The sequence below is a fragment of the Polaribacter litoreus genome (assembly GCF_054584775.1).
In genome coordinates this window covers 1-57,671 of the sequence record NZ_JBTLRD010000014.1, presented here as the reverse complement: position 1 = coordinate 57,671, position 57,671 = coordinate 1, and the positions used below count along the sequence as shown (strand labels likewise).

General features: G+C 31.7%; 46 protein-coding genes (1 of these 46 running past the window's edge). 27 read left to right on the top strand and 19 right to left on the bottom strand.

Going from position 1 to position 57,671, the window contains the following annotated elements:
* The 10 genes from ACW9UN_RS13040 to ACW9UN_RS12995 all read left to right on the top strand — a co-directional run.
* Positions 1–557, top strand: the final stretch of a protein-coding gene (locus ACW9UN_RS13040; RefSeq protein WP_459486737.1) for a glycoside hydrolase 5 family protein. It extends 2,614 nt beyond the left edge of the window; only the last 557 of its 3,171 coding nucleotides appear in the window; its start codon lies off the left edge, out of view; it ends in the stop codon at positions 555–557.
* Between the two features lie 11 nt (positions 558–568).
* Entirely contained in the window at positions 569–2,053 is a 1,485-nt protein-coding gene (locus tag ACW9UN_RS13035; RefSeq protein WP_459486736.1) for a glycosyl hydrolase family 16, read from the top strand.
* A 27-nt stretch (positions 2,054–2,080) separates the two neighbouring features.
* Complete coding sequence (locus tag ACW9UN_RS13030) at positions 2,081–2,920, top strand: glycoside hydrolase family 16 protein (protein ID WP_459486735.1); 840 nt, start codon at positions 2,081–2,083, stop codon at positions 2,918–2,920.
* Between the two features lie 12 nt (positions 2,921–2,932).
* On the top strand, positions 2,933–3,790 hold the full coding sequence (locus tag ACW9UN_RS13025; protein ID WP_459486733.1) for a PKD domain-containing protein: 858 nt from the start codon (positions 2,933–2,935) through the stop codon (positions 3,788–3,790).
* Positions 3,791–3,933: 143 nt separating this feature from the next.
* Positions 3,934–7,389 (top strand): 1,3-beta-D-glucan phosphorylase, GH149 family, encoded by a 3,456-nt coding sequence (locus tag ACW9UN_RS13020; RefSeq protein ID WP_459486766.1) that lies wholly within the window; start codon positions 3,934–3,936, stop codon positions 7,387–7,389.
* A 74-nt stretch (positions 7,390–7,463) separates the two neighbouring features.
* Positions 7,464–9,197: a glycoside hydrolase family 3 protein gene (locus tag ACW9UN_RS13015; protein WP_459486732.1), complete on the top strand. Its 1,734-nt coding sequence runs from the start codon at positions 7,464–7,466 to the stop codon at positions 9,195–9,197.
* Positions 9,198–9,250: 53 nt separating this feature from the next.
* Positions 9,251–10,537 carry a glycoside hydrolase family 17 protein gene (locus ACW9UN_RS13010; protein WP_459486731.1) on the top strand — a complete coding sequence of 429 codons (1,287 nt, stop codon included), beginning with the start codon at positions 9,251–9,253 and terminating at the stop codon, positions 10,535–10,537.
* Between the two features lie 9 nt (positions 10,538–10,546).
* Positions 10,547–12,055 (top strand): glycoside hydrolase family 30 protein, encoded by a 1,509-nt coding sequence (locus ACW9UN_RS13005; protein ID WP_459486730.1) that lies wholly within the window; start codon positions 10,547–10,549, stop codon positions 12,053–12,055.
* A gap of 17 nt (positions 12,056–12,072) precedes the next feature.
* The gene (locus ACW9UN_RS13000; protein WP_459486728.1) at positions 12,073–13,641 is read left to right on the top strand and encodes an MFS transporter; all 1,569 of its coding nucleotides are present in this window, start codon (positions 12,073–12,075) and stop codon (positions 13,639–13,641) included.
* Positions 13,642–13,659: 18 nt separating this feature from the next.
* Entirely contained in the window at positions 13,660–14,574 is a 915-nt protein-coding gene (locus ACW9UN_RS12995) for a glycoside hydrolase family 17 protein (protein ID WP_459486727.1), read from the top strand.
* Positions 14,575–14,928: 354 nt separating this feature from the next.
* Here ACW9UN_RS12995 and porX read toward each other — a convergent pair whose 3' ends face one another.
* Entirely contained in the window at positions 14,929–16,476 is a 1,548-nt protein-coding gene (gene porX, locus ACW9UN_RS12990; RefSeq protein ID WP_459486726.1) for a T9SS response regulator signal transducer PorX, read from the bottom strand.
* Between the two features lie 213 nt (positions 16,477–16,689).
* Between porX and ACW9UN_RS12985 the strand changes: the two genes are divergently transcribed.
* The 9 genes from ACW9UN_RS12985 to ACW9UN_RS12945 all read left to right on the top strand — a co-directional run bounded on the left by ACW9UN_RS12985 (position 16,690) and on the right by ACW9UN_RS12945 (position 26,593).
* A complete protein-coding gene (locus ACW9UN_RS12985) occupies positions 16,690–17,913 on the top strand; it encodes an HD domain-containing protein (protein ID WP_459486725.1) in 1,224 nt (407 codons plus the stop codon).
* A gap of 45 nt (positions 17,914–17,958) precedes the next feature.
* Positions 17,959–18,990: a UDP-3-O-(3-hydroxymyristoyl)glucosamine N-acyltransferase gene (gene lpxD / locus ACW9UN_RS12980; RefSeq protein ID WP_459486724.1), complete on the top strand. Its 1,032-nt coding sequence runs from the start codon at positions 17,959–17,961 to the stop codon at positions 18,988–18,990.
* A 6-nt stretch (positions 18,991–18,996) separates the two neighbouring features.
* Positions 18,997–20,388: a bifunctional UDP-3-O-[3-hydroxymyristoyl] N-acetylglucosamine deacetylase/3-hydroxyacyl-ACP dehydratase gene (locus tag ACW9UN_RS12975; RefSeq protein WP_459486723.1), complete on the top strand. Its 1,392-nt coding sequence runs from the start codon at positions 18,997–18,999 to the stop codon at positions 20,386–20,388.
* Between the two features lie 3 nt (positions 20,389–20,391).
* Entirely contained in the window at positions 20,392–21,177 is a 786-nt protein-coding gene (gene lpxA, locus ACW9UN_RS12970) for an acyl-ACP--UDP-N-acetylglucosamine O-acyltransferase (protein ID WP_459486722.1), read from the top strand.
* Between the two features lie 77 nt (positions 21,178–21,254).
* Complete coding sequence (efp, locus tag ACW9UN_RS12965; protein ID WP_459486721.1) at positions 21,255–21,821, top strand: elongation factor P; 567 nt, start codon at positions 21,255–21,257, stop codon at positions 21,819–21,821.
* A gap of 44 nt (positions 21,822–21,865) precedes the next feature.
* A complete protein-coding gene (locus ACW9UN_RS12960) occupies positions 21,866–22,795 on the top strand; it encodes a UDP-3-O-(3-hydroxymyristoyl)glucosamine N-acyltransferase (protein WP_459486720.1) in 930 nt (309 codons plus the stop codon).
* A gap of 163 nt (positions 22,796–22,958) precedes the next feature.
* Positions 22,959–23,831 carry a succinate--CoA ligase subunit alpha gene (gene sucD, locus ACW9UN_RS12955; RefSeq protein WP_459486719.1) on the top strand — a complete coding sequence of 291 codons (873 nt, stop codon included), beginning with the start codon at positions 22,959–22,961 and terminating at the stop codon, positions 23,829–23,831.
* Positions 23,832–23,917: 86 nt separating this feature from the next.
* Complete coding sequence (gene fabG / locus ACW9UN_RS12950) at positions 23,918–24,664, top strand: 3-oxoacyl-[acyl-carrier-protein] reductase (RefSeq protein ID WP_459486718.1); 747 nt, start codon at positions 23,918–23,920, stop codon at positions 24,662–24,664.
* 612 nt (positions 24,665–25,276) lie between these two features.
* Complete coding sequence (locus ACW9UN_RS12945) at positions 25,277–26,593, top strand: T9SS type A sorting domain-containing protein (RefSeq protein ID WP_459486717.1); 1,317 nt, start codon at positions 25,277–25,279, stop codon at positions 26,591–26,593.
* A gap of 92 nt (positions 26,594–26,685) precedes the next feature.
* On the opposite strand, the gene ACW9UN_RS12940 is transcribed toward ACW9UN_RS12945, so the two are convergent.
* The 12 genes from ACW9UN_RS12940 to ACW9UN_RS12885 all read right to left on the bottom strand — a co-directional run bounded on the left by ACW9UN_RS12940 (position 26,686) and on the right by ACW9UN_RS12885 (position 36,102).
* Positions 26,686–27,390 carry a DUF4369 domain-containing protein gene (locus ACW9UN_RS12940; protein ID WP_459486716.1) on the bottom strand — a complete coding sequence of 235 codons (705 nt, stop codon included), beginning with the start codon at positions 27,388–27,390 and terminating at the stop codon, positions 26,686–26,688.
* Between the two features lie 41 nt (positions 27,391–27,431).
* Positions 27,432–28,739: a DUF819 family protein gene (locus tag ACW9UN_RS12935; RefSeq protein ID WP_459486715.1), complete on the bottom strand. Its 1,308-nt coding sequence runs from the start codon at positions 28,737–28,739 to the stop codon at positions 27,432–27,434.
* Entirely contained in the window at positions 28,739–29,413 is a 675-nt protein-coding gene (locus tag ACW9UN_RS12930) for a DUF2490 domain-containing protein (protein ID WP_459486714.1), read from the bottom strand. The genes ACW9UN_RS12935 and ACW9UN_RS12930 overlap by 1 nt, the downstream gene beginning before the upstream one ends.
* Positions 29,414–29,420: 7 nt before the next feature.
* The gene (locus tag ACW9UN_RS12925) at positions 29,421–32,600 is read right to left on the bottom strand and encodes a WD40/YVTN/BNR-like repeat-containing protein (RefSeq protein WP_459486713.1); all 3,180 of its coding nucleotides are present in this window, start codon (positions 32,598–32,600) and stop codon (positions 29,421–29,423) included.
* 103 nt (positions 32,601–32,703) lie between these two features.
* Positions 32,704–32,868 carry a type II toxin-antitoxin system antitoxin gene (locus ACW9UN_RS12920; RefSeq protein WP_081411166.1) on the bottom strand — a complete coding sequence of 55 codons (165 nt, stop codon included), beginning with the start codon at positions 32,866–32,868 and terminating at the stop codon, positions 32,704–32,706.
* 1 nt (position 32,869) lies between these two features.
* Positions 32,870–33,781, bottom strand: coding sequence for an alpha/beta hydrolase (locus tag ACW9UN_RS12915; protein ID WP_459486712.1), 912 nt, complete (start codon positions 33,779–33,781; stop codon positions 32,870–32,872).
* The gene (locus ACW9UN_RS12910) at positions 33,778–34,284 is read right to left on the bottom strand and encodes a hypothetical protein (RefSeq protein ID WP_459486711.1); all 507 of its coding nucleotides are present in this window, start codon (positions 34,282–34,284) and stop codon (positions 33,778–33,780) included. The genes ACW9UN_RS12915 and ACW9UN_RS12910 overlap by 4 nt, the downstream gene beginning before the upstream one ends.
* A gap of 1 nt (position 34,285) precedes the next feature.
* On the bottom strand, positions 34,286–34,444 hold the full coding sequence (locus ACW9UN_RS12905; protein WP_076686431.1) for a DUF4177 domain-containing protein: 159 nt from the start codon (positions 34,442–34,444) through the stop codon (positions 34,286–34,288).
* The gene (locus ACW9UN_RS12900; protein WP_459486710.1) at positions 34,441–34,617 is read right to left on the bottom strand and encodes a hypothetical protein; all 177 of its coding nucleotides are present in this window, start codon (positions 34,615–34,617) and stop codon (positions 34,441–34,443) included. The genes ACW9UN_RS12905 and ACW9UN_RS12900 overlap by 4 nt, the downstream gene beginning before the upstream one ends.
* The gene (locus tag ACW9UN_RS12895) at positions 34,618–35,076 is read right to left on the bottom strand and encodes a hypothetical protein (RefSeq protein ID WP_459486709.1); all 459 of its coding nucleotides are present in this window, start codon (positions 35,074–35,076) and stop codon (positions 34,618–34,620) included.
* Positions 35,076–35,240, bottom strand: a complete 165-nt coding sequence (locus ACW9UN_RS12890; RefSeq protein ID WP_459486708.1) for a glycine zipper domain-containing protein — start codon at positions 35,238–35,240, stop codon at positions 35,076–35,078. Before ACW9UN_RS12890 ends, ACW9UN_RS12895 begins: the two co-directional genes overlap by 1 nt.
* 1 nt (position 35,241) lies before the next feature.
* Positions 35,242–36,102 (bottom strand): SPFH domain-containing protein, encoded by an 861-nt coding sequence (locus ACW9UN_RS12885; protein WP_459486707.1) that lies wholly within the window; start codon positions 36,100–36,102, stop codon positions 35,242–35,244.
* A 123-nt stretch (positions 36,103–36,225) separates the two neighbouring features.
* Here ACW9UN_RS12885 and ACW9UN_RS12880 point away from each other — a divergent pair, with 123 nt between their 5' ends.
* The 5 genes from ACW9UN_RS12880 to ACW9UN_RS12860 all read left to right on the top strand — a co-directional run bounded on the left by ACW9UN_RS12880 (position 36,226) and on the right by ACW9UN_RS12860 (position 46,369).
* Entirely contained in the window at positions 36,226–37,008 is a 783-nt protein-coding gene (locus tag ACW9UN_RS12880) for a S1/P1 nuclease (RefSeq protein ID WP_459486706.1), read from the top strand.
* A gap of 172 nt (positions 37,009–37,180) precedes the next feature.
* On the top strand, positions 37,181–37,663 hold the full coding sequence (locus ACW9UN_RS12875; protein ID WP_459486705.1) for a TlpA disulfide reductase family protein: 483 nt from the start codon (positions 37,181–37,183) through the stop codon (positions 37,661–37,663).
* A gap of 6 nt (positions 37,664–37,669) precedes the next feature.
* Entirely contained in the window at positions 37,670–38,278 is a 609-nt protein-coding gene (locus ACW9UN_RS12870) for a thioredoxin family protein (RefSeq protein WP_459486704.1), read from the top strand.
* A gap of 261 nt (positions 38,279–38,539) precedes the next feature.
* Positions 38,540–41,623, top strand: coding sequence for a T9SS type A sorting domain-containing protein (locus ACW9UN_RS12865; protein WP_459486703.1), 3,084 nt, complete (start codon positions 38,540–38,542; stop codon positions 41,621–41,623).
* Positions 41,624–41,629: 6 nt separating this feature from the next.
* Positions 41,630–46,369: a glycosyl hydrolase gene (locus ACW9UN_RS12860; protein ID WP_459486702.1), complete on the top strand. Its 4,740-nt coding sequence runs from the start codon at positions 41,630–41,632 to the stop codon at positions 46,367–46,369.
* A gap of 210 nt (positions 46,370–46,579) precedes the next feature.
* On the opposite strand, the gene secA is transcribed toward ACW9UN_RS12860, so the two are convergent.
* The 4 genes from secA to ACW9UN_RS12840 all read right to left on the bottom strand — a co-directional run bounded on the left by secA (position 46,580) and on the right by ACW9UN_RS12840 (position 51,548).
* A complete protein-coding gene (secA, locus tag ACW9UN_RS12855) occupies positions 46,580–49,918 on the bottom strand; it encodes a preprotein translocase subunit SecA (protein ID WP_459486701.1) in 3,339 nt (1,112 codons plus the stop codon).
* Positions 49,919–50,065: 147 nt separating this feature from the next.
* A complete protein-coding gene (locus tag ACW9UN_RS12850) occupies positions 50,066–50,287 on the bottom strand; it encodes a DUF2795 domain-containing protein (RefSeq protein WP_015479930.1) in 222 nt (73 codons plus the stop codon).
* 171 nt (positions 50,288–50,458) lie between these two features.
* The gene (locus ACW9UN_RS12845; RefSeq protein WP_459486700.1) at positions 50,459–51,031 is read right to left on the bottom strand and encodes a cob(I)yrinic acid a,c-diamide adenosyltransferase; all 573 of its coding nucleotides are present in this window, start codon (positions 51,029–51,031) and stop codon (positions 50,459–50,461) included.
* Positions 51,032–51,092: 61 nt separating this feature from the next.
* A complete protein-coding gene (locus tag ACW9UN_RS12840; protein ID WP_459486699.1) occupies positions 51,093–51,548 on the bottom strand; it encodes a hypothetical protein in 456 nt (151 codons plus the stop codon).
* 117 nt (positions 51,549–51,665) lie between these two features.
* Between ACW9UN_RS12840 and ACW9UN_RS12835 the strand changes: the two genes are divergently transcribed.
* The gene (locus ACW9UN_RS12835; protein WP_459486698.1) at positions 51,666–52,175 is read left to right on the top strand and encodes a DinB family protein; all 510 of its coding nucleotides are present in this window, start codon (positions 51,666–51,668) and stop codon (positions 52,173–52,175) included.
* Between the two features lie 23 nt (positions 52,176–52,198).
* Positions 52,199–52,423, top strand: coding sequence for a DUF8828 family protein (locus ACW9UN_RS12830; RefSeq protein WP_459486697.1), 225 nt, complete (start codon positions 52,199–52,201; stop codon positions 52,421–52,423).
* A 64-nt stretch (positions 52,424–52,487) separates the two neighbouring features.
* On the opposite strand, the gene ACW9UN_RS12825 is transcribed toward ACW9UN_RS12830, so the two are convergent.
* Together ACW9UN_RS12825 and uvrA are read right to left on the bottom strand one after the other, a co-directional pair.
* Positions 52,488–52,832 (bottom strand): hypothetical protein, encoded by a 345-nt coding sequence (locus tag ACW9UN_RS12825; protein WP_459486696.1) that lies wholly within the window; start codon positions 52,830–52,832, stop codon positions 52,488–52,490.
* A 443-nt stretch (positions 52,833–53,275) separates the two neighbouring features.
* On the bottom strand, positions 53,276–56,068 hold the full coding sequence (gene uvrA, locus ACW9UN_RS12820; protein WP_459486695.1) for an excinuclease ABC subunit UvrA: 2,793 nt from the start codon (positions 56,066–56,068) through the stop codon (positions 53,276–53,278).
* 220 nt (positions 56,069–56,288) lie between these two features.
* Here uvrA and ACW9UN_RS12815 point away from each other — a divergent pair, with 220 nt between their 5' ends.
* A complete protein-coding gene (locus ACW9UN_RS12815; RefSeq protein WP_459486765.1) occupies positions 56,289–56,873 on the top strand; it encodes an RNA polymerase sigma factor in 585 nt (194 codons plus the stop codon).
* The last annotated feature ends 798 nt before the right edge of the window (positions 56,874–57,671 follow it).

Here is a 57,671-nt window from a genome sequence, read left to right as displayed (position 1 = left end):
ATCGTAGTTTACCAACAACTCAAGATGCTGCAATTGGTTTTTTAGCTGATCGTTCTTCATTTGCATTTGCAAAATCGGCTCCAGCCGCAGATTTGTGGGAAATAAATTCTAGAATTGTCTCTAAGCTTCATCCAGATTTTGGTTTTATTACCAATCTTTATTATGGTACAGGTCAGGCTAATGGAGATAGTGAAAGACTAATTTATAGAGGGGGTGCAGATGTAAGAATGATTTACAATAAGTTAAAAGTTACAGGTATGGTTAAAGTAAACGATTGGGGACCTTTCGATTATCACCGAGATTTTAACTTAACGTTTCCAATGCAATTAATGTTAGATATTTCTACATCTGTTGGTAAACCAAACTGGTTAATTTTACCAGATACCAAAGTAGGTTTAAGAGGAACTTGGAGATCATTAAATGAGTTTTCACCAAGATATGCACCTAATCAAACTGCTAGCGCATTTGCTACAGATACTAGATTAAGCCCTGTTGGTTTTCCAAATGGTTCCGAGTGGGAAATTAGAACTTATATTCATATCAACATCGGAAAATAAATCAAAAAGACATGAAAACAAATAAATATATATATTCAAAAATTACATTCTTTTTAGGGTTGATTTTGCTAACCACAGTTAGTTGTGAAAGAGAGGTTTCAGAAGATGCAATCGATCCCATATTTAATTCCTCAGGAGAAATATTTGGTGATGCCCCACAAGGCTTAACAGATGAGTTTTTCATTTCTTTTGATCCTGCTGGAGGTGCAAATACAGAGGGCTTTGGTACAGATGAAACCATTTTTTATGAAGGTACAAGTTCAATAAAAATAGCAGTACCAGCACCAAATGATCCTAATGGAGGATTTATTGGAGGTATTTTTAGAGATAGAGGAGAGGGTAGAGATTTAACAAAATACGATGCTTTAACATTTTATGCCAAAGGTTCTACAACAGGTACCATTGGCCAGGTTGGTTTTGGTACAGATTTTTTAGAAGGCAAATATGCTGTGGCACGTTCAAACATTCAATTAACAACCGATTGGAAAAAATATATTATTCCAATTCCTGATGCAAGTAAACTTACACAAGAAAAAGGCATGTTTTTATTTTCAGCAGGTGGATTAGATATTTTAGATAACGTACCAAATGGTAATGAAATTGGATGGACATTTTGGTTAGATGAAATTAGGTTCGAAAAATTAGGAAACATCGGTCAGTCAAGACCAATGATTTTTAATGGCCAAGATGTTGTAGAAGATGTTTTTACAGGATCTCAAATATTTTTAAACGATTTAAAACAATCATTCCAATTAGGTACAGGAGAGGTGGTTACAGTAACACCGTCACATAATTATTATGATTTTAGCTCATCAGATGCTACCATTATAAATACAGATAATTTATTGTTTGATGCTTCAGGTAATCCGTATGTAGAGGTTTTAAAAGCGGGTTCAACTACTATTTCTGCCATATTAAACGGTGTTGCTGCTGAGGGATCATTTACTGCAAATTCACAGGGAGATTTTGTTACAGCACCACAACCAACAAAACCACAAGAAGATGTAATTGCTATTTTTAGTGATTCTTATACAAGTGTTACCGGACTTAATTTTGCAGCTTTTAATGATGATAATGTAGTAATATCAGCACCTATTGCAAATGGAAATCAATATGTAAGTTATGAAAATTTAAACTTTGTTGGTTTAGGTTGGAATGGTACAGTAAATGCTTCTAGTATGACACACTTACATGTAGATGTGCAGTTAACTAGTGCTGGAGCAAAAAACTTTATTGTAGAGTTAATAGATTTTGGAGCTAATGATTCAGATGATGGTTTACAAGGATCGGACGATACTGCTGGTGGATATTTAGTACCAAGTAATCAACTAATTCAAGGCGAATGGGTAAGTATAGATATACCATTAAATGCCTTTACACGCTCTACTGGTGGTGGTGGATCTGGTAGACCCAACATAAATAATATAGGTTTAGTTGGCTTTGTTTCTACAAGCTTAGATTCTTTTCTAATCGATAATGTTTATTTCTACAAATAACAAATTGCTTCTAAAATTTTAAAAAAAATGACAGTAAAAAATACAATATTTAAAGTTTCAGCAATTTTATCAGTGATATTATTGATGGCTTGCGAAACAAGCGAAAAGCAAACAGTTGCCACACTTACTAATCTAGTTTGGGCAGATGAATTCGATACAAATGGCACACCAGAAGCCGAAAATTGGAACCTATTAACAGGTGATGGAACAGCTCAAGGAATTCCAGGTTGGGGTAATAATGAATTACAAACTTATACAGACAGACCCGAAAATGTAACTGTACAAGATGGTGTTCTTATTATAACAGCCAAAGAAGAAAGTTTTGATGGCAAATCTTACACCTCTGCAAGAATAACTACCAAAGGTAAACTAGATCAGCAGTATGGAAGGTTTGAAGCAAGAATAAAATTACCTGCAGGTAAAGGAGTTTTTCCGGCATTTTGGCTTTTGGGCGATGATGCCAATGGCAGTTTAGTATGGCCTCAAATTGGTGAAATTGATATTATGGAATATCTAGGCGATGAACCAACAACAGTTTTTGGTACTATTCATGGACCAAATTATTCTGGAGCAAATTCCATCACCAAAGAATACCAAATTTTAAACGATAGGTTTGATAGTGGTTTTCACGTTTTTGGTGTAGAATGGACACCAAACAGGATCAATTGGTATGTAGATGGAGATTTATACAACTCTATTACTCCAGACGACGTAAATGATGAAACAGGTGGAGCAGAATGGGTATTCAACAGGCCTTTTCACATTATTTTAAATGTTGCAGTAGGTGGTAATTTACCAGGAGCACCAGATGAAACAACCGTGTTTCCTCAAAGAATGCTGGTAGACTATGTAAGAGTTTATAATTAAATAAGAAAAAAAATGAAAAATAGAATCAAAAATATAAGCATTTTTTCACTTTTATTAATGTCACTTTTAGTGATAACATCTTGTGAAGATAACGAAAGTGGTGTTACAAATCCGGGAGAAATGGATGCTGCTGTTATGGCAAGATTTACGAAAGTTAAAGAAGGCAAAACAGTAACATTTATCAATATTTCAGAAAATGCCACTTCTTACAAATGGGATTTCGGTGATGGTACTACATCTACATTAATTAATCCAGAAAAAAGATATTTTAATGGTAATTATACAGTTACCCTCACAGCATCTAATAATAAAGGAGAAACAAGCACCACAAGTACAACATTATTAATTGATGGATGTACAGATGAAATAAATGAAAATATTGATCCTGCTAATGGCATCTTAAATTGGACCTTTTTAAACGTCAATGGTAATTCAGGTTTTGATGCCTTTGGTAACATTGGTGGTGGAGTAGTTAATAACCCCGTGTTAGATAATGTTAACGCTAGCTGTAATGTTTTTTTATACAATAAAATAGGAGGTTGTGAAACGTGGTCTGGAGCAGGTTACGTATTAAATACACCTCTAGATTTTGCTACAATGACCAATAAAATTTTTAAAATAAAAGTATTAGCTCAAACACAAGTAACTGATGTAACTCTATTGTTAGAAGAAAATCCTTTTCCGAATAATAACCCTTTTATAGAAAGAGTGGCAAGTATTACAGAAGTAGGTCAATGGCAAGAATTAACTTTTGATTTTTCTGATGTAAACTCAGGAACCTTTAAAAACATGGTAATTTATTTTGAAAGAAATACCGCTTGCGATGGAGATATTTATTATTTCGATGATATAACACAAGTACCAGAATAATTACAATTGAGTGTTAAAAAAGAAACTCAACTTATTTTTCACTTTTATAAAATTACATGTAAGTAAAACAAATAGCTATAAAATTTAAGAATAAAAACATTGTTTTTCATGTCTAGTATAGATGTGTTTTAGTATGATTTATGATGACACAAACAACTTTATCTACCCTAAAAACGGGAAACAACCCAACTCCAAAAATTAAAGGAGAATTAGTACAACTTAAAAACGAAACTTTTTATAAAATTTCGAACAGCCATTTAATGCGTCCATTTTTTATGACTATCGTTTCAGATTCCAATCATTGGATGTTTATTTCTAGTAATGGAGGTTTAACTGCAGGACGTAAAAATGCAGAATATGCACTATTTCCTTATTATACAGATGATAAAATTACAGATTTAGCAGAAACTACAGGTTGTAAATCAATCTTTAGAATTGCAAAAAATAATAACATTTACTTATGGGAACCATTTTCAGAAAGACAAGCAGGTACCTATAATATCAAAAGAAATATCTATAAAAACATTTATGGAAACAAAATTGTTTTTGAAGAAATTAATGAAGATTTAAACATCTCTTTTCAATACGAGTGGAACTCAAGCGACGAATATGGTTTTGTTAGAAAAGCAACCTTAAATAATAAATCTTCAGACCATTTACAAATCGCTTTGTTAGATGGTTTTCAAGATTTGTTGCCTTATGGTGTAGGTTCAGATATTCAAGGTATTCGTAGCAATTTGGTAGATGCTTATAAAAAATGTGAGTTAGAGGCAGATTCTGGTTTAGGTATTTATGCGTTAAGTGCTATTATTGTAGATAAAGCAGAGCCAAGTGAGGCCTTAAAAGCAAATGTAGTTTGGTCTTTAGGTATAGAAAGTCCAACGTATTTGCTGTCTTCATTGCAGCTAAATAATTTTAGAAGAGGCATAGCAGTACAGCAAGAAGTAGATATGAAAGCAGAAAAAGGTGCTTATTTTATTCATACAACTACATCTTTAAAGGCAAATAGCACAAAATCTTGGTTGCACGTGGCTAATGTAAATCAAACTGTTGCAGATGTAACTCGTATTTCAGAATTAATTAAAAGTGATACAGATGTTGCTGCTCTTTTAGAGCAGAGTATTTCAAACGGAACTAAAAATTTAATCAATCTTGCAGCAGCTTCAGATGGTTTACAGTTATCTAATGATCCATTAATCAATACAAGACACTTTTCAAACACACTTTTTAATATTATGAGAGGTGGTATTTTTGATGACAATTATACCATCGAAAAAGATGATTTTAACACCTATTTGTCAAAAGCAAACAAGCAATTATTTGTAAACAAAAAAGTAGAGTTAAAGGCATTACCTGAAAAATTTACCTTACAGTTTATTAAAGATATAGCAGATAATGATGCAGATAAAGATTTTAAAAGGCTATGTTTAGAGTATTTACCGTTAAAATTTAGTAGAAGACATGGAGACCCAAGTAGACCTTGGAACAAGTTTTCAATCAATACAAAAAGTGAGGTTGATGGCTCTAAAATTTTAGACTATGAGGGTAACTGGAGAGATATTTTTCAGAATTGGGAAACATTAGCACACTCATATCCTCAATTTATTGAGAGTATGATTCATAAATTTTTAAATGCCACTACTTTTGAAGGATATAATCCTTACAGAGTTACCAAAGATGGTTTTGACTGGGAGGTTATCGAAGAAAATGATCCATGGTCTTATATTGGCTATTGGGGAGATCACCAAATTATCTATTTACTAAAGTTTTTAGAATTTATTGAAAAGCATTATCCATCTAAATTAGCAGAATTATTTAATGATGATATTTTTGTATATGCAAATGTGCCTTATAAAATAAAATCGTATGCTGATATTCTAAAAAATTCAAAAGATACTATTGATTTTGATCATCGATTACAAGAAAAAATAGATAAAAGAAGAGCATCAATAGGTGCAGATGGTGCTTTATTAAACGATAAAAACAATAAGCCTTACAAAGTAAACTTAATAGAAAAATTATTGGTTACAGTTTTGGCCAAAGTAGCCAATTTTATTCCAGAAGGTGGTATTTGGTTAAATACCCAAAGGCCAGAATGGAATGATGCCAACAACGCTTTAGTTGGTAATGGAGTTTCTATGGTAACCTTATATTACTTAAGAAGATTTATCAATTTCTTTGAAGGTATTGTAGAAAATACAGAGCTAAATACCATTCACATTTCTAATGAAGTGGCTACATTATTCCAAAATATTTTAAAAACATTAGATGATAATGCAACGATTTTATCAAGAAATGTAACTGATAATGAAAGAAAAAGAGTGCTTGATGGTTTAGGAAATCCAGCTAGTGATTACAGATTATTTGTATATGAAAATGGTTTTTCAACCGAAAAATCACAAATTACAAAAACTTCATTATTACACTTTTTTGCCATTACTAAAAATTACTTAGATCATAGTATTAGAGCCAATAAACGTGCTGATAATATGTATCATGCCTATAATTTAATGACAATAGAAAATAACGACGAAGTTTCTATTTCATACCTATCAGAAATGTTAGAGGGTCAAGTAGCTGCATTAAGTTCAGGATATTTAACCCCACAACAAGCATTAGATTTGTTAGATGGTTTAAAAGCATCTGCTTTGTTTAGACCAGATCAATACAGTTATATCTTATATCCAAATAAAAATCTACCAAGATTTACCGATAAAAACAATATTCCAGCAGAAAAAGTAGAAAACTCTGCGTTATTACAACAATTAGTTGCTGACGGAGATAAAACGTTAATAGAAAAAGATGTTTTAGGCAACTATCATTTTAATGGAAATTTTAACAATGCCAACAGTGTTAAAGAAGCATTATCAAGTTTAACTGAAAAGTATGCAGATAAAGTAGCCAAAGAAACTGAGTATGTATTGGCGGTTTTCGAAGAAATTTTTGATCATAAATCGTTTACAGGTCGCTCAGGTACTTTCTTTGGTTACGAAGGTTTGGGATCTATTTATTGGCATATGGTTTCTAAACTATTACTAGCTGTTCAAGAAAATTGTTTGTTAGCGATCAATCAAAAAGAAAACGAAGCTATAATTGGTAGATTATTAGATCATTATTACGAAATTAATGCAGGAGTTGGTGTACACAAATCACCAGAATTGTATGGGGCTTTTCCAACAGATGCATATTCGCATACACCAGCAACAAAAGGTGCACAGCAACCAGGTATGACAGGTCAAGTAAAAGAAGATTTGTTAAGCAGGTTTGGTGAGTTAGGCATATTTGTTAAAAAAGGTAGCATCGTTTTTAATCCAAGATTACTCAAAGATGTAGAGTTTTTAAATAATGCTCAAACATTTAATTATGTTGATGTAGAGGGCAATACAAAATCTTTGAATATTGGTATAAATGAATTGTGTTTTACCTATTGTCAAGTGCCAATAATTTACTCAAAGTCAGATATCGAGTATGTAGAAGTGGTATATAATAATGACAAAAATGAAGGATTTAGCCAACTGTCTTTAAACAAAGAAACAAGCACTAAATTATTTAACAGAACCAACGAAATTAATCATATTAAAGTATCGATTATTAAATAAGGTTAATGAAAAATAACAGATTAAAATACAGTTTGTACTGTTTTTTATTCCTATGGATTTCCTGTACAAAAGAAATGAATTTAAGTAAAGAAATGCAGATAGAGCAAAAAGTAGAAGCACTTTTAAAGCAAATGACTTTAGAAGAAAAAATCGGACAAATGTCTCAAATAAGACATTTTGAGGAGTCTGCTGACGCACATATTACAGAAAAATTCATTGGTTCAATCATTCATACACAAGGGCCAACTCCAGGAAAAACCGCTTTAGATTGGCAAAAACGATTTATAGAGTTGCAAAAAAAAGCGCTTTCTACTCGATTAGGAATTCCATTATTGTTTGCTGTTGATGCTGTTCACGGCCAAAATACGTATGAGGGCGCAACAATTTTTCCTCATAATATTGGTTTGGCAGCAACAAGAAATGAAAAACTAGTTGAAGAAGCTGCCAGAATTACAGCCTTAGAAAGTCAAGCAACGGGTTTTAATTGGGTGTTTTCGCCTTGTGTTGCAATTCCGTTTAACGAAAAATGGGGTAGAGTGTATGAAGCCTTTTCAGAAAGTACAGCCTTAACTGAAAAACTTACCAAAGCTTCTGTAAGAGGGCATCAAGGAAATTTGTTAGATTCAAAAACAGTTTTAGCAACTGCCAAACATTTTGTGGGTGATGGTGCAACCGATTTTGGTGTTGAGGGTGGTAATACATCATTATCAGCAAAAGAAATTGAAGAACATTTATTAGCACCTTATAAAGTGGCAGTACAAGAAAAAGTAGGGGCAATAATGGCATCATTTAATGCCATTACAGAAACTTCAATGCACAATCATAAAGCATTGTTAACAGATACTTTAAAAGTAGGAATGAATTTCGATGGAATTTTAGTGTCTGATTGGAAAGCCTATTCTCGTTTTAATGGTATTGCCGTTGTAAATGCAGGGGTAGATGTTGTTATGGCTGTAGATGGTGATCTAGATAATTTTCAAAAAGGATTAACAGATGCAGTTAAAGATAGTGCTATTTCTATTTTTAGAATTGATGATGCAGTGCGAAGAATTTTGCGTCAAAAATTTCGATTAGGTTTATTTGAGAACCCTTTTCCAGATACTACTTTAGTTAATAAAATTGGCACAGAAACACATCGTAAGTTAGCAAAACAAGCAGTCAGAGAATCTTTAGTTTTATTAAAAAATAAAGCAAACACACTCCCTTTATCAAAAGAAACTAAAAAAATAGTAGTGGTGGGTGAACACGCCAATTCGTCGGGTTTACAATCTGGTGGTTGGACTATAAATTGGCAAGGAACTAAAGAAAATTATAAAGGTGCTACTACTATTTTAGACGGAATTAAAAAACACGCTAAAGGTGATGTTGTTTTCGATAAAGATGCAACAGGAAATCATTTTGATGCAGACGTTGCCATTATTGTTGTGGGCGAAAAACCGTATGCAGAGTTTTTTGGTGATATTGGTCACGAATCTAATCAGCTCGAATTGACGCTTACAGAAGAACATCAGAAGTATATTAAAACATACCAAGAGCAAGGCGTAAAAACGGTAGTTGTTTTAGTATCAGGCAGGCCCTTGGTTGTTACCAATCAAATCAATGAATCCGATGCTTTTGTAGCAGCTTGGTTATTGGGTTCAGAGGGTGATGGGGTTGCTGAAGTACTTTTTGGTGACTATAATTTTACAGGAAAATTACCACATTCTTGGCCAACATCAACAGAAGATTATAAGGGTAAATATGGTCCTAATTTTTGGGATAAAAGCATAACTCCTTTATTCGAAATTGGATTTGGCTTAAGCTATTAATTATAGAATCATCGTAAAATAAATTAGATTTTATCATAAAATAAGACAAAAAAATGAAAAACAATTTACAATCATTTCTTTACCTAGTTTGCTTAGTTTCTATGATATCTTGTGTAAAATCAGAAAAAAAAGAAAATACAGTTTTGAAAACAAAAAAAGAATTAACAGCTGCAGATATTTTGGGTAACCCAGATTATTTAGCAATTTCTTACGGAGGGTATAGAGAGAATTCTAGGGAAAAACAACCTACAATTCCACAATTAAAAGAAGATTTAAAAATAATGCATGCCATGGGTATTCGCATTTTAAGAACCTATAATGTGCAACCAAAATTGCCACACGCATCAAATATTTTAAAAGCCATTTCTGAGCTAAAAAAAGAAGATGCCAATTTCGAAATGTATGTAATGTTAGGGGCTTGGATAGATTGTTTAAATGCTTGGACAGATAAAACACCAGACCATAATGTAGAAAGTCCGCAAAACGAAGGAGAAATTGCAAGGGCAGTAGCCTTAGCAAATCAATATCCAGATATTGTAAAGGTAATTGCTGTGGGTAATGAAGCCATGGTAAAATGGGCAACTAGTTACTTTGTGCAACCCAATGTAATCTTAAAATGGGTTACACATCTTCAAAATTTAAAAAGTGAAGGCAAACTATCAAAAGATTTATGGATAACTAGTTCAGATGATTTTGCGTCTTGGGGTGGTGGAGAAGAAATATACAGAGAAAATGAAGATTTACCCAAACTAATTAAAGCGGTTGATTATGTTTCTATGCATACCTATGCTTATCACAATTCACACTACAACCCCAGCTTTTGGAAAGTTCCTGAAGAAGATAACAATTTATCAGACCTAGAAAAAGTAGACAATGCCATGTTACGTGCTTTAGATTTTGCAAAAATGCATTACAACAATGTTAAGAAATATGTACATAGTATTGATAGTACTAAGCAAATTCATATAGGTGAAACTGGTTGGGCAACAGTATCATCAGGTTATTATGGTGTAAATGGTTCTAGAGCTACAGACCAATATAAACAAGGGTTGTATTATAAGCATTTAAGAGATTGGACAAATAAAGCAGGTATTTCTTGTTTTTATTTCGAGGCTTTTGATGAACAATGGAAAGACGCTGGTAACCCTTTAGGTTCAGAAAATCATTTTGGATTAATCAATTTAAATGGTGAAGCAAAATATCCCATTTGGGATTTGGTAGATAATGGCACTTTTAAAGGCTTAACAAGAGGTGGCAAAACTATCACAAAAACGTTTAATGGCGATAAAGAAGCACTGCTAAAAACAGTGTTGGTTCCGAATACAGATTATCCAAGATAAAAAAGAATTATGAAAACGATTAAATATTTATCCTATTTATTTCTATCAATTATGATTATAAGTTGCGCTCCTCAAGAAGAACAATTAGTCATAGAGGTTTTTGAAACTTCTGCAAACGGAAATACTTTAACCAAATTAGACAATTTTTCTTCGGATGAAAATATAAAACATATGGTTGAAGTAGCCTTGTTACAAAATCAAAAAAAACAGACTATTACTGGTTTTGGTGGTTCTTTTACAGAATCTACAGCGTATTTATTAAATCAAATTAGTAAAAAAAATAGAGATTCAATTATTGAAGCTTATTTTGGTGAAAGTGGCGCTAAATATTCACTAACAAGAACACACATGAATTCATGCGATTTTTCGCTAAGCCAATATTCATATGCTCCTGTTGAAGACGATAAAGACCTGAAACACTTCACTATTGAAGAAGATAAAGATGATATCATTCCGATGATCAAAGATGCGATTAAAGTATCTAAAGACGGATTTAAAATCTTAACCTCACCTTGGACAGCCTCACCTTGGATGAAAGATAATAAAGAATGGGTTGGAGGCAAACTTTTACCAGAATATTATGATACCTGGGCGTTATTTTTCTCAAAATATGTATCTGCATACAAAAATGAAGGTATTGATATTTGGGGTTTTACAGTTGAAAATGAACCATTAGGAAATGGAAACAATTGGGAAAGTATGCATTTTACCCCTGATGAAATGACCAACTTTGTCGTAAATCATTTGGGCCCAAAATTAAAAGCAGATTACCCAGAAGTAAAGATTTTAGGGTACGATCAAAATAGAGAGCATTTAAATGAATGGGTAGATTCGCAATATGCAACCAAAGAAACTTCAAAGTATTTTGATGGTACAGCTATTCACTGGTATGCAAGTACTTTGCATTATTACCCAGAGGAATTACAATATGCACATCAAAAAGCACCAAATAAACATTTAATTCAGTCAGAAGCTTGTATAGATGCTCAGGTTCCTGTTTGGAAAGATGATGCTTGGTATTGGAAAAAAGAAGCAACAGATTGGGGGTATACTTGGGCTCCAGAAAAAGACAAGCATATGCATCCAAAATATGCTCCAGTAAATAGATATGCAAGAGATATTATTGGTTGCTTAAACAATTATGTTGATGGTTGGATTGATTGGAATATGGTTTTAGATACACAAGGAGGCCCTAATTGGTTTAAAAACTGGTGTATAGCTCCAGTAATTGTAAATCCAGAAACTGATGAAGTCTACTTTACACCTTTGTATTACACAATGGCTCATTTTAGTAGGTTTATTAGGCCAGAAGCTAAAATTATTGAGGTCAATCATCAAGATAAAGATATTATGATAACAGCTGCAGAAAATACAGACGGCTCCATTGCAGTAGTGCTTTTCAATGAAAAAGAAAAGGCAAAAAATATTCAATTAACATTGAACACAAAAAGTGTAACTCTAAAAATACAAGGACAAGCAATACAAACCATTGTAATTCCTAACGAATCAAAAAATTAATTATAAACAATAAATATATGTCAGCAAAATCAACTACTCCTTCAAGAGGTAAAGTCCCATTTGGACAAAAAGCAGCTTTTGGCTCAGGTCATTTTGTACTTAATCTCCTACCAGGTGTTCTAGGTGTGTATCTCCAAGTATTTATCTTAACTGCTTTTGGAATGGATCCTGTTTGGGCAGGACTTTTAGGTGGATTGCCAAGAATATTTGACGCTTTAACAGATCCTATTATGGGCTTTGTTTCAGATAACACTAAATCGAAATGGGGTAGAAGAAGGCCATATATTTTTGCAGGGTCTATAATAAGTGGTATTCTCTTTATATTAATGTGGCAACTAGATGAAAACGCTTCACAGACCTTTAATTTTTGGTATGTAATGATATTGCAAATCTTATTTTTAATAGGTAATACAATGTTTGCAACACCATTGGTTGGTTTGGGGTATGAAATGACATCAGATTATAATGAAAGAACAAGGTTAATGAGCTTAGCAAATAGCATGGGGCAAATTGCTTGGATGATAGTACCTTGGTTATATGTAATTATACCAGATGTAAACACGTTTGATAATCCAGCTGAAGGGGTAAGAACCATGGCAGTTATTGTTGGTGTAGTTTGCATTGTTTTTGGTGCATTACCCGCATTTTTTTGTAGAGGAATAGATTCTGCAAATATGGAAAATCGCCAAGTAATTAACTTTAAAACTTTAGCATCTAATATGAAAGAATTGTTTAATGGCATCAAACAGGTATCTAAAAACAAGCCCTTTATGAAATTATGTGGCGCTACTTTTTTAGTGTTTAATGGTTTTCAATTGGTTGCTGCGTTTTCTGTTTTTATTATTGTATTTTATATGAATGCCGGTAGTTGGGAACAGGCAGGTACTTGGCCAGCTTGGTTTAATACGCTTAATGCAATTATCACTGCATTTATTGTTATTCCAATCATTTCTAAAATGGCTACAAAATGGGGAAAAAGAAATGCCTTTTTAATATCTACATTTTTATCAATAATTGGATACATTTTAAAATGGTGGGGATTTGATATAGAACTTAACGAAAGCTTTAATCAAACTGTTTTAGGAGAATCCATGACAAATGGAGTTGCTGCTATATTCGAATTTTTAAATCCGTATTTAGATAGTGCAGGCATGTCTTGGTTTAGTATAGATGTAAGTAATGGCATTCCTTGGTTAATCTTTTTGCCAATTCCTTTTTTTGCTTTTGGTATGGGAGGTTTATTTACTCTAATGATGAGTATGACCGCAGATGTTTGTGATTTAGATGAATTAGAAAATGGTATGCCAAGAAAAGAAGGTACATTTGGAGCAATTTACTGGTGGATGGTAAAATTAGGACAAGCAATTGCCATAATTTTAAGTGGTGTTATCTTAAAAATTGTTGGTTTTGATCAAAATATAACTGAACAAGCAGTAGAAACAATGACTTCTCTGAGAATCGCAGATATTATTGTTCCTGCTTCAACAGCAGCTTTGGCAATGCTAGTAATGTGGACATACAGTTTAAATGAACAAAGAGCTAAAGAAATTAAAGAAACTCTGGTAAAACGTAGAGGAGAATTATAACTATTAAATAAATTAAAAATGTCATACAGAAAAGAACATCATTTTAAATTAAAAGCCAATTATTCAGAAGCTACTGGTGTTGATTTTAGTAAATATAAATCTAATGAAGATTTAATAGAAGTTTGGAGAAACACGTTAAATGCAGGTATGCATGGAATTTGTTTTAGTATGTATGAAGATGGCCAAGAACCAGGTGATATCATTACAGAAGAACAAGTAGAAAGAAGAGTAAAAATATTAAAACCTCATACTAAATGGATCCGCTCTTTCTCTTGTATAGAAGGTAATGAACATATACCCAGAATGGCCAAAAAACATGGAATTAAAAACTTGGTTGGTGCTTGGTTAGGTGATGATATAGAAAAAAATGAAGAAGAAATTGAAGGTTTAATCCAATTGGCTAAAGAAGGTTGTGTAGATATTGCTGCAGTAGGTAATGAAGTAATGTATCGTAAAGAGTTAACAGAAAATGAATTGTTAGGCTACATCAACAGAGTAAAAGAAGCTTTAAAAGGTATGAATATTCCTGTAGGATATGTAGATGCTTACTACGAATTTGCTCACAGACCCAATATTACTGATGCTTGTGATGTTATTTTATCGAACTGTTATCCTTATTGGGAAGGTTGTGATATTAATTATTCTTTAGCACATATGCAAAAAATGTTTGGTGTAGCCTTAGAAGCGGCAAAAGGCAAAAAAGTAATTATAACAGAAACAGGTTGGCCAAGCGAAGGCGAAAGTTTGGGTGCTGCACATTCTTCATCAGAAAATGCTATGAAATACTTTATCAATGCTATGGCATGGGCAAATAAAGAAGATATAGAAATATTCTATTTCTCATCTTTTGATGAGTCTTGGAAAGTTGGTGCAGAAGGTGTAGTTGGAGCTTATTGGGGGCTTTGGGATAAGCACGAAAATTTAAAGTTTTAATTTTTTTTAGTGATAATCATTGTTGATACAAATTCATAAAAAAGTAAGATAAAGTTATTTTTGATTTTTTTTAGCCTTTTAAAATGGTTTAAAAAAATGAAAAATAACTTTATATCCTATAATTCTTTAACTTTTAAGAACAACGCTGCGTAATAATTTTTATTCTTTGAAAGGAATACGCTTTCAACTAAAATGAAGAAATTTAAATTTAAGATTTCTCATGTACACCATTTGCTTTGCAAGCTAATTTCAATAAAAATTTAGTCTTATCTCAGTAATGTTTGTAATAATAATCTACTGTTTATCAGTAAAATAAATCTATGTTAAACTAAAAAACCGATATCGAACTTATTTTTACTTAGGACTATAAACAGCGCAAGGAATAATAACTTCTTCTAAAGAAACGCCCCCATGTTGATAGGTGTTCTTATAATATTTTACAAAGTGATTAAAGTTATTAGGATATGCAAAAAACAAATCTTCTTTCGCAAAAATAAACGGAGCATTCATAGCAACTGTGGGTAAAAAAATATCTTTAGGATTACGAACTGCATACACGTCCTTATCTTCATAACTTAAACTTCTACCAGTTTTGTAACGTAAATTTGCACTTATGTTTTTATCGCCAATAACTTTAGTTGGGTGTTTGCAATTAATGGTTCCATGGTCTGTAGTGATAATTAATTTTTGACCTAAATGTTGTGCTTTTTGAATAATTTCAAATAAAGGCGAATTCTTAAACCAACTTAATGTTAAACTTCTATACGCTTTATCGTCGCCAGCCAATTCTTTAATCACCTCCATTTCTGTTTTTGAATGCGAAAGCATATCAACAAAATTGTAAACCACTGTAGTTAAGTCGTTTTGCTTGGTGCCATTATAATTGTCGGCCAATTCTTTTCCGCTCTTTAAAGATGTAATCTTATAATAATCGTGTTGAAGGTCTAAACCAAGCCTTTTTATTTGAGCGGATAAAAACTCATTTTCAAATAAATTCATACCACCTTCATCAGTATCATTTTTCCAATAATTTGGATGACGTTTTTCCATTTCCGAAGGCATCAAACCAGAAAAAATAGCATTTCTGGCATATTGTGTTGCTGTTGGTAAAATAGAAAAGTAAGAATATTCTTCATCTTTTTTATAAAAATTGTTGATTAAGGGTTCTAAAATGCGGTATTGATCATAGCGCAAATTATCGATAACCACCCATAAAACACCTTGTTTATCACTTAACTCAGGTACAACGTAATCTTTAAATAAGGTATGCGAAAAAGTAGGTTTGTCATGAGCCGTTAAAAAATCTTCATAATTTTTTTTAATAAATTTAAAAAACTGATTATTTGCTTCTTGCTTTTGGCTTTCTAAAATACCCAACATTCCAGAGTCGCTAATGTTTTCTAGCTCTAATTCCCAATGAATTAATTTTTTGTATAAGTCAATCCACTCTTCGTAAGAATTTACCATAGCCAAATCCATAGAAATTTTTCGAAACTCTTGTTGATAGCTAGAAGTGGTTTTGGCAGACACCAAACGCGAATTGTCTAAATTTTTCTTTAAGCTTAACAGAATCTGACTCGGATTTACAGGTTTTATCAAATAATCAGCAATTTTAGAACCTATTGCTTCTTCCATTAAATATTCCTCTTCACTTTTGGTAATCATCACCACAGGTAAATTTGCCTGTTTTTGTTTAATTTCTTTAAGTGTATCTAAGCCAGTTAAACCTGGCATATTTTCGTCTAAAAAAACAATATCAAAATTTGTTTCATCTACTAAATCTATGGCATCTGCACCATTTGTGCATGTTGTAACTTTATAGTTTTTACGTTCTAAAAAAAGAATATGAGGCTTTAATAATTCAATTTCATCATCAACCCATAAAATTTGTATGCTACTCATATATTTTAATTTTTAACTTTAAAAGTTAAAAGTACCATTTTGTTGTATTTTTACGAGTGTTAAAATGATAAAATATTGCCAAAAACATACAATTACAACGTATTGTTTTGATATTCATCTCTAAAAAAACGAACACATAAAATCAATCCTTTTTAATTTGCGAATTTGTGGCATTAAGTCGTATTTTGCCTTAGATTGATAAAAACCGCTCTTTTGAAGAAAAAAAAGCCCAATAAATTAAAAATTTTAAACGACCCTATTTACGGATTCATTCAGATTCAAAATCCTTTAATTTTTGACATTATAGAACATCCATATTTTCAAAGATTAAGGCGTATTACACAAATGGGGTTTTCAAACTTGGTATACCCAGGTGCCAATCATACCCGTTTTCATCATGCTTTGGGCTGTACTTATTTAATGGAAAAGGCCATTAGAGTGCTACGCTTTAAAGGTGTACAAATTTCTGAGCAAGAAGAAAAAGCATTGTATTTAGCTATTTTGTTACACGATATTGGTCATGGCGCTTTTTCTCATGCATTAGAACATAGTATTGTAAGCGGAATTTCACACGAAGAAATTTCTTTAAAGTTTATGAAAAACCTTAATGAAGAGTTTCAAGGAAAATTAGGCTTAGCAATCGAAATTTTTGAAGGGAAATATCACCGTAAATTTTTATGCCAACTAATTTCTAGTCAGTTAGATATAGATCGTTTAGATTATTTAAAACGAGATAGTTTTTACACAGGAGTTACAGAAGGAAATATTTCATCAGATAGATTAATTGTAATGATGAATGTAAAGAATGATGAATTAGTTATTGAACAAAAAGGAATTTATTCTGTAGAAAAATTTTTAATAGCAAGACGTTTAATGTATTGGCAAGTGTATTTGCATAAAACAGGCATTGTGGCAGAAAATATGTTGGTTAATGTGTTAAAACGAGCTAAAGAATTGGCAGAAAATGGCGAGAAACTCTATGGTAGTGCTGACTTAAAATACTTCTTGTACAATCAAATCAATCAAGATAATTTTACCGAAGAAACTTTAAAAATGTTTGCTAAGTTAGATGATTACGATATTTTATCTGCAATAAAAGAATGGACAACACACTCCGATAATGTATTGTCTTTATTATCAAAAATGATTGTTGATAGAAAATTACTACGAATAGAAGTTCAAAAAAATAGTTTTGATACGGTTACGATTGATAAAAAAAAGCGTAAGTATTCAAAAAAATTAAATTTATCTCTTGATGAAATAAATTATTTCGTTTTTTCTCAGCAAATTCAAAATCAAGCTTATCAAACTCAAAAACCAATTTACATTCTTAATAAAAAAGGAAAACTAAAAGATATTGCAAAAGCATCTGACCAATTAAATTTACTAGCCCTAACAAAACCAGTTATAAAACACATAATTTGCTATCCAAAGTAAAATGAGATTAGCCAAATACCTATAAATTTTATACTTTTGCATTTGATGAAATTTACAGCAAAGCAAATAGCAGATATTTTAGAAGGCAGAGTAGTAGGTAATCCTGATGAAGAGGTTTCTAAATTATCAAAAATAGAAGAAGGTGAAAAAGGATCGTTAACCTTTTTATCAAATCCAAAATACAGCCCATTTTTATATACTACAAAAGCATCTATTGCCATAGTAAATGAAAGTTTTGAGCCAGAAAAAGAAATACATACTACGCTCATAAAGGTAGAGAATGCATATGAAGCATTTTCAAAATTATTAGAGTTTTATAATGAAGTAAAAAATAATAAAGTGGGCAGAGAAACTCCACACTTTATTGGTGCGTCTTCTAAAATTGGATCAAATGAATATATTGGGGCATTTTCTTATATTGGTGAAAATGTAATTATTGGTGATAATGTTAAAATATACCCTAACAGTTATATAGGTGATAATACAACTATTGGTAATAATTGTACAATTTTTGCCGGAGTTAAAATTTATTCTGAAACACAAATAGGCAACTATTGTAAAATTCATTCAGGTTGTATTATTGGCTCAGATGGTTTTGGTTTTGCACCAGACCAAGAAGGGCATTTTAAAGCCATACCACAAATAGGAAATGTAATTATCGAAGATTATGTTGATATTGGCTCTGGTTCAACCATAGATAGGGCTACATTAGGCTCAACAATTATTCGAAAAGGTGTAAAATTAGACAATCAAATACAAATAGCTCATAATGTTGAGGTGGGAGAAAATACTGTTATAGCTGCCCAAACAGGAGTTGCTGGCTCATCTAAAATAGGTGAAAATTGTATGATAGGTGGCCAAGTTGGCATTGTTGGCCATATTACAATTGGTAATCATGTAAAAATTCAAGCTCAATCAGGAATTTCTAAAAGCTTAAAAGACAACGAAGTTGTACAAGGTACACCAGCATTTAGTTATCCAGATTTTAATAAAAGCTATGTGCATTTTAGAAATTTACCTAAAATAGCAGCATCATTAAGTAAAATAGAAAAAAATTTAAGCGCTGAAAAAAGTTAGTGAAAAATGAGTAAAAAACAGAAAACAATAAAATCAGAAGTTACCTTATCAGGTGTAGGCTTGCACACTGGTAATACTGTGTCAATGACGTTAAAACCGGCTCCAATAAATCATGGTTTTGCATTTTGCAGAGTAGATTTAGAAGGTGCTCCAACTATAGAAGCTAAAGCAGAATTTGTTGTTACCACACAAAGAGGAACAAATCTAGAAAAAAACGGAGTTCAAATACAAACTTCTGAACATGTTTTAGCTGCTGCTGTTGGCTTAGATATCGATAATTTGTTGATAGAAGTAAACGCTTCTGAACCTCCAATTATGGATGGATCTTCAAAATATTTTGTAGAAGCTTTAGAAAAAGCAGGTATACAAGAACAAGATGCAGAAATTGAAGAATATGTAGTGAAAGAAATTATTTCGTATAAAGATGAAATCTCTGGAAGCGAAATTATTTTAATGCCTTCTAACGAGTATCAGGTTACAACAATGGTAGATTTTGGTACCAAAATATTAGGTACCCAAAATGCAATATTAGAAAATATTGCCGATTTTAAAACTGAAATTGCGGGCGCAAGAACATTCAGTTTTTTACATGAAATAGAAATGTTGTTAGAAAACGACCTAATTAAAGGTGGTGATTTAAACAACGCGATTGTTTATGTAGATAAAGAATTGTCAGATAGCACAATGCAAAAATTAAAAAAAGCATTTAAAAAAGACAATATTTCTGTAAAACCTAATGGAATCTTAGACAACTTAACATTGCATTGGGCCAATGAAGCTGCTCGTCATAAATTATTAGATGTTATTGGAGATTTAGCATTAGTTGGCACAAGAATTAGAGGTAAAGTAATTGCAAATAAGCCAGGTCATTTGGTCAATACATTGTTTGCTAAAAAGTTAGCAAAAATTATCAAAGCAGAAAAAAGAAACAACGTACCTCAATATGATTTAAATCAACCTCCATTACTAGATATACATCAAATAATGGATATTTTACCTCACAGACCACCGTTTTTGTTAGTAGATAGAATTTTAGAGCTATCTGATAGACATGTTGTAGGAATGAAAAATGTAACCATGAACGAAAACTTCTTCGTAGGTCATTTTCCTGGGGCACCTGTAATGCCAGGAGTTTTACAAGTAGAAGCTATGGCTCAGTGTGGAGGTATTTTAGTGTTAAGTACAGTACCTGATCCAGAAAATTATTTAACATATTTCATGAAAATGGACAATGTTAAGTTTAAACAAAAAGTTTTACCCGGAGACACGTTAACTTTTAAAGCAGAATTAATAACGCCAATTAGAAGAGGTATTTGTCATATGCAAGCGTATGCTTACGCCAACGGAAAATTAGTTGCAGAAGCAGAGCTAATGGCACAAATAGCAAGAAAAAAATAAATTATGAATCAGCCTTTAGCTTATGTACACCCCCAAGCCAAAATTGCAAGAAATGTAGTTATAGAACCTTTTACAACCATACATAATAATGTAACCATAGGTTCTGGAACTTGGATAGGTTCTAACGTAACAATTATGGAAGGCGCTACAATTGGTAAAAATTGTCGAATTTTTCCTGGTTCAGTTATTTCAGCAATTCCTCAAGATTTAAAATTTGATGATGAAGAAACAACTGTAGAAATTGGTGATAATGTAACCATAAGAGAGTGTGTAACCATCAATAGAGGTACAAAAGATAGGTCTAAAACTGTTGTGGGTAACAATTGTTTAATTATGGCATACTGTCACATAGCTCATGATTGTTTAGTTGGTGATAATTGTATTTTTTCAAATAACACTACTTTAGCAGGCCATGTAACCATTGGAGATAATGTGGTTTTAGCAGGTATGGTTGCTGTGCACCAATTTGCATCAGTTGGTAATCATGCATTTGTAACTGGTGGTTCTTTAGTTAGAAAAGATGTTCCCCCGTATGTAAAATCTGCCAGAGAACCTTTATCATACGTAGGTATCAATTCAGTAGGCTTAAGAAGAAGAGGGTATACCACAGAAAAAATTAGAGAAATTCAAGATATTTATAGAATTTTATTTCAGAGAAATTATAATAATACACAGGCAATAGATATTATTGAAGCAGAAATGGAAGCAACTCCAGAACGTGATGAAATCATTCAATTTATAAAAGATTCTCACAGAGGAATAATGAAAGGATATTATAAAGCAAATTAATAAAAGTTGTTGGATACAGGTTATTAGTTGTAAAATAATAACCATAAACCAAGAACTAAAAACTAAAAAACCAAAAAATGGCAACAACATCAGATATTAGAAACGGATTATGTATTAGGTATAATAACGATATTTATAAAATTGTTGAATTTTTACACGTAAAACCAGGAAAAGGGCCTGCGTTTGTAAGAACAAAATTAAAAAGTGTTACCAATGGTAAAGTAGTAGATAATACGTTTCCTGCAGGTAGAAAAATTGATGACGTTAGAGTAGAAACCCATAAGTTTCAATATTTATATAATGATGGTGATACCTATCATTTTATGAATGAGCAAGATTATTCTCAAATTCAATTGCAAAAAAATGCTTTAGATACTCCAGAGTTAATGAAAGAAGGAGAAATTGTAACCATCATTATCAATTCTGAAGATGATGCACCACTTTCTGTAGAAATGCCACAAAGTGTTATTTTAGAAGTTACACATACAGAACCAGGTGTTAAGGGTAATACAGCAACAAATGCTACAAAACCAGCAACTGTAGAAACAGGAGCATCAGTAAATGTACCTTTGTTTATTAATGAAGGCGATAAAATTAAGATAGAAACTACAAAAGGAACTTATCAAGAACGAATTAAAGAGTAAAAGCTTTTAGCTAATAGTGAACTGCCAAAAGCGAATAGCCAAATATGAAATTCAAAACTCCACAAACTTTACAAGAAATTGCATCACTTTTAGATGTAGATTTTATTGGTGATAAAAATTTTGAGATTCTAGGAATCAATGAAATTCACGTGGTAGAAAAAGGAGATATCGTTTTTGTAGATCATCCTAAATATTACGATAAAGCTTTAAATTCTGCAGCAACAACTATTTTAATCAACAAAAAAGTAGCGTGTCCAGAGGGTAAAGCTTTGTTAATTTCTGATGATCCTTTTCGTGATTTTAATAAGATTACAAAACATTTTAATCCATTTATAGCATCCAAAGTAAGTATTGCAGCAACTGCGATTATTGGTGAAGCTTCTGTAATTCAACCTAATGTTTTTATAGGGAATAATGTAGTTATTGGTTCTAATTGTGTTATTCATCCCAATGTAACCATTTATGATAATTGTATAATTGGTAATAATGTTACAATTCATGCCAATACAGTTTTAGGAGCAGATGCATTTTACTACAAAAATAGACCAACAGGTTTTGATAAATTAATTTCTGGGGGTAGAGTTGTATTAGAAGATGATGTAGATTTAGGTGCTTCTTGTACTATTGATAAAGGAGTTACAGGTGATACAACCATCAAACAAGGTACAAAAATAGATAACCAAGTTCATGTAGGGCATGATACCGTAATTGGTAAAAAATGTTTAATAGCTTCGCAAACAGGTATTGCAGGTTGTGTAATTATAGAAGACGAAGTTACCATTTGGGGACAAGTTGGTACCAATAGCGGAATTACAATTGGTAAGGGAGCTGTTATTCTTGGGCAAACAGGCGTTACAAAATCTGTTGCTGGTGGCAAATCCTATTTTGGTACGCCAATCGAAGAATCTAGAGAAAAATTAAAACAATTAGCAGGTTTAAAAAGATTATTGAGAGATAAAAATCATTCACAATAAATTTTAACTTTTTATATGGAATTTATAAGACAAGAATTTTCGGATTTTCTTTTTTTGAAAGCCAACAATCAACTATTTTTGCGTAAATAAAATTAACAGATATCCATTAAAAATTTTCTTTTTTAGAAAAAAAATTAATAAAATGGACTAAAAATAATAAACCATGAGTGTTTTAGTAAACAAAGATTCAAAAATTATTGTACAAGGTTTTACTGGTAGTGAAGGTACTTTTCACGCAGGTCAAATGATTGATTATGGTACCAATGTTGTTGGTGGTGTAACTCCTGGTAAAGGAGGTCAAGAACATTTAGGAAAACCAGTTTTTAATACAGTTGTTGAAGCTGTTGAAAAGGTTGGTGCTGACACTTCAATTATTTTTGTACCACCAGCATTTGCTGCAGATGCAATTATGGAATCTGCAGATGCGGGTATTAAAGTTATCATCTGTATTACAGAAGGTATTCCTACAGCAGATATGGTAAAAGTAAAAGCGTATATCGCTGATAAAGACACAAGATTGGTTGGGCCTAACTGCCCAGGAGTTATTACTCCAGAAGAGGCTAAAGTTGGTATTATGCCAGGTTTTATCTTTAAAAAAGGTAAAGTAGGTATCGTATCTAAATCTGGTACTTTAACTTATGAAGCTGCAGATCAGGTTGTAAAACAAGGATATGGAATTACAACAGCTATTGGTATTGGTGGAGATCCAATTATTGGAACTACAACTAAAGAAGCTGTAGAAATGTTAATGAATGATGATGAAACTGAAGCAATTGTAATGATTGGTGAAATTGGTGGTAATTTAGAAGCTGAAGCTGCACAATGGATTAAAGCTGATGGTAACAGAAAACCTGTTGTTGGTTTTATTGCTGGGCAAACTGCACCTGCTGGTAGAACAATGGGGCATGCAGGAGCTATTGTTGGTGGTGCTGATGATACTGCACAAGCAAAAATGGAAATCTTAGCAGCAAATGGTGTGCACGTAGTAAGTTCACCAGCTAAAATTGGAGAAATGGTTGCTAGTGTTTTAAAATAACAAAAAGTACGCTATTTAGAATAATATAAATTCCCGTGAAAAACGGGAATTTCTTTTATATTTGAATATCAACTAAACATAATAATATGAAATTACTAGAAAATAAATCTGCAATAATTACTGGTGCAACAAGAGGTATTGGAAGAGGTATTGCTGTTGAATTTGCAAAACAAGGTGCTAATGTTGCGTTTACATACAGTTCTTCTGTAGATGCTGCAAAAGCCTTAGAAGAAGAGTTAAAAGCCTTTGGAGTTTTGGCAAAAGGATATCAATCTAATGCTGCTGATTTTAATGCTGCTCAAGAATTAGCCAAAGAAGTACAAAAAGAGTTTGGTACTATAGATGTTTTAGTAAACAATGCAGGTATTACTAAAGACAATTTGTTAATGCGAATTTCTGAAGAAGATTTTGATAAAGTAATCGAAGTAAATTTAAAATCTGTTTTTAATTTAACAAAAGCAGTTATTAGACCAATGATGAAGCAAAGGGCAGGTTCTATAATAAATATGAGTTCTGTAGTTGGTTTAAAAGGTAACGCAGGGCAAACAAATTATGCAGCATCTAAAGCAGGTATTGTTGGTTTTTCTAAATCAGTAGCTTTAGAGTTGGGTTCTAGAAATGTTAGAAGTAATGTTATTGCTCCTGGTTTTATAGAAACTGAAATGACAGATAAACTAGATGAAAAAGTAGTACAAGGTTGGCGAGATTCAATTCCTTTAAAAAGAGGAGGCAAGCCAGAAGATATTGCAAATGCATGTGTGTTTTTAGCATCTGATATGAGTGCTTATATCACTGGTCAAACTTTATCTGTAGATGGAGGTATGCTAACTTAAAATGCTAAGCGATTTTATATTACATAAAAATAAAAATGATGAACACTTGCTAACGGCAAGTGTTTTTTTTGGCACAAACTCAAAAAGTGGAAGTTAACGATGGTAAGCATAAAAAAAACAAAATTTTAGTTTAGAGCGTCAACCTCATATAAAACCAATTAGGAGTTTATAAATTTAAAGTTTAAAAAATATCTCATTTAGTATAATTTTAGAATATAGGCAATAAATGCCGTTTTATTTCTGTGATTATTTATTTTAACATCTCTTGAGAAAATAACAAATGTTGTTTTATAATATTATGTAAATATTAATATTTATTTGATAAAATTTTTGAATTATCATTTTTAAGGGTGTTTTTTTAGTTTAATCATTTTTTTAATCTCCTTATTTTATCCAAACATTATCTTTTTTGCCTATACATAACCTATACAAGGTACAATTTTAGAGTATAATTTAAAATAGGTCAACACGTTTCTAAACCCTTATTAAATAGGGTTTTCCTCAATTATTAATTTAATTTATGTATTGTATGTTTTTTGTATTGGTTGTAAATGATAAAAAAGAGTAGTTTTGGGTTAATATTGTAGTATAACGTTTTAAATTATTACAATTATGAAAAAAATTACATTATTATTTGCCCTTTTGATAACATCGATTGGGTTTTCACAAGATCTGTTATTAGGTTTTGAAACAGGTGAAAGTGGTGGTGTTTTAGGAGATCCTTTTGGAGATATGCCTGCTCCATCTGTTGTTACAGGTACAGGTTCAAACACATCACAAGTTTTAGAAATAGTTGCTAATTCTGATGGACAAGTTTGGCAAGGTTCAAATTTTACGCTATCAGATGCCGCAGACTTAACTTCTACTCAATCTATGACTATTGATGTAAAATCATCAACAGCAATATCATTTTTAGTGAAAGTTAATGGAGGCGTTAACGGAGCTCCAGAAGCTGCTGCTGAAGTAACTCACAATGGTGATGGGACTTGGCAGACGTTAACTTTTACATTTAACTCTGTTAAAGACGGTAAAGCTGCTGCTGCAAATGGTCAGTACAATAATTTTGTTATACATGCATATTGGGCTGCAGGAGTAGCTGCTTTTGGAGATGTAACAAAAGATGAAAGAACTTTTTATGTTGATAATATTAGTGGTCCAAAAGCTGGAGCGCCTCCAGCTGATGTAGCACCTACTGATGCACCACCAACGCCTCCAAGTTTTGATGAACAGAATGTAATATCTCTATATAGTGATGCTTACACAGCTGCTACTACAATTTCTAACGTAACTTGGGATGATTCAGATTTTGAAGAGGTTTCTATTGATGGAAACAATGTTTTAAAAATCTCAGGATCAAATTTTTTAGGAATGTCTTTAGGAGATTATACTGATGTATCAGGGATGACGCATTTACATATGGATTATTGGATTGCTATTGATCATCAAGTTGGTCAGGTTTTAAATCCTAAATTATCGAACCATGGCGTTCAAAATGGAGAAACAAATGCAATTGATATTAGTAATCCTATATCAAGTCAGGATGAAATAAAAAATTGGCAATCAAAAGATTTTGAATTAAATGGAGACAGAGCTTCAATAAAAGAGTTCTTAATTACGCAAGCAGGTACAGCAGGGTTATATTATTTAGACAATGTTTATTTATTTGTTCAAGGTACTGCAAGTGTAGAAAACAATGCCTTATTAGGTTTCTCTATGTATCCTAACCCAGCATCAAATAGATTAAATATTTCTGCTAAAGAAACTATTCAAAGAGCTGATGTTTTTAATGTATTAGGTAAAAGAGTAATGAGCATTGATGTAAATAAAACAAATGCTTCTTTAGATATTTCTAATTTAACTTCTGGTATGTATTTAGTAAAATACGATGTTAGTGGAACAACAGGAACTGCTAAGTTTATTAAACAATAATAGCTTAGAGTAAATTCAATCAAATAGAAAATCCGAACAGCAATGTTCGGATTTTTTGTATTTAAAGAGGTACTAAAAACGTTGCTATAAATTTATTTATTTTCGTTAGCTTTTATCTTATCTAAATATTCTTGAAATCGCTTGCCATAATCAGAAGCTTTAATTCGTGGAGTTAAAGCATTATTAACCGTGTCTAATAGTTTTAAACTAGCATCATACATTTCTGTTAAACCAATGTAAGGGGCAACTTCAGAATCTGCATTATTTAATGCAAAATTTGTGGTATACAATACACGCCTTTTTACCAATTTTTGATAGTCTTTTTCTAATTGTTCAATTAAGTCTTGATCTTTTATTTTTTTAGCTTCAAAATCTTTTTTGATAAATTCCAAACGTTGATTTTGAAACTTTTTACTCATCATGTTGTATTTTTCTAAAATTTCTTGATTTTTAGATCCGTTAATCTCAGGGTTTATCCCAAAATTATCAACTTTATCATTGATGGTAATTGTACCTTTTTCGCCAAAAAATAAAATTCTTTTGTCAGTGGTGTTTCCGTCAAAAGTTAAGTAATATAAAACAGGCGATTCTAAATCATCCGTTAATTTAAACGTGTCTTTACCTAATAAAGCTACAGAATCTACAGAAACTAAAACAGTATCTACCATTTTCTGTAAATACAATTTTCCTTTTTTAAGGCCTTTAATTTGTCCTTGTACAATCATGTTTCCTTCTTTTTTTGATGAACAAGCAAAAAGGATTATTGAAAGTGATAAAACAGTTATAAATTTTTTCATTCTAAATTAAAATTTTGGAGAGCAAATATGCTGATTTTTATTTAAACAGTGGCAGATAATTCCATTAAAATGGTACATAAAATTGCGCCAACAGTACCAATTGCATACCCAAAAACAGCTAGTAAAACTCCAACTGTTGCTAAAGACGGATGAAAAGCTTGCGCAACAATAGGAGCAGAGGCTGCACCACCAACATTAGCTTGACTACCAACTGCTAAAAAGAAATAAGGTGCTTTAATTAATTTGGCAACAAAGATTAACAAACCTGCGTGTATAGACATCCAAACTAAACCAATGGCTATTAAACCCACATTGTCTAGAATCATTAATAAATCCATTTTCATACCAATTGTGGCAACTAAAATGTAGATAAAAACACTACCCAATTTGCTGGCGCCTGCACCTTCGTAATTTTTTGCTTTTGTAAACGATAAAATAATAGCAACTAAAGTAGAAATGCTAATTAACCAAAAGAAACCAGAACCTAAAAAAGAGAAAATATTTCGCCAAGTTTGTGAATCCATTCCGTTTACAAAATCAGTAAAAAAAGCACTTAAATATTTTGATGCAAAATGACCAAAACCAACAGTACCAAATGCAATAGCAAGCATAATCATTAAATCTGTTAAAGACGGATTTCTTTTTACTTTTTGAGAAAATTGCGAAACTTTAGCTTTTAAATCTTCGATGGCAGAAGTATCTGCTTTTAGCCACTTGTCTATTTTGTCTTTTTTACCAATTCCTATTAATAAGATAGCCATCCAAATGTTGGCTACTACAATATCAACAAAAACCATTCCTCCGTATTTTGCAGGGTTAAATTTGTAAATTTCTAACATGGCAGTTTGGTTGGCTCCACCACCAATCCAACTTCCTGCTAAAGTAGATAAGCCTCTCCAAACTGCATCAAAATCTGAACCACCAACAGTTTCTGGAGAAAAAATAGAGATTAATAAAATGGCAATTGGCCCTCCAATAATAATACCAACAGTACCTGTAAAAAACATAATTAAAGCCTTAGAACCTAAGTTAAAGATGGCTTTTAAATCGATACTCAATGTCATTAAAACCAAAGCAGCTGGTAATAAAAAACGACTAGAAACATAGTATAAATTAGAGCTGTTTTTTACAACTTCGCCTAAATTATTTTCGGTTTCCCATTCAGGAGCTATAACACCCAATGTTGTAAAAATTGCAGGTATAAAATAGGCCATAAATAAACCTGGAACTATTTTATAAAATTTAGGCCAAAAACCAGACTTCAAATTTTCTGTGTAAAAAACGAAACCTAAAGAAATCATTAATACACCAAAAACAATGGCATCATTTGTAAAAAAAGGAGCTGTCATTAATTATTTTTTTTAAGATGATTTGTGTTTAAAATGATACCCAGTTGTAATCTTTGAGATTTTGAAGTGCTAAACTGCGTATACATATAACCTATTTTTAATTTCATTTGGTTGCTTAGCTTTTGTAAAAAGCCAAAACCAGTTCTGTTTTGACCAAACGTTTTTTTTGCAAACTTTATAAAAATTTCATTAAAAATATATGTGGTTAATTTTTTTGATATAGGATGATTCATAAACAATCCATATCGTATTCTATGTGTTGTCTTATTTACAAAATTTTGTCTTTTAAAACGTTGCGCCAGTCGTACTCTATGCTTTACTCCAAAATTTCCCCATTGATCTTTAATATTTAAATCTTGATAAAATCTGTATTCATATAAATCTGGTAAATCTTGTTGATATGAATTATCTGTAATAGAATATACACTACCCAAGGTAAAATTAGTAATTGGATTGATTTTATAATTCAACCCCAACCTATAAATTTCTTGTTGATAATCTGTTATAAACTCAAAGTATCTAAAATGAATTGCACTTTTTATTGTAAACTTTTCAGAGATTTTATGAGATCCATTAAACATGTACCAAGTACCTACTTTGTTATCAGAAGAATTTTGAGCTTGAATCTTATTAGATAAAAGAATCAAGCTCAAAATCAATAGGATATGCTTCATAAATAAATTAATTCGCAGAATAAATTTTAGTTTCTTTAAACGGAGATATATTAATATTTTCTACCGATTTTTTATAGTCTACCCAATCTTTATTAAAAAAGCTATTTGTTGCTGCTAATGCTTTTTTAAACTCATCAATAAATTGATTCATTAAAACTGTTTCAGTTTCAGTTTGCTCTCCAAAACGAGAACGGATATATCTACTGGCTTGTCCAAAACGTTGGTTTACAGTAACCTCTGGGTTTCTTGTAATTCCTTGCCTTTTGTCTATTGTACCTAAATACATGGCAGTTAAACTATCAATTTTTTTAATAATTTCTGTTGATGATTTAATTTCTGATTTGTATTTTTTCTTGTCTTCTTTAGATAAATCAGATTTTATAGAAGTTGCTGTATTTTTACTTTCTACCAATTGTTTTACAACATTGGCTATCTTTTCTTGATATTTTTCTAGCTCTTTACTAGCCTCATATTTTTGATTGATAGCCGTTTCAGAAATTTCTAATCTAGGATCGAATTCAACTTTTATATTTTGTTCAGAAACTGCATCACCAAACGTCATTTTTAACTTATATGTACCTGGTTTTACAGAAACTCCACCTGGTTCTCCTCTAGATTTACGAATTCTTCTAGAAGCTCTAGCCACACCTTTTTCTCTTAAATACCAAGTGGTTTTATGAACACCATTCTCTTTAGGAGCTTTAAATTTTAAAGTTCTAATTTGTCGATCACCATCAAAAATTTCTAATTTAATAGAATCGTATTTTGCTTTTTTAGCTTTAACCTCTTTGTTATCTTTTGCTGCTTTTTTATCAACCTTTGGTTTGTTGATGTAATAAGAAATAATTGCGCCACCTTTTCTGTTTTCTCCTTGGTATAAAGCATCTGCTCCAAATCTGCTTCCAGTTGGTTGTTGCGTTGCTGCTTGATAAGCAGTTGGTGGTTCAAATAATTCTAATTTTTTAGCAATTACATTTTCTGATGCCATTTTTCTTAAAGGACGAATGTCATCTAAAACCCAAGCGGCTCTTCCAAAAGTACCAATTACCAAATCATTTTCTCTTGGATGAATTACTAAATCTTTAACAGGTACAGTTGGAAAACCTTCTGTCCATTTTGTCCAAGTCTTTGCAGCATCAATAGAAATATATAAACCATCGTCAGTACCTAAAAATAATAAGTTTGCATTTTCAGGATCTTCAATAATACATAATGTATAGCTTTGTACATCATTTTCATCTACAATACGCTCCCAAGTTTTACCATAGTTTTTGGTTCTGTATGCATAAGGCGTGTAATTAAAACGTCTGTAATCGTTAGCAATTAAAAGCGCTTCTCCTTTGTTTTTGTTTGATGCTTTAATTTGTGTAATCCAACTATTTGCTGGTAAATCTTTAATGTTTTTGGCAACATTTGCCCAAGTTTCTCCACCATTTTTAGTGATATGTACTTGGCCATCATCTGTAGCCGCCCATAACACATCTTTTTCTAAAACACTTGGTTCTATTACTAAAACTGTACAGTGATTTTCGGCACCTGTAGCATCCATAGTTAAACCACCACTTTCTGCTTGTTTTAATTTTTCTGGATCGTTGGTAGATAAATCTGGCGAAATAACTGTCCAAGTTAACCCTTTGTCTGTAGATTTATGTACATATTGGCTACCAAAATATAACGTAGAATTATCGAAAGGATCTATATTAATAGCAGCATTCCAATTGAAACGTAATTTTACATTTGGATCTTTATGTGTTGGTTTTACACCATAATTATTACCTGTTAAATAATCGAATCTAGAAACAGAACCTTGCTGACTCATAGTCCATCCATATCTTGAATCGTCTTTATCTGGTACTACATCAAAACCATCACCAAAAGAAATTTCTTGCCAATAAGAGTTTCTAATTCCTTGCGCTTTCCAAACATAAGCTGGTCCTCTCCAAGAACCATTATCTTGCATACCTCCATACACATTGTAAGGAAATTCATTATCCACATTTATGTGATAAAATTGAGCAACAGGAATGTTCCCTATAAAACGCCAAGTTTTTCCACCATCTTTAGTAATGTTTAATCCACCATCATTACCATCAATCATAAATTTTCCATTATTTGGATGAATCCACCATGCATGATGATCTGGGTGAACCCCATTATCTACACCATAAGCAGGCATTAATTGTTTAAAGTTTTTACCTCCATCTTGCGAAACATTTACATAAGTAAATACTGAAAAAACTCTGTTTTCGTTTTGTGGATCTACATAAATTTCTGAATAATAAAAAGGTCTGTTACCAATACCTGGTTTATCGTTAATTTTTTTCCAAGTAAAACCTGCATCTTCACTTTTGTAAAGTGCATTTTTTTTGGCTTCTACTAAAGCGTAAATTATTTCTGGATTACTAGGTGCAATTGCTACCCCAATTCTTCCTAAATCCCCTTTAGGGAAACCTTCTTTATCTGTTATTTTTTTCCAGTTATCTCCACCATCATGTGTAATGTATAAACCACTTCCTTTACCACCAGAATTAAAAAACCAAGGATCACGTTTGTGCTCCCACATTGCAGCAATTAATTTGTTAGGATTTGTAGGATCCATAATTAAATCTGCAGCTCCTGTTTTTACATTGTTAAATAAAATTTGTGTCCAAGTTTTACCACCATCTGTCGTTTTGTACACTCCACGTTCTTTGTGCTCTCCCCAAGGAGAACCAATTGCAGCCACATAAACCACATCTGGATTTGTTGGATGAATAATTACTCTGTGTATATGTCTGGTTTTTTCTAAACCCATAGCTGTCCAGGTTTTACCAGCATCTAAAGATTTATAAATACCAAAACCACCATTTAAACTATTTCTTGGGTTTCCTTCTCCTGTACCTGCCCAAATTACACTTGGGTTAGATTGCTGAATGGCAATTGCACCAATAGAAGCCGTTAATTCTTTTTCGAAAATTGGTTCCCATTTAATACCACCAGAAGTAGATTTCCAGATACCACCAGAGGCTGTACCTACGTACATAATTTCTGGATTAGACTCTACAACATCTATGGTTGTAACACGACCAGACATGCCTCCAGGACCAATGTTTCTAGGTTTCATATTTTTTACTAAATCCATAGAAAACTCTTGCGAAAAGAGTAGGGAAGTAGCGCATAAAAAAAGTAAGGTTAGTAGTTTTTTCATTGTGTAAGATTTATTGAATTTGAATTTAGCCAACAATATACAAAATAGAAAACGCTCAATAAAAATTGAGCGTTTTTTTAACAATTAAAATAGGTGTTTTAAACTATTCTTCTTTCTTTTTAGGTTCTCTTTTGGCTTCTTTTAGAGCTTGCATTAACATCCATTCTATTTGTCCGTTTGTAGAACGAAACTCATCTGCAGCCCATTTTTCGATAGCCTTTATCATATCTTCATTTATTCGCAATGCGAAAGCTTTCTTTTTTGCCATTTTATTTTTTTACAAATTCAACAATTGTTTGGATGAGTTGTTTAGAAATCGAAAAATTTGGATTTGAATACGATGCTAAATTTTCTTCATTTTTTTGAATGTCTTTAAGCACATGATTCATGTTTTTTATGATTACAATTTTTGCGTCAGGTTTTGCAGCTTTTAAAATTTCTGCATCAGTTACCATAACCTGAAAATCTTTATCACCATTTACAATTAAAATAGGTATTTTTATTTTTTTAATTTCTTCTGTTGGATTTATTGCAATCCAAGAACTTAAAAAAGGTTGGTTTTGAGGCGCAAAAAGCGACATTAAGTTTGGGTCTACTTCTTTAATTTGTCCTGTTTCTTTTAACTCTTTCAAGTATTTTTCTGTTAAGGCACCATAAATAGGACTTTGTTTTGATATTTGTTTGACTAAAGTTTTATCAATAGTTTCTCCTGCACCAGCAATAGAAATGTATTTATCTACATTTTCTAAGGCTAACATTGCAATTAATGAGCCTTGGCTATGACCTGCTAAAATAATTTCTGTAAAACGATTATCGTTTTTAAAATGATTGACCACTTCTTTTACATCACTTACAAAATCATTAAAAATAATTCCATCTTGTTGCAAAATGGTGCTATTTTTTGGGTTGGAAGTTCTTTTATCGTAACTAAAAAATGCAATATTTTCTTGATTAACAGCTTTTCTAAATTGTTTGATGTATTGTGCTTGATTTCCATCTCTATCTACACCACCAGAACCATGAACCCAAATGATTAAAGGTGAATTTTCTTGAGCATACGTTAAAGTTCCTGGCAATTGAATGCCAAGATTATGTATCATAATTTCTTCTGAATTCATTTGTGCCAATGAAACCGAAATTGAACAAACAGTAAAAATTAAATAACTGATAAAACGTATCATGATAAATTTATTTTTGATGCATACGTGGCTAAAACGCTTTTGGCATCGTTTTCTTTTTGAGTGCCTATTAATAGTTTTTTGCCTGTTTTTAGTTCTAATTGAATGCCAACATCACCAGAAACATTGATGGCTTTGCCTTTCTTTGAGTTCCAAAGTGCACCTCCTTTAAATCCCCAACCACCATATTCTCCAATTGGGTCGTAATTACGAACATAAGCTTTAGAAATATCTTGCCAAGCAATTAATTTTAACCTTATATGAAAAGGAAAAAACTGGTAGTAAATTCCTTTTTCATCGATTCTAGTGGTTAACTTAAAAGTAAAAATTAAAAGCGCAGTTAGTAGAATAACAGTAATAGTTAGGATTAATTTATTTAAAGATAAAGAAGATTCAGGTTTATTGTATTCCTGAAAAAGAATAGCAATAGGAACAATTAAACTAACTGCCATTAAAACAATTAACCACAATTGTGTAAAACGTTGTTCTTCTTTAAAAACTTTCATCTTATCTGTTTTTATCTCTTTCTAGAACTATTCTTGCTGTATTTTCTGCAAGATGTTTTAAAACCCAACCTTCTCTTGCATACTGATTTAGAGTATCCTCAAGTTTTTGATTGTTTTTGGATAATCCCATTTTCCAGTTCACTACTTTATATTCTTTCATTCTTTTGTGTTTTTTAAAATGGTAAAAGCAATTATTGCACCAATTGCACTACCTATGATAGAACCATAAACTGTGCTGATTGCAACGTTGTTAGTAACAGCACCAAAGGTAGTTCCTATAGAGGTACCTAAAGCTGTACCAACTCCAATTGCCAAAATTTGTTTTTGATTCATTTATATGTTTTTAATGGTAATTCTTGAATTTCTTTTTTTTATCTCTTCAATAAATGGTTCTAATTGATTTTCTAGATTTCTAAAAGTTAGATTTAATCTTCTTCTTTTAGAAAAATAAATTGTTACTTCTGTTTCCAATAGTATTTTTTCTATTTTGATTTTGGTGATCTCGTTAATCAGTAATTTTTTTTTAGACTTATAAAAAAATATCAGATAAATGAAAACGAAAACAATAGTGATTAAACCTAAAATTCGAAGTCCTAAATCAAAATAGTCGAAAAATGTTTTAAAATAGTTTATCGTTTTTATACTATGAAAAACACTAATTCCAACTAGAGCAAAAAATATTCCAAGCCAACCTCCCCGAGATTTTAAATCGTTTTTGAATCTGTTAATCTCTAAAAAAAGTTGGTGATTATTCATATATACATATCCATCAACCAGTATAAATTTTTTCATTACTTTTCCTTATTTCTAGATAATTTATTTCCATAAGCAATGCCAAAAAGCAATCCTAAGCTAATTCCTATTGCAACGTTACCTAGAATAGCACCTAATGCTGCTCCAAATGATATGCCTAAAGCTAAACCTGTTCCTTTTTTATATGTTTTCTTATCTTTCATCTTAATGACTCAAGGTTCCTGCATTTACAACTGGCGAAGCTTCTTTATCACCACATAAAATAACGAGTAAATTACTAACCATTGCAGCTTTTCTTTCTTCATCTAATTCTACAATTTCTTTTTTGTTTAGTTCTTCTAAAGCCATTTCTACCATTTCTACTGCACCTTGTACAATTTTATGTCTTGCAGCTACAATTGCAGTGGCTTGTTGTCTTTTTAACATGGCAGAAGCAATTTCATTAGCATATGCCAAATACCCAATTCTAGCTTCTAATACTTCTATACCTGCAATTGTTAAACGTTCATCAATTTCTTTTTCTAAAGCTTCAGAAACTTCGTTTACGCTAGAACGTAAGGTAATATCTTCATCATGACCTTCATCAGCAAAATTGTCATAAGGATACATGCTTGCCAATTTACGCACAGCAGCATCTGTTTGTACACGTACAAAATTCTCGTAATTATCTACATCAAAAGCAGCTTTGTAAGTGTTTGTTACTCGCCAAACTAAGATAGTGGAAATCATTACAGGGTTTCCTAGTTTATCGTTTACTTTTAAACGCTCACTATCAAAATTACTAGCTCTTAAAGAAATTGTTTTTTTTCTGTAAAGTGGATTTGCCCAGTATAAACCATTTTCTTTTATGGTACCCACATATTTACCAAAAAGTAAGATAACTTTAGAAGTATTTGGGTTTACAAGAATAAATCCGAAAAAACCAATAAACCCAAGAATAGAAACCAGAATAAAAATTGGAGCTTCTTTAAAGAAAGACATGGCAATTCCGCCAAAAAACAACAATAAAACGATAAACAACATTAAGTAACCGTTTGCTAATTTAATAATTTTCTCTGCTTTCATATTATTTGAATTTATAATGATATTAAAATGATATCACAAAGATATAATATTTTTTAATGATTTAACAAAACTTCTGGTAAATATTTTTATACTTTTGTCGAAAATTAAATTTAATTCGTAAATATGAACATCAAATTATTATTGTTAATTCCGTTCTTTTTTTTAACCAATTCTTCTACAGAAGAAACTGTAGTTTGGGGTAAAAATGGCCATAGAGTAACAGGTAAAATTGCTGAAAAGTATTTAACTAAAAGAGCAAAAAAGAAAATTGATAAAATTTTAAATGGGCAAAGTTTGGCGTTTGTATCTACGTTTGCAGATGAAATAAAATCAGACAGAGCTTACAGAAAATATTCGCCTTGGCATTATGTAAATATGGATTTAGATCAGACTTATGAAGAATCTGATAAAAATCCGCAAGGAGATTTGGTTACTGGTATTCAAAAATGTATTTCGGTTTTAAAGGATGAAAACAGTACAGCAGAAGATAAAAATTTCCATTTAAAAATGTTGGTTCATTTTATTGGTGATTTACATCAACCTTTACATATAGGTAGAAAAGAAGATAAAGGAGGTAATGATGTACAAGTACAGTGGTTTGGTAGAGGAACCAATTTACACAGTGTTTGGGATAGTAAAATGATTGACGATTATGGTATGAGTTATTCAGATTTAGCTGAAAACGCTAAAGATTTATCAAAAAAACAGATAGAATTAATTGAGCAAGGATCTATAGTAGATTGGGTAAATGAAGTACATGAAATTTCTGCAGAAGTATATAAATCTGCAAAAATTGGCGAAAATTTACGTTATAGATACAATTATGATCATTTTGGAACGGTAAGAAATCAATTGCAAAAAGGAGGAATTCGTTTGGCTAAAGTTTTAAATGATATTTTTGGTTAAAGCGTTGATAATTAAAGGGAAATTTTAATTTTAAGTTAGTTTTACAGCGTTTTTTTGTTAATAATGCGTTAATTTTTATTGATGTGGTTTAAAATGATGTAAATTTAGAAATATGAAAAATGTTATTCTGGTACTATCTGTTTTTCTACTCTTATTATCCTGTAAAAAACAGGTGGATAAAAGTAAAGATTCAGTAAAAACATCAAAAATTAATACTGACAACAATCAGCAGAATTCAACGATTACAACGTATGATTACAAAGGCTTAAAACCTTTATTAGAAAAGAAAGACGATAAAATTTATGTTGTAAATTTTTGGGCAACTTGGTGTGCACCTTGTGTAAAAGAATTGCCTTATTTTGAGAAAATTAATAAAGATTATGCAGATAAAAATGTTGAGGTTATTTTGGTGAGTTTGGATTTTCCGAAACAAGTAGAAAAAAAATTGATTCCTTTTATCAATAAAAGAAAACTAAAATCTAAAGTGGTGTATTTAAATGATACCAATGAAGATGTTTGGATAAAAGCGATTGATGAAAGTTGGAGTGGGGCAATACCAGCAACCATTATTTATAACAAAAATAATCGAAAATTTTACGAACAATCTTTTGATTATATTACTCTAGAAAACGAATTAAAAACATTCTTAAATTAATAAATTATGAAAACATTAAAATCTATTTTATTACTTGTAGTGGTTGTGTTAATCTCGGCAGCATTTACCTTAAAAACCGATAATGGGTATGCAGTTGGAGATACCATTGAAGATTTTAGACTAAAAAATATTGATGATACCATGGTTTCTTTATCTGATTACGAAGATGCCAAAGGATTTATCATCATTTTTACCTGCAATACCTGCCCTTATTCTGTGGCAAATGAAGATAGAATTATTGCTTTGAATACTACTTATGAAGACGAAGGTTTTCCAGTAATTGCCATTAACCCTAATGATCCTAAAGCTGTACCAGATGATAGCCTTGAGAAAATGAAAGAGAGAGCCAAAGAAAAAGGTTTTGAGTTTCCGTATTTGTTAGATGAAGGTCAAAAAGTGTATCCTAAATTTGGGGCAAGTAAAACGCCACATGTATACATTGTTACTAAAAATGATATGAAAGTTCAATACATAGGTGCAATAGATAATAGTTCTAGAAATCCAGATGCTGTTACCGAAAAATATGTAGAAAATGCTGTTGAGGCTTTATTAGATGGGAAAAAAATTGAGAAAACAGAAACTAGAGCAATAGGTTGTTCTATCAAGACATTGTAACTTTTTTATAATTTCATACCTAAAAAGGCATCTATTTTTAGGTGTCTTTTTTTTTGTTATTTACTATTTACTTTAGTAAAAGAAATACATCTATTTTTTAGCTTCTGTATGGTTTTTGTATTGGGAAATAAATAGTTAAATAACACAATTACTGAATTTTAATTATTATGTATGGTTTTTATATGGTTTTGTTTTAACCTTTACAATTATTGTATTCATAGTTTTATAACCTACTAATTATAACAACTATAAACAAACAAAATGAGTGAATTTCTACAAAAACAAAAAATAAAAATACTTTTAAGTTTATTCTTAGTAACCTTTAGTACTCATTCATTTACTGCCGGTAATCTTAGTTTTAACAACAATCAGCCTTCAACAAATGCCCCAACACCACCAGAGCGAAAAACATTAGATGTTATTTCAATTTTTAGTGATGCCTACGATAATATTAGCGGTGCAAATTACAATCCAGATTGGCAACAAAGTGGCCATAGTAATGCAAATACTAATTTTCAACCTACAGACTCTGGAAATTCAGTTTTAGCTTATACTAACTTTAATTACCAAGGCATTGAATTTAATACTATTCTAGATTTAACTGCCATGGAGTATTTGCATTTAGATATTTGGACCGTTGATGGGGTAATTCCTAGTATAACCGTAATCAGCTCTGGTTTAGAAATTCCTCACACACTCGAAAATAGTGATGGTCAATGGAAAAGTTTAAAAGTTCCTGTAGCTGGTATTACAGGTGATATTACAAAAGCAATTCAATTAAAGTTTACAGGAGGTAATGGTATTACAAATGCTATCTATCTAGATAATATTTATTTTTATAAAGAAGCAACAGCTGCAGGAAAAGATGCAACCTTAACCGCTTTAGAAGTTGATGGGACAGCTATTGAAGATTTTTCGCCAAACACAGAAACCTATTTAATGGCCTTGCCAGGAGGCACAACACAAATCCCTCAAATTACCTTAGCAACAACTACAGATGTTTCAGCTACAACCTTAATAACTCAAGGAACTACTATTCCTGGAGATGCTACTGTTTTAGTAACTTCTCAAGATGGTTCTAATACCAAAACATACACTGTTTCTTTTCATATTGGTGCTCCAAATATAAATGCACCAACACCACCAGCAAGAGAGTCATTAGATGTTATTTCAATTTTTAGTGATGCTTATGATAATATTAGTGGTGCCAATTACAATCCTTATTGGCAACAAATAGGGTATAATACAGCAAACTCAGATTTTCAACCAACAGGTTCAGGAAATGCAGTTTTGGCATATCCAAACTTTAATTATCAAGGAATTGAATTTAATACCAATATCGACTTAACTTCTATGGAGTTTCTACATTTAGATATTTGGACAGTAAATGGTGTTGCACCCAACTTAACTGTAATTAGTTTTGGAGCAGAAATTCCTCATGCAATTCCTAATGGTGATGGTCAATGGCAAAGTATTGAAATTCCTGTTGCAGGTATAACAGGTAATATTACAAAAGCAATTCAATTAAAGTTTACAGGTGGTAATGGCTTTACTACAGAAATTTATATTGATAATATTTATTTCTATAAAAAACCAACGAGTACAGGAAAAGACGCTACTTTAAATAATTTAGAAGTAGATGGTGCTCAAGTTGCAGGTTTTTCACCAAATTCCGAATCTTATTTGATGCCTTTGCCAGGTGGAAGCACCCAAGTGCCTCAAGTTACTTTGGCAACCACAACAGATGATTTGGCTACAAGAGTAATTACCCAAGCAACCTCTATTCCTGGAGATGCGACTATTGTAGTAACCTCTCAAGATCAAACAACAACTAAAACTTATAAAGTTTCCTTTTTTATAGAATCTCCACATGTTGATGCACCAACACCACCCACTAGAAATGCATTAGATGTTATTTCAATCTTTAGTGATACTTATAGCAATATTTCTGGTGCAAATTACAATCCAGATTGGCAACAAGTTGGTTTTAATGAAGCAAATACTAATTTTCAGCCAACTGGTTCAGGAAATGCAGTACTAGCATACACAAATTTTACCTATCAAGGTATAGAATTGAATTCTGTACAAGACTTAACTGGTATGGAATTTTTGCATTTAGATATTTGGACAGTTAAAGAAGTAATACCAACTATTGCAGTTTTAAGTTCTGGGGCAGAAATTGCACATACAATTACAAATGGAGATGGTCAATGGCAAAGCATAGATATTCCTATTGCTGGTATTACAGAAGATATTACAAGAGTAGCTCATTTGAAATTTGCAGGAGGTAATGGCGAACCAGGTGCTATTTATGTGGATAATATTTATTTCTATAAAAGCCCTACAGCAGCTGGGAAAGATGCCACTTTAAGTGCATTAAGAGTAGATGGTAATTTAATTGCTGGATTTAAACCAAATTCTGAATCATATAATATGCCTTTGATAGGAGGAACAACACAAGTACCTCAAATTACTTTGGCAACTACTGCAGATGCTTCAGCAACAACAGTAATTACGCAAGCATCTTCTATTCCTGGAAAGGCTACAGTTGTAGTAACCTCACAAGACGGAACTACAACTAAAACGTATACCATTTCTTATTTTATAGGAGCACCGCATATAAATGCACCAATTCCACCAGCTCGTGAAAATTCTGATGTCATTTCAATTTTCAGTAATTCTTATACTAATATTTCTGGAGCAAATTATAATCCATATTGGGAGCAAAGTGGTTATGATACTGCTAATATAGCATTTCAACCAACAGGTTCTGGCAATGAAGTGCTCGCATATACAAATTTTAATCATCAAGGAATAGAGTTTAATTCCATTCAAGATGTATCAGCTATGGAGTATTTACACTTGGATTTTTGGACGGTTAATGGATTAGAGCCAAGTGTTGTTGTTTTGAGTTCTGGTGATGAAATTCCTCATGCAATACCAAATGGAGATGGCAAATGGCAAAGTATTGATATTCCTGTTGCTGGTATCACAGAAGATGTTTCTAAAGCAATTCACATGAAATTCTTTGGAGGTGATGGATTTTCAAATCAAATTTATATAGATAACATTTATTTTTGGAAAGCAGCATCACTTGCAACTAAAGATTTTGAAACTTTTAAAGTTTTAGTTTTTCCTAATCCGAGTCAATATAATTGGACAATTAAAACAGATCGTAAAATATCATCGATACAAGTTTATAATCTGTTGGGTAAAAAAGTAATATCAATTTCACCTGAATCCAACGAAACTGCTATTGATAGTTCGAATTTAAAAAGTGGTCTATATTTTGCTGAAATTAAAACAATTTCAGGTTCACAATCAATTAAACTAATCAAAAAATAAGCCACTATGCATAAACTATTGATATTCTTTTTCTGTCTTTTTTCAATGTTTGCAATTGCACAAACTACTCAAGTAGGTAGTGGTAGCTATACCAATACTTATCCAGGAGCAGATAGTGCAGGTAGAAATGGTTTTCCATCAGGATCACCACAAATCACAGGGAATGCAGTTGGCAAACCAATTCCTACAAACGATTGGTGGTCTAAATTAATCAAAGAAAATCACGCAGATAATTTGTTCAATTATCCAATGACCATGAAAACCACAAATACAGGTTTAATTGTTACCTATATTCCTTGGGGTGTTATTGGCGATTCTGCACCAATAGAGGTGGGCTTAACAGGTTTGAATACAGATAAAACTACAGTTTCAGATTATTCAGATTGGACAGTAACTATGAATTGGAAAGATGGTGATAATGAGTTAAAAGCAACTTCGGGAATTGGAATGCCTTTTGTCTACTACGAAAAAGATGCAGATGATGTTGTTCAAATCAAAGTAAATTCAGGTTCAGCGTCAATCAATAACGAAATTTTAATCATAGAAAATGCTTCGAGTGGACAAGATTTTGTTTTTTATGCGCCATCAGGAAGTACTTGGTTACAATCAGGAAGTACTTATACATCCACTTTAAACGGAAAGACCTATTGGTCTATGGCAATGCTACCACAAAATACAGCCAATGTTGCAAGTGTAGCTCAAGATATGCAAAAATATGCTTATGTTTTTCCTGCAAATACAACTACATCTTGGTCTTATAACGAAAGTAGCTCAAAGGTAACCACAACATTTTCAGTATCTACAGATATAAAAGAAGGTACAGAAGATAAAATGTTATTGGGTTTATTGCCTCATCAATGGTACAATTTAACATCAAGTTCACCAGTGCCAAATGCATATACTTACAGTTCTGTTAGAGGGGAATTAAAAATGCTTGCAGAAAATAGTTTTATTGTTGAAAATACATTTAAAGGTATTTTACCAACTATTCCGTATTTAGCAAATTATAGTAATGGTTTTAGTCCAGCTGATTTAGATGCTAAAATATCTCAAATCGAAAATGATGGTTTAGCAACTTGGACAGATTCTTACAATGAAGGTCAAGTAATGAATCGTTTGATACAAACTGCTAGAATTGCAAATCAAACAGGAAATATAGAGGCAAGAGATAAAATGATTGCTACTGTTAAAGAACGTTTAGAAGATTGGTTAACGTATGAATCTGGAGAAACAGCATTTCTATTTTATTACAATGATACTTGGTCTGCATTATTGGGTTATCCATCAGGTCATGGGCAAGACACTAATCTTAACGATCATCATTTTCATTGGGGTTATTTTATTCATGCAGCAGCTTTTATGGAACAATATGAACCAGGTTGGGCAACAAAATGGGGACCAATGATTAATACTTTAATTAATGATGCAGCATCTGCAGATAGAAATGACGATAAATTCCCTTTTTTAAGAAACTTTAGTCCTTATGCAGGGCATAGTTGGGCAAATGGTTTTGCTACTTTTCCTCAAGGAAACGACCAGGAATCTACTTCAGAAAGTATGCAATTTGCATCATCATTAATTCACTGGGGAACTATTACCGATAATAATGAAATTAGAGATTTAGGAATTTACATTTATACAACAGAACAAACTGCGATTGAAGAATATTGGTTTGATATGTACGAACGTAATTTTAGAGCAGAACAGCAATTTAGTTTGGTATCAAGAGTTTGGGGGAATTCTTATGATAATGGTACTTTTTGGACAGCAGACATTGCAGCTTCTTATGGTATCGAAATGTATCCAATTCACGGAGGTTCTTTTTATTTAGGGCATAATCAACAATATGCACAAAAATTATGGACAGAAATTTCACAAAACACTGGTGTTTTAAGTAAAGAAGATAATGATAATTTATGGCACGATACCTATTGGAAATATTTATCAATGGTAAACCCAAAAGAAGCTGTAAATTTATACAACGCATACCCAGAGCGTAACCTAAAATTTGGTATTTCTGATGCACAAACCTATCATTGGTTACATTCTGTAAATGCAATGGGAGTTGTTGATGCCACAATTACAGCAGATTATCCTATTGCTGGGGTATTTAAACAAAATGGAGAAACTACATATGTAGCACATAACTATTCTGATAATGAAATTATAGTTACGTTTTCTGACGGATTTCAATTAACAGTTCCTGCGCATCAAATGAAAACGAATAGAGATGTTGATGTTTCTGGAGTGTTAACTTCGGATTTTTCTCAGGCTTTTCCAAACGGAAGTGTTAATTTATCTGTAACAACAACTGGAAGTAACATCACAAAAGTAGAATTTTTTGATGGAACCACTTCTATTGGAGAAGATACTACAGCACCATATCAATTAAAAGCAGAGAATTTAACGCTAGGTGTTCACGGGTTTTATGCAAAAGTATATGTGGATAGTCAGTTTAATGTAACCAACATTGTAGAAGTGCAAGTTGGTGAGCAAGTACCGTATTCAGGTACACCAATTGCAATACCTGGAACTTTAGAACCTGGTTTTTATGATAAGTTTGAAGGTGGAAATGGACAAAATATTGCTTATGTTGATACTTCAGTAGGTAATAATGGCGATTTTAGAACTGATGAAAATGTAGATGCAATTTTGGTTGATGGAGAAGGAGCAACTGTGGGTTGGTTAGCTTCTGGAGAATGGATGGAATACACAGTTGATGTTGCAACTGTTGGTAACTATGACTTAAGTTATAGGTATGCTTCTGGTAACCAGAGTGGAGGAGGTCCTTTTTATTTTGAAGTTGATGGAACTAAAATTAGCCAAGATATTGCTGTGCCTTATTCTGGTGATTGGGATGTTTGGAAAACAGAAACTGTTTCTAATGTTCAATTAAGAAAAGGAAAAAATGTATTGCGATTATTTATAGAAAATGGCGAGTTTAATTTAGGTAAATTAACATTTACTTACAGCAGTGCGTTATCATTTACGCCTCCAGTAGCCATTGCAGGTGATAACATTTCTGTAATTTCACCAAATACATCAACTATTTTAGATGGATCTGCAAGTAATGATCCAGAAGGGCAAACCATCACTTACAATTGGACACAAGTATATGGTCCTACAATTATATCGTTTGATGACAACAAAATAGCATCACCAACTATTTCTAATTTAGTAGATGGTGTTTATAAGTGTAAGTTAACGGTTAGTGATGGTAGCTACCAAGATACAGATGAAGTTTTGGTTATTGTATCAGCTTCAGGTAATTTAAGTCCTTCTATTTCAATAAATTCACCAAGTAATAATACTGCTTTTAAAGAAGGGCAAGACATTACTTTTACTACAATCTCCAATGATTTAGATGGTAGTATTACTTTAGTAGAATTTTTTAACGGAAATACAAAAATAGGAGAAACAACTGCATCACCATTTAATTTTACTTGGTCATATGCTTCTTTAGGTAATCATCAAATTACAGCAGTTGCTACCGATAATTTAGGGGCAAAAACAACATCATCAGTAGTTAATATATCTGTAAACGAAGAAAAGAAATGTTCAGAAGTTTCGTCAGAAGCACAACAAGGTGCATTTTCTCAAGGGTATAGAGTAACTTTTGAAACAATTGGGACTTCAGTAGAAATACAATTTGAATTGTTAGACACTGATAAAACTGGTGTAATTGCTTATTTATGGAAACAATCTCCATTTGCAGAAACTCAAATGAATCAAGAATCAGGTCTTATTTTTAAAAGTACTGTTGGCGGAGTTTCAGTTGGCGAAACCATAAGTTATGCTTGTAAATTTGCGTATGCAGGTGGTTTGTCTGCAACAAAATATTTTTCTTATCAAGTTGGTAGTAGTTGTACAGGTAGTTCATCAGATACAACTGCACCAGAAAATTTTACAGCAACAGTAGGCAATGTCACTGCAACTACTGTAGAATTTGTATTGAATGGTACAGATGATTCTGGTAAAGTGATTTACGAAATTGACTATAATGGTAATTCAGAATCGGTAAATGCAACCTCAGGTGAGCAGAATTCTTATACAGTTACGGGTTTATCTCCAAATACAGACTATACTTTTACTATAAAAGCAAAAGATTTATCTGGCAATGTTGCCACAAATAATCCTATTGTTTTGAATGCAAAAACCACAGAAAATACTAATACAGATTGTGCTGGTTTTGCAAGCGATGCTATAGAAGGAGCTTTTTCTTTAGGATACAATTATGAGTTTACCACAAACGGTTCTAGTGTAACAATTACTTTTGAGCTTTTAGATGCTGATAAAACAGGTTTGGTAGCCTATTTATGGAAACAATCTCCTTTTGCTGAAACACAAATGAGTTTAGTATCTGGAAAAAAATTCTCACATACTATTAATGGTTTAACAAATGGAGAAACCATAAGTTACGCTTGTAAATTTGCTTTTGCTGGTGGTTTGGCTGTAACAAAATATTTTTCTTACAAAGTTGGTAATACATGTACTTTAAATACAGAAAATAATGGGTTAGCAGCATCTTTGGAGATGTATCCAAATCCGGTTAAAAATATTCTAAATGTAAAATCGAAAACATTACAAGTTTCTAAAATTGAAATTTACTCAGTATTAGGTAAAAAGATGAAAGTATTTACTGCAAATCTTACAAAAATTGATGTAGAAGATTTATCCAATGGTTTGTATTTGATAAAAGTTTTTGCTGATGATGTAAGTTATACAACAAAGTTTATCAAAGAATAAAATTAGTCCTCCAATTTCAGTGAAAGAGGCTGTCTGAGAAGTATTAAAATTTGTCATTTCGACTGTAATTGAGAAATCTTATTTATTGACAATTAAATATATAGATTTTTCGACTTCGATCAAAATGACATTCAAACCTACTTTTCAGACAGCCTCTTTTGTTTTTATCAATTTTGTCAATCCTGCATTGGCAGGAATGATAAGCATTAGTTATTTATTTACTAAAACAAATTCTCCTTTTTCTATTAAAGGAATAGCTTGCTTATACTTAACCACTTTTTCTTCGCCACTCATTACATTTTTAATGGTAACACGTTCGTTTCTACCAATTTTTGGTTGCTCTCTAACCACAGTTTCCACTGGTTCCTGTTGTTGCTGACGTGAATTTTGAATGGCTTGTTCAGTAGTGTTTTGAACATCAGCTTTGCTAGTATTTAATTGCTCTCTTTTTTGTTGACGAGCTTCAGAAATTTGACTCGATTGCTGAGGTAATTCTCCTTTAAATAAGAATGATAATACTTCTTTATTAATTTGATCTACAGTTAATTTAAACAATTCAAAAGCTTCGAATTTATAAATTAATAAAGGATCTTTTTGCTCGTAAGAGGCATTTTGAACAGATTGTTTCAACTCATCCATTTTACGCAAATGCTCTTTCCAGTTTTCATCAATAATCGCTAAAGTGATGTTCTTTTCAAAGTCAGTTATTAAAGATTTTCCTTCACTTTCGTAAGCTTCTTTTAGGTTGGTAACTACTTGTAAAGATTTAATTCCGTCTGTAAAAGGTACTACAATTCGTTCATATCGATCACCTTCATTTTCGTAAACATCTTTAATAACAGGCAAAGCTAAAACAGCATTTCTTTCAATTTTTGCTTTATAGTGTTCTGTAACAATGTCGTACAATTTGTCTGCTAATTCTTTTTCAGACATTTTATGAAACTCATCCTCAGAAAAAGGAGAAGTCATCGAAGAGAATTTGATCAATTCAAACTCAAAATTCTGAAAATCTTTTATAGATTTATTACTGTTGATGATAGATTCGCAAGTATCATAAATCATATTTGCAATATCTACTTGTAAGCGTTTACCATCTAACGCATTACGTCTTCTTTTGTAAACGAACTCACGTTGCGCATTCATAATATCATCATACTCTAACAAACGCTTTCTAATACCAAAGTTGTTTTCTTCAACTTTCTTTTGAGCTCTTTCAATAGATTTGGTAATCATAGAATGCTGAATAACTTCCCCTTCTTTTAAGCCCATTCTATCCATCATTTTGGCAATTCTATCAGAACCAAACAAACGCATTAAGTTATCGTCTAAAGCTACGTAAAATTGAGAAGAACCAACATCACCTTGTCTTCCTGCACGTCCTCTTAACTGTCTGTCTACACGTCTAGAATCGTGTCTTTCTGTACCAATAATCGCTAAACCACCAGCTTCTTTTACTTCTTTAGATAGTTTAATATCTGTTCCACGACCAGCCATGTTTGTTGCAATAGTTACCTGGCCAGGTTTACCCGCTTCTGCAACTACATCTGCTTCACGTTTGTGTAATTTTGCATTTAATATATTATGAGGAATTTTACGCATTTGTAACATTCTACCCAATAATTCTGAGATTTCTACAGAAGTGGTACCTACTAAAACAGGTCTGTTTTGCTCTACTAACTTTACAACATCCTCAATAACTGCATTGTATTTTTCGCGAGCAGTTTTGTACACTAAATCTTCTTTATCTTCTCTTTGAATTGGTTTATTCGTCGGAATTTCTACAACATCTAATTTATAGATTTCCCATAACTCACCAGCTTCTGTAATCGCAGTTCCTGTCATACCAGAAAGTTTACGATACATTCTAAAATAATTTTGTAAAGTTACTGTTGCAAAGGTTTGTGTAGCATCTTCAATTTTACAATTTTCTTTTGCTTCTATGGCTTGATGTAATCCGTCTGAATAACGACGACCATCCATAATACGACCTGTTTGCTCGTCTACAATCATTACTTTATTATCCATTACCACATATTCCACATCTTTTTCAAAAACAGTATATGCTTTTAAAAGTTGATTCATAGTATGGATTCGCTCGCTTTTTATGCTAAAGTCTTTGTATAATTCTTCTTTCTGAGCTGCTTTTTCTTCTTTGCTTTTCTCAGAATTATCAATTTCTCCAATTTTTACGCCAATATCTGGTAATACAAAAAAGGTATCGTTATTTGTTTTTTCTGATAAATGCGCAATTCCTTTATCAGTTAAATCAATTTGATTATTTTTTTCTTCTACAACAAACCATAAGTCCTCATCTACTTCAGGCATCAATTTATTATTGTCTTGCATATAGAAGTTTTCTGTTTTTTGCAAGATTTGTTTGATTCCTTCTTGCGATAAAAACTTGATTAAAGCCTTGTTTTTAGGCAAACCTCTATATACTCTCAATAATAATTTACCCCCTTCTTTATCATCACCAGCAGTTATTAGTTTTTTAGCCTCAGCTAAAACGCCAACCAAATGCTTTTTTTGTAAACTAACTAAATCAGCAACCAAAGGTTTTAAATCGTTGAACTCGTGTCTGTCTCCTTGTGGAACAGGACCAGATATAATTAAAGGTGTTCTTGCATCATCAATTAAAACAGAATCAACTTCATCAATAATGGCATAATTGGGTGCTCTTTGTACTAAATCGTCTTTAGAACTCGCCATATTATCACGTAAATAATCGAAACCAAATTCGTTATTTGTACCATACGTAATGTCTGCATTATACGCTTTTCTACGTGCATCTGAGTTTGGTTGATGAAAATCGATACAATCTGTAGACAAACCATGAAACTCAAAAATAGGCGCCATCCAAGCTCTATCACGTTTTGCTAAATAATCATTTACGGTAACTACGTGCACTCCATTTCCTGTTAAAGCATTCAAATACACAGGTAAGGTAGAAACTAAGGTTTTACCTTCTCCTGTCATCATTTCTGCAATTTTACCTTGGTGTAAAACAGAACCACCAATTAATTGTACATCATAATGAATCATGTCCCAAGTAACAGGTTTCCCTGCAGCATCCCAAGAATTTGCCCAATACGCTTTATCACCTTCTAAAGAAATATGTTCGTTTTCTGCAGACAATTCTCTATCAAAAGGTGTGGCTGTCACTTCTATTTCTTCGTTTTCTACAAAACGTTTTGCAGTTTCTTTAATCACAGCAAAGGCCTCTGGCATAATTTCAGCTAAAGTAGCTTCAGAAATGGTATATGCTTCGTCTTTTAAAGCATCTATTTCTGTATAAATATCTTCTTGTCTGTCTATATCTGCATCTTTAGCTTCTTGTTCTAATGCAGTAATTTTATCGTCTAATGCTGCAGTAGCTGCTTTAATTTTATTTTTAAAGGCTTGTGTTTTTGCTCTTAATTCATCGTGAGAAAGTTGAGAAAGTGCCGCTTCAAACTTCTTTACATTATCTACAATTGGCTGTAAACCTTTTAAATCTTTTTGTTGTTTATCGCCAACAAAAAGTTTAATTACTGAATCTAAAATACCCATTTATTTGTATGTTTTTTAGTTACTTAAGGTAACTATATTTGTTTTTTTAAATTTTAAAAATAGATGTATGAACCTTTTATTTTTTTTAAATAAAAGAAAAACAAAAAAAAAGCCTCTTTAGAGACTTTTTATATTTTATTGTTTTGTTTAGTATTCATCCTCATTCCAAAGATAATCATCTTCTGTGGGATAATCTGGCCAAATTTCTATGATAGAATCATAAGCATCACCTTCATCTTCTATATCCTGTAAGTTTTCTACTACTTCTAAAGGAGCTCCTGTTCTAATAGCGTAATCTATTAACTCGTCTTTGGTTGCTGGCCAAGGCGCATCTGCTAAATAAGATGCTAATTCTAATGTCCAATACATTTCTTATCGTTTAATTTTGTGCAAAAATAATTTTTTTACTGAATTATGCAAGTCTTTTTTAAGAAATATACGATGAAGTTATTGTTAATTTTTATGAGGTGTTGTAAATCAGTGTTTTGGTTACATTATAAAAGATTGAATAACTTCAAAATCGATAAAAAAAGAACTTAGTTATTGTTTTGTAGGAATCCATTTAATTTCCGCTACTGATAAGTCTTTAGACAATTTTCGTGCCAACACAAAAAGAAAGTCAGAAAGTCGGTTTAAGTATTTTAAGATGTCATTGTTAATAATTTCTTGGTCGTTTAATTCTACAGAAAGGCGTTCTGCTCGTCTGCAAACACACCTAGCAACGTGACAGAATGACACTGCTTGATGACCACCAGGTAAAATAAAATGCGTCATTTGTGGGAGTACTGCATCCATTTTATCAATTTCATTTTCTAAAAACTGTATCGAATTTTCATCAACTTTAGGAATATTTAAACGCTCTTTACCCGATTTTAAAGTTTCTTTTTCTGCAGGTGTAGCCAACATGGCACCCAATGTAAATAACTCGTTTTGAATGTTTAACAGAACTTCTTTAATTGAATCACTTATTTCTTGGTCTTTTATTAATCCAATATAAGAGTTCAATTCATCTACAGTTCCGTAACTTTCTATACGTAAATTATATTTTTTTACTCTTGTACCCCCAAATAACCCTGTAGTACCATTATCACCTGTTTTTGTATATATTTTCATTATAACGAGTTTCGTAATTTAAAAAGTCGTAAAGTTACAAAGTTTAAGTTGTAAGAAAGTGTTAAACTCGTATTCTAAAATGTTCTTTGGCTTGTGCTGTTCTAAAAAATATCAATCCGAAATAAAATAAATCTACAGTTACAATTCCTTCTGTATTTGATATAAATTGGTGCCAATCTTCTAAAGAGGTTTTTGTTTGATAAAGATGATCTACCAAAACAATATGTTTAGCATTAAAGCCGGTTGTATTTATTTTTTTTAATTGTTTTGTTTTGTTGATGTACAATAATTTATAAGTATTCCTTTTTTTTGAGAACGGAACAACATCAAAATCAATAGTAGCAATCTTAAAATAAATTAGAATTTTAGATAGTATTCTTTTTTGTTTTTTTGATAATTCTTGTAGCTGAGGATAAGCATCAAAAGAAACTGTTTTCGTGTTTTTTTGATACAATCCTTTAGTAACCAAAGAAAATACAAACGGAGAGTGAATTCCATGTTGATTTGTAGATTTCAATAAAAATGTAAGGTAAGATAAAGTAGAAAAAAACATGATATTTTAAATGATGTTATGCAAAATTAGTTTTTTAAAATGATTAAATTCGCCTGAACAAACATACATAAATCTAATGATATGATTTCAGAAAATGAATATGCACCTTACTACAAGCAATACATTTTACCCATAGAAAAAAATGGCAAATCTTTACTCGATAATTTGTACGATACTCAAAAAGAGTTTGAAAATACGTTGAGATATGTACCCAAAGAAAAAGGAGATTACGCGTATGCAGAAGGCAAATGGACGTTAAAAGAATTGGTGCAGCATGTTATAGACACAGAACGTGTTTTTTGTTACAGAGCTTTAAGTTTTGCAAGAGGAGATAACACTGCTTTACCTGGTTTTGATGAGAATTTTTTTGTTGCTAACTCTGATGCAAACCAAAGAGACTATTATGATTTGTTAGACGAAATGGATGCTTTAAGAATCAGTACAATTCATCTTTTTGAAAGTTTTTCTGATGTTAAGTTGTTAAAGATGGGGGTAGCTTCTGGTAACAAAATGTCTGTTAGAGCATTAGGATTTCTTTTTTCTGGACATCAAATGCATCATTTAAATATAGTTAATGAAAGATATTTGTAAGTTTGCAGAAATAATTTGATAAAATGGATTTACCAAAATTTTTATTGGCAGATAATAGCCAATTTCCTGAAGATATTTTTGTATTGCATACAGAATTTCCACGTTTTATGATTAATCTAAAAGATGATGAAGTAGAGTGGTTCGAAGATTTAACAGGAGAAAACGAAGAAGATATTGCCACAGAATTGGCAGATTTAATGGATAAAGCTGGTGAGTTTTACGATGCTGAAATGAAGTTATACGAATAAAAAAATGCCTAAATTAGTATTTAAACTAATATTAGGCACCAACTAACCAACCAGTTGTTTTTTTCTAAGAAGCTTTTAATTTTACTGGAATCTTATAGATTTCTCCTTTTTTAACGCCTTTTACGTTAACCTTTTTGTAGTTCAATTTACTTTTTACCATAGTATTGAACTCTTTTACTTTAGAGTCTACAGAAATAATTACAATTTCATTTTTATTATTTACCATAAATGAAATTTCTCCAGATGTAGATTCTTGTAACTGTACTTGAACTTTGTTACCCAACATTGCAACTAATTCTGTTCTAAGTTGTGTGGTGATTTTTGAAGGTTTTTTTTCAGTTGCATTGGCTGAAAAAGTGGTTGCTAATGTAATTGCGATAATAGCGATGATTGATTTTAAATTTCTCATAATAAGCGTGTTAAGTTAAATGTTATACACCTAAAAGACGTCCGTTACTTAAAAACGTTTCACCTAAAATATCACTTTAATATACTATTAACATATTTCTGATGGTATTAACAGATTTTAACGATTTTTATATAAAGAATACTAGATTAACATGAGTTCGATTTAAAACTGCTGCTTATTCATACATTATAATTTTTATTCTTTAAAACGAGTCATTTCAACTGAACTAGAGAAATTTAAGTTTGAGATTTCTTAACGACACCATTTGCTACGCAAACAGCTTTTAATAAACATTGAATTTTATTTTAGTAATGTTGGAAATGACTACAGTTTAATTTACAAACCAATAATTAGCCTATGTAAACCCTTAGGTTATAAAAGATTCTCTAAAAAAACGAACTTGTATAATTTAAGATGAATAAAAGACGATAGGTTCTGTAGCGTTAAAAACGTAATTTTTCTGCCAAATATTTAGAAGTATACGATGTTTTGTTTTTCGCCAATTGTTCTGGAGTTCCTTGAAAAATAAGCTTTCCGCCATTTTTACCACCTTCTAAACCTAAATCTATAATATAATCTGCGCATTTAATCAGTTCTATATTGTGTTCAATAACCACTACAGAATGTCCTCGTTCTATTAAAGCATTAAAAGAAGCCAATAATTTTTTAATATCGTGAAAATGTAAACCAGTGGTGGGTTCATCAAAAATAAATAGGGCTTTGTCTTTGGTGTTTCCTTTTACTAAAAATGAAGCCAATTTAATTCGCTGGGCTTCACCACCAGAAAGGGTAGAAGAAGATTGTCCTAAAGTTACATACCCCAAACCAACATCTTGCAAAGGTTTTAGTTTGTTGGCAATTTTAGGTACTAAATTTTCTGAGAAAAAAGCAACAGCATCATCAATCGTTAAATTTAAAATATCATCTATAGATTTATTATCAAACTTAACTTCTAAAACCTCTTTCTTAAAACGTTTTCCATTACAAACATCGCATTCTAAATGCACATCTGCCATAAATTGCATTTCTATGGTCACTTCGCCTTCGCCTTTGCAAACTTCACAACGTCCACCTTCTACATTAAAAGAAAAATGTTTGGGTTTGTAGTTTCTTATTTTTGAGATTTTCTGATTCGAAAAAAGCGCACGAATATCATCATAAGCCTTAATATACGTAACAGGATTAGAACGTGATGAACGCCCAATAGGATTTTGATCTATAAACTCAACGTGTTTTAAAGTATCGAAACTGCCTTTTATTTCTGTGTGTTGTCCAATTTTATCTCCATAACCAGTAATCTTTTTTTGCATGGCAGGATATAGAATTTTCTTTACCAATGTACTTTTTCCAGATCCTGAAACTCCTGTAATTACAGACAAACAATTTAGTGGAAAAGTAACATCTATATTTTGTAAATTGTGTTCTCTTGCACCAATAATCTGAATGTTATTTTTTGATGTTCTTCGTTTTGTTGGTACATCAATTTTTAAATCTTCATTTAAGTATTTAGCGGTTAACGAGCCCGATTTTAATATTTCATTAAAAGTACCTTCTGCAACTACATTTCCTCCAAAAGTTCCTGCTTCTGGGCCAATATCTATAATGTAATCCGCTTCTTTCATAATATCTTCATCGTGCTCAACTACAACAACAGTGTTTCCTAAATCGCGTAGATTTTTTAAAACACCAATCAAACGTTCTGTGTCTTTTGGATGCAAACCAATACTAGGTTCATCTAAAATATACATAGAGCCTACCAAAGAACTCCCTAAAGAAGTCGCCAAATTAATACGCTGACTCTCGCCACCAGAAAGAGTGTTCGAAGTTCTGTTGATGGTTAAATAAGAGAGACCAACATCGGTTAAAAATTGCAAACGATTATTGATTTCGGTTAACAAACGTTTTCCTATTTTCTCTTGATATTTGTCTAATGTTAAGTTTTTAAAAAACACAGCCAATTCATCTAAAGGCAATGAAACCAAATCTGAAATGGTTTTTTCGTTTATTTTTACATAATCTGCTTCTTTGCGTAAACGTTTGCCATTACAAGTTGTACATTTTGTTTTGCCTCGATAACGAGAAAGCATTACGCGATTCTGAATTTTATAGCTTTTTTCTTCTAAAACCGAAAAGAAATGATGAATGCCGTTAAAAGATGTGTTGCCATTCCAAACCAATTCTTTTTGTTTTTCTGTTAACTCAAACCAAGGTTTGTGAATCGGAATATCAAATTGATAGGCCACTGAAATCAAAGCTTCTTTATAATGCACATAAGAAGGCGTTTTAAACGGAAAAATGGCATCCTCAAAAATAGACAAACCTGTATTGGGTATTACTAAATCTTCATCAATACCAATTACATTTCCATAACCTTCGCAAGTTGGGCAGGCTCCATAAGGATTGTTAAAACTAAATAAATGCGTATTGGGTTCTAAAAAAGACATTCCGTCTAAATCGAATTTATTGCTAAACTCAGAAACTTTATGATCAGTTAAGTTTTCTATAAAACAAATTCCTTTGCCCTCAAAAAAAGCAGTTTGTATGGCATCTGCCAATCTGTTGTAAAAATCCTCATCATGTTTAGTCACAATTCTATCCACTACTAAAAAGATAGCTTCGTTTTTATACTCCTCTTGAGGAAAATCTGAGATTCGATACACAGCATCCTTCCATTTTAATCTGGCATAACCTTGTTGTTCTAAAACTTGTAAAACGGTTTTTAAATCGCGGTTTTCATCAATAGTAATTGGTGCAAGGAGTAATAATTTTGTACGCTCTTTAAATTCTTTTATAAAATTAACAACATCAGAAACCGTATCTTTTTTTACTTCTTTACCAGAAATAGGCGAGTAGGTTTTACCAATTCTGGCATATAATAATTTTATATAATCGTAAATTTCTGTTGATGTACCTACTGTAGAACGTGGATTTGTAGAATTTACTTTTTGCTCAATAGCAATTGCTGGTGCAATACCTTTTATATAATCTACTTTTGGTTTGTGTAATTTTCCTAAAAATTGACGTGCATAAGAAGATAAACTTTCTACATATCGTCTTTGGCCTTCTGCATACAAAGTATCGAAAGCCAATGAAGATTTACCAGAACCAGACAAACCCGTAATTACAACCAATTTGTTTCTTGGTATAACAACATCAATATTTTTTAAATTGTGGAGTTTTGCTCCTTTAATGATTATGTTTTCTTTAGGATTTACAGTAGAAATATCTTGCTTCATGCATTAAAAATATAAGTGATAAAAATACCACTATTTTCAAGGACTTTAAAAAAAGATTACTGCCAAATTTGTTAAAAAGTTTGATGGATTAAAAATAAAAGTTATATTTGAACACTTAATATTCACTAAATTAGACGCATATACTAAAAAACTACTTTAAAAATTATTAGTTAGAATAATAAAAATGAAGAACAACTTGTTCTTCAAACAAGTAGTTATGATGCAAAAAAAAACCATTTCAGATAGTACTTTAGTAAGTGATTATATTAAAGGAAATGAAGTAGCACTTAGTCTTTTAATAAAAAGGCACCAACAAAGATTATTTAGCTTTATTTACAGTAAAGTAAAAGATAAAGACATTACAGAAGATATTTTTCAAGACACTTTTATTAAGGTAATTAGAACCTTAAAAAAAGGAAATTATAACGAAGAAGGTAAGTTTTTACCTTGGGTAATGCGTATTGCACATAATTTGGTGATCGATTATTTTAGAAAATCGAGTAGAATGCCCGCATTTAACACAACAGATGAATTTGATATTTTTTCTGTTTTGGGTGATGGAAATCTAAATGCAGAAAAACAGCTTATACAAGAACAAATTTTTGCTGATGTTAGAGAGCTGGTAAAAGAATTACCCGAAGAACAAAAAGAAGTTTTGGTAATGCGTATGTATAAAGACATGAGTTTTAAAGAAATAAGCGAAAATACAGGCGTTAGCATTAATACAGCACTAGGTAGAATGCGATATGCCCTTATAAATATGCGTAAATTAATAGAAAAAAATAAAATTATTTTAGTAAACTAACAATAAAGGTAAAATACCATCGTTACTTATTTATAACCAAGTTATTAAATACTATATATGATGCAACTTTACTCAAAAAAGTCATCTGAAATTCAGATGCAACCTAAACAAGAAACAGTTCAATTTTTGATTAATTTTTCCAAATCGCTAACTATTGTAAAAACAAAATCAAAAGGTTTCATTGAATTGAATTTGAATTAAGAGAGGAAAAAGCTTCAACACACGTTGGGGCTTTTTTCATTTATAATGTTCACGTTTAGTACTACTGTCATTTCGATTATTACTGAAATCAAAATATATTTTGATTGAAAGTACCTTGCGTAGCAAATAGCGGAATAGAGAAATCTACCAACATAAACCGTCAACGAACAACCAAAAACGAAAAACGAAATACCATCAGCCAACAACAAGATTCCTCACAAGGTCGGAATGACAAGCTGAATGTCATTTCGAGTGAAGTGCTAACGAAACCGAGAAATCTATTAAGATATACCATCAACCAAAAATCAAAACCAAGATTCCTCCACAAGGTCGGAATGACAGAGAGATTTCGCCATAACGTCGAGATGACAAGGAGGTTCCTCCATTGCAGTCGGTATGTTATTGCAGCCTGTCATTTCGAGCGGAGCGATAGCGAAGTCGAGAAATCTACCAACATAAACCGTCAACAAAAAACAAACAACGAACAACAAGATTCCTCCACAAGGTCTTAATGACAGAGAGATCTCTCCATAAAGTCGAGATGACAAGGAGATTCCTCCATTGCAGTCGGAATGACATTACCGCCTGTCATTTCGA

Bases quoted from the DNA above. Each gene is read 5' to 3' on its own strand.
- ACW9UN_RS13035 (WP_459486736.1), top strand. From the start codon at position 569: ATGAAAACAAATAAATATATATATTCAAAAATTACATTCTTTTTAGGG.
- ACW9UN_RS13030 (WP_459486735.1), top strand. From the start codon at position 2,081: ATGACAGTAAAAAATACAATATTTAAAGTTTCAGCAATTTTATCAGTG.
- ACW9UN_RS13025 (WP_459486733.1), top strand. From the start codon at position 2,933: ATGAAAAATAGAATCAAAAATATAAGCATTTTTTCACTTTTATTAATG.
- ACW9UN_RS13020 (WP_459486766.1), top strand. From the start codon at position 3,934: ATGACACAAACAACTTTATCTACCCTAAAAACGGGAAACAACCCAACT.
- ACW9UN_RS13015 (WP_459486732.1), top strand. From the start codon at position 7,464: ATGAATTTAAGTAAAGAAATGCAGATAGAGCAAAAAGTAGAAGCACTT.
- ACW9UN_RS13010 (WP_459486731.1), top strand. From the start codon at position 9,251: ATGAAAAACAATTTACAATCATTTCTTTACCTAGTTTGCTTAGTTTCT.
- ACW9UN_RS13005 (WP_459486730.1), top strand. From the start codon at position 10,547: ATGAAAACGATTAAATATTTATCCTATTTATTTCTATCAATTATGATT.
- ACW9UN_RS13000 (WP_459486728.1), top strand. From the start codon at position 12,073: ATGTCAGCAAAATCAACTACTCCTTCAAGAGGTAAAGTCCCATTTGGA.
- ACW9UN_RS12995 (WP_459486727.1), top strand. From the start codon at position 13,660: ATGTCATACAGAAAAGAACATCATTTTAAATTAAAAGCCAATTATTCA.
- porX (WP_459486726.1), bottom strand. From the start codon at position 16,476: ATGAGTAGCATACAAATTTTATGGGTTGATGATGAAATTGAATTATTA.
- lpxD (WP_459486724.1), top strand. From the start codon at position 17,959: ATGAAATTTACAGCAAAGCAAATAGCAGATATTTTAGAAGGCAGAGTA.
- ACW9UN_RS12975 (WP_459486723.1), top strand. From the start codon at position 18,997: ATGAGTAAAAAACAGAAAACAATAAAATCAGAAGTTACCTTATCAGGT.
- lpxA (WP_459486722.1), top strand. From the start codon at position 20,392: ATGAATCAGCCTTTAGCTTATGTACACCCCCAAGCCAAAATTGCAAGA.
- efp (WP_459486721.1), top strand. From the start codon at position 21,255: ATGGCAACAACATCAGATATTAGAAACGGATTATGTATTAGGTATAAT.
- ACW9UN_RS12960 (WP_459486720.1), top strand. From the start codon at position 21,866: ATGAAATTCAAAACTCCACAAACTTTACAAGAAATTGCATCACTTTTA.
- sucD (WP_459486719.1), top strand. From the start codon at position 22,959: ATGAGTGTTTTAGTAAACAAAGATTCAAAAATTATTGTACAAGGTTTT.
- fabG (WP_459486718.1), top strand. From the start codon at position 23,918: ATGAAATTACTAGAAAATAAATCTGCAATAATTACTGGTGCAACAAGA.
- ACW9UN_RS12945 (WP_459486717.1), top strand. From the start codon at position 25,277: ATGAAAAAAATTACATTATTATTTGCCCTTTTGATAACATCGATTGGG.
- ACW9UN_RS12940 (WP_459486716.1), bottom strand. From the start codon at position 27,390: ATGAAAAAATTTATAACTGTTTTATCACTTTCAATAATCCTTTTTGCT.
- ACW9UN_RS12935 (WP_459486715.1), bottom strand. From the start codon at position 28,739: ATGACAGCTCCTTTTTTTACAAATGATGCCATTGTTTTTGGTGTATTA.
- ACW9UN_RS12930 (WP_459486714.1), bottom strand. From the start codon at position 29,413: ATGAAGCATATCCTATTGATTTTGAGCTTGATTCTTTTATCTAATAAG.
- ACW9UN_RS12925 (WP_459486713.1), bottom strand. From the start codon at position 32,600: ATGAAAAAACTACTAACCTTACTTTTTTTATGCGCTACTTCCCTACTC.
- ACW9UN_RS12920 (WP_081411166.1), bottom strand. From the start codon at position 32,868: ATGGCAAAAAAGAAAGCTTTCGCATTGCGAATAAATGAAGATATGATA.
- ACW9UN_RS12915 (WP_459486712.1), bottom strand. From the start codon at position 33,781: ATGATACGTTTTATCAGTTATTTAATTTTTACTGTTTGTTCAATTTCG.
- ACW9UN_RS12910 (WP_459486711.1), bottom strand. From the start codon at position 34,284: ATGAAAGTTTTTAAAGAAGAACAACGTTTTACACAATTGTGGTTAATT.
- ACW9UN_RS12905 (WP_076686431.1), bottom strand. From the start codon at position 34,444: ATGAAAGAATATAAAGTAGTGAACTGGAAAATGGGATTATCCAAAAAC.
- ACW9UN_RS12900 (WP_459486710.1), bottom strand. From the start codon at position 34,617: ATGAATCAAAAACAAATTTTGGCAATTGGAGTTGGTACAGCTTTAGGT.
- ACW9UN_RS12895 (WP_459486709.1), bottom strand. From the start codon at position 35,076: ATGAAAAAATTTATACTGGTTGATGGATATGTATATATGAATAATCAC.
- ACW9UN_RS12890 (WP_459486708.1), bottom strand. From the start codon at position 35,240: ATGAAAGATAAGAAAACATATAAAAAAGGAACAGGTTTAGCTTTAGGC.
- ACW9UN_RS12885 (WP_459486707.1), bottom strand. From the start codon at position 36,102: ATGAAAGCAGAGAAAATTATTAAATTAGCAAACGGTTACTTAATGTTG.
- ACW9UN_RS12880 (WP_459486706.1), top strand. From the start codon at position 36,226: ATGAACATCAAATTATTATTGTTAATTCCGTTCTTTTTTTTAACCAAT.
- ACW9UN_RS12870 (WP_459486704.1), top strand. From the start codon at position 37,670: ATGAAAACATTAAAATCTATTTTATTACTTGTAGTGGTTGTGTTAATC.
- ACW9UN_RS12865 (WP_459486703.1), top strand. From the start codon at position 38,540: ATGAGTGAATTTCTACAAAAACAAAAAATAAAAATACTTTTAAGTTTA.
- ACW9UN_RS12860 (WP_459486702.1), top strand. From the start codon at position 41,630: ATGCATAAACTATTGATATTCTTTTTCTGTCTTTTTTCAATGTTTGCA.
- secA (WP_459486701.1), bottom strand. From the start codon at position 49,918: ATGGGTATTTTAGATTCAGTAATTAAACTTTTTGTTGGCGATAAACAA.
- ACW9UN_RS12850 (WP_015479930.1), bottom strand. From the start codon at position 50,287: ATGTATTGGACATTAGAATTAGCATCTTATTTAGCAGATGCGCCTTGG.
- ACW9UN_RS12845 (WP_459486700.1), bottom strand. From the start codon at position 51,031: ATGAAAATATATACAAAAACAGGTGATAATGGTACTACAGGGTTATTT.
- ACW9UN_RS12835 (WP_459486698.1), top strand. From the start codon at position 51,666: ATGATTTCAGAAAATGAATATGCACCTTACTACAAGCAATACATTTTA.
- ACW9UN_RS12830 (WP_459486697.1), top strand. From the start codon at position 52,199: ATGGATTTACCAAAATTTTTATTGGCAGATAATAGCCAATTTCCTGAA.
- ACW9UN_RS12825 (WP_459486696.1), bottom strand. From the start codon at position 52,832: ATGAGAAATTTAAAATCAATCATCGCTATTATCGCAATTACATTAGCA.
- uvrA (WP_459486695.1), bottom strand. From the start codon at position 56,068: ATGAAGCAAGATATTTCTACTGTAAATCCTAAAGAAAACATAATCATT.
- ACW9UN_RS12815 (WP_459486765.1), top strand. From the start codon at position 56,289: ATGCAAAAAAAAACCATTTCAGATAGTACTTTAGTAAGTGATTATATT.